This window comes from Pontibacter sp. JAM-7, assembly GCF_048548695.2.
In the GTDB taxonomy this organism is placed as follows: domain Bacteria; phylum Pseudomonadota; class Gammaproteobacteria; order Pseudomonadales; family Balneatricaceae; genus Neptuniibacter.
Window position 1 is genome coordinate 115343 of the sequence record NZ_JBLYIF020000008.1, and the last position, 42085, is coordinate 157427.

The following is a 42085-nucleotide window of genomic DNA, read 5'->3' on the forward strand; positions in this document are numbered from 1 at the left end:
CGCTGCAATTAACAATATTGCTATCCAGAACAAAATGACGCTGGAGCAATTCCGCACCGCTCTGATTGCAGAAGGCCGCGATTACCAAGAGGTGCGCGAGCAGATTAAAAACGAGATGCTGGTGCGTAACGTACAGCAAAACGTGGTCAACCGACGTATTCGAGTATCTGACCAGGAGGTCAAAAATTTCCTGGCCTCCGACGCTGGCCAAGAAGGGACCGCCGCCCAATTCCAGCTCAGCCACATCCTAGTGGGCATTCCCTCCAGAGCCGCTCCGGAAATGATTCAGGCAGCCGAGCAGAAAGCTAATAGCATCTATCAAAAACTGCAGGATGGCGTACCATTTAATGAACTGGCCATTGCCGAATCTGATGCCGCCAATGCCCTACAGGGCGGCGACCTTGGTTGGCGCTCAGCCAGCGAACTGCCTGAAGAACTAGGCAATGCAATCCGCACGCTGGAACCAGGCCAATTCAGTCAGCCCGTGCGTTCACCTAGTGGTTTTCACCTGCTGCAGGTCCGCGACAAGCGAGGCGGTACAGTACAACTGGTTGAGCAAACCCAGGTTCGGCATATCCTGCTGAAACCGAGCGAAATTCGCTCACCACAACAGACTGAGCGTGAAATCCAGGCCATCTACCGCCGCATTTTACAAGGCGAGCCATTTGACACCCTGGCCAAAGACCATAGCGATGACCCGGGCAGCGGCTCCGAAGGCGGTGATCTGGGTTGGACGCAAGATGGTCAGATGGTGCCTGAATTTGAACAGGTCATGAATAACACTCCGGTTAATCAGGTCTCCGAGCCTTTCGAGTCGCGGTTTGGCTGGCATATTCTGCAAGTTACAGAGCGCCGCACGGTAGACCAAGGTGAAGAGATGCAGGAAAACCAGGCACGCTCCATGATCGCCAAACGCAAATTCGACGAAGAGCTGGCTAACTGGCTACGAGAGCTGCGTTCTCAGGCCTATATCGACATCAAGGAGTAGGCCTGTCTTGCTCCCCCGCCGACTCGTCATCACGGCTGGCGAACCCGCTGGCATCGGCCCTGACCTGTGTATCCAGATTGCACAGCAGGGCCATCCACATGAACTGATTGTTATTGCCGACCCGCAACTTATTCGCGACCGTGCGCAGCAACTTGGTCTGCCACTGACCATATGTGACTACCAGGCGGAACAGCCCCCCCGCGCCAGTCAGGCCGGAGAACTGACTGTCTGCCCAGTTCCACTGAAGGTAACAACAAAAGCTGGTCAGTTAAATCCTGCCAATGCCGATTATGTGCTAACCACACTGACCCGGGCTACGCAAGGCTGCCTGAACACAGAATTCGATGCCATGATTACCGCCCCGGTGCATAAGGGTGTGATTAACGATGCCGGCATCGCCTTTACTGGCCATACAGAATTTCTGGAACAGCTGACGCAGAGTGAAAAAGTCGTCATGATGCTGGCCACCGCAGAACTACGCGTAGCATTAGTCACCACTCACTTACCGCTGCGTGACGTAGCGGATACGATTACCCCAGAACTGCTACGGCAGATTATCCGGGTCCTGCACTACGACCTGCAACAAAGCTTTGGCCTGGCAGATCCGCACATTCTGGTTGCTGGCCTGAATCCGCATGCCGGAGAAGGGGGACACCTGGGACGTGAAGAGATTGAAATCATTGAACCTACGCTGGATGAGTTGCGCCAGGAAGGCTTACAACTGACCGGCCCACTGCCAGCGGATACGCTGTTTACAGCAAAACACCTTGAACATGCCGATGCGGTGCTGGCCATGTATCATGACCAGGGACTACCGGTACTCAAATTTCAGGGATTTGGCAGAGCAGCAAATATTACTCTGGGCATGCCCATTATTCGCACCTCAGTGGACCACGGTACCGCTCTTGACCTGGCAGGCACAGGCAAAGCAGACTGCGGCAGCTTACTGACAGCGATCGACTATGCCGGTTTAATGGCACACCACCGCGCAGCACAGGCCTGAGAATGAGCAAAAAACCAATTATGCATAAAGCCCGCAAGCGTTTCGGGCAGAACTTCCTTCATGATCCCGGCGTGATCCGACGCATTATTCGCGCCATTTCGCCCCGACCCAGTGATTGCATGGTGGAAATAGGGCCCGGCTTGGGTGCCATTACAGAGCATCTGCTAGAAGAAGCTGGCGAACTGGATGCCGTTGAGCTTGACCGCGACCTGCCGCCTATCTTGAGAACCAAGTTTTTCACTTACGGTGATCAGTTCCGGATCCATGAAGCAGACGCCATGAAGTTTGACTTCACATCCCTGTGCCGCGATGACAAGCCACTGCGCGTAGTTGGCAATCTGCCCTATAACATCTCCACCCAACTTATCTTCCACTTGCTGAGTTTTGCCGGACAGATTCAGGACATGCACTTTATGTTGCAAAAGGAAGTGGTCGACCGGATGGCAGCTGGCCCAGGAGAAAACAATTACGGTCGTCTCAGCATCATGGCCCAGTATCGCTGCCAGGTTGAATCACTGTTTCAGGTGCCGCCGGGAGCCTTTAATCCGGCCCCCAAGGTCGACTCAGCCATTATTCGTTTGACGCCCTATACAGAGCTGCCCCACCCGGCAAAGGACATCAAACAACTGGAAGATTTGGTGCGCACTGCATTTGGTCAGCGCCGTAAGACCCTGCGCAACAACCTGAAAGGGCTGATCACCGCCGAGGCATTAGAGGCGCAAGAAATAGACCCCGGCCTGCGACCTGAAAAACTGTCTGTTGCAGACTATGTCGCCTTAAGTAATTATCTGACTTCGTCAACCTAAGCGAACCACTATGAACAGCCCTGACTTCGGCAACAATATCGAGATTTGCATTGAAACCGCCTACCTGCCGCAACAATCAGACCCGGCCGGGAAGCGCTTTGTGTTCTCCTACCAGATCACCATTACTAACCATAACCCTGTTGCTGTACAACTGTTACGCCGCCGCTGGGTTATCACCGACGGCAACCAGCAGGTACAGGAAGTAGAGGGTGAAGGAGTCGTGGGCGAAACCCCTATTATTGAACCGGATCAGAGTTATCGCTACACCAGCGGCGCCGTGCTGGCCACCAGCGTTGGCAGCATGCAGGGCTATTATCAAATGCGTGATGAAGCGGGCGAAAAATTCCGTGCCCCTATTCCCACATTCACCTTAGCGCGCCCCAACGCGCTGCATTAACCTGAAACCAGGTACCTGAGCATGGCAACCTATGCAGTCGGTGATGTTCAAGGGTGTTATGACGCTCTGCTACGCCTGCTGGAAAAACTGCATTTCAGTGATTCAGACCAGCTCTGGCTGGCGGGAGATCTGGTAAATCGTGGCCCCCACTCCCTGGAAACCCTGGAATTCATCAAACAGCTAGGCAGCCGTGCCAAATGTGTACTTGGCAATCATGACCTGCACCTATTGGCGGTTTTTCACAATAATTGCCATGGTAAAGGCAAAGACACACTGGACCCGGTGCTTAACAGCTCCCGCAGCGAAGAACTACTACACTGGCTACAACAGCAACCACTATTACTGGAAGACTTGGCCGGCGACTACGTCATGACCCATGCCGGGCTGCCGCCATGCTGGAGCATTGCTGATGCCCGTCACTACGCCAGAGAAGTTGAAGCTGTGTTGCAAAGCCCCCAGGCGGGTGAGTATTTTAATCAGATGTACGGCAACCAACCGGCGTTGTGGCAGTCTGACCTTACAGGGCTGACAAGGCTTAGGGTAATTACCAACTACCTGACCCGGATGCGCTTCTGCACCGCCGCCGGTGAACTGAATTTCAGCCATAAAGGGCCAGCAGAACGCGCCCCCCAAGGCTTTACCCCCTGGTACCTGCTGCCGCGAAAAAATGCCGCAGACAACCATGTGAATCTAATTTTCGGCCACTGGGCCAGCCTGATGGGGCAGGTGCCGGTACCTCAGGTTTTTGCGGTGGATACCGGATGTGTATGGGGCAATCAACTAACCGCCCTGCGGCTGGATGATCAACAATATATCAGCGTGCCCGGGCTGAAAACCCAATCAGCAACAGAGTAATTCAAGAGGAAACAGGATGAGTGAATACAAGTGCATCGATAGCCAGCAAGCCGCCGAGATGGTCAACCAGGGTGCTGCAGTTGCCGATATTCGCGATGCCGCAAGCTATGCCTCCGGCCATATTACTGGCGCATATAATCTGAGTAACGACAATCTGCAAGACTTCCTGCAGCAGGCAGACCCGGACCAGCCACTGCTGGTGTGCTGCTATCATGGCATCAGCAGCCAGCCTGCGGCGCAGTTCCTCGCCGACAAGGGATTTGACGAAGTGTACAGCATCAACGGTGGCTTTGAAGGCTGGCGCGTTGAGCAACCCACCCTTTGCGAACAATAAGATGCAGACCTATCTGGTCGGTGGCGCAGTACGCGACAAACTACTTGGCATACCGGTTTATGACCGGGACTGGGTGGTCATTGGTGCCACCCCTGAGCAAATGCTGGCCCAGGGTTTCCAGCCAGTTGGGCAAGACTTCCCCGTGTTCATTCACCCCCAGACCGGAGAGGAATATGCCCTGGCGCGAACCGAGCGCAAGTCAGGTAAGGGCTACACTGGATTTGTTTATCACGCCGCGCCCGATATCACTCTGGAACAGGACCTGTTGCGGCGCGATCTGACCATTAACGCCATGGCCATGGACAGCAATGGTCAGATTATCGACCCCTATCATGGACAACAGGACCTCGAACAACGCTGGCTGCGCCACGTATCACCCGCCTTTGGCGAAGACCCGCTGCGAGTATTACGTGTCGCCCGCTTTGCAGCCCGGCTGGCGCCGTTTGGCTTCAAGGTAGCTGACGAAACCCTGCAATTAATGCAGACCCTCGCCAACGGTGACGAACTAACCCACCTGACTGCGGAACGGGTCTGGAAAGAGTTGGAACGCGCCCTGGGTGAAACCAGCCCAGCCACTTTTTTCGAGATACTGGCAGAGGCCGAAGCGCTATCCCAGCTGTTTCCGGAATGTGTGCGGATAAAACACCCCACACGCCTGACCCGGTTCAGGCATATCTGCTGTCAGGTCGCCAGCCCCAGCCAGCGTTTTGCCTGCTTCCTCAGCCTGTGTATCGGCAGCGAAGCCGGTACCACTGAAATTACCGCCTTATGTGACCGCCTGCGCAGCCCCAACCAGTTTCGTGACCTGGCGTTGCTATGTTGTCAGTACCACCAACCACTGGCCGATTTTGACCGTCTGACTGCTCAACAGCGGCTACAGGTGATCCAGGGACTTGATCTACTGCGTAGACCACAGCGACTGAGTGACTTAATGCCCTGCATATCCGCCCTGCATGAACAGGCACACTGCGCAGCTCTACCGACTATTCTGGAAAAAATGCAGCGGCTGCAACCACGGCAGTTAATGAGCCAGGGGTTCAGTGGCGCGGCATTAGGCGCCGAACTGGAAAAACGCAGGCTTGAGATCTGCCGTCTGAAGCCAACAGAAAAGGAGCCTGACCATGCTACAAAACCCCGTTAAGGTCGCGCTGATCACCGGGGCTGCCAGACGGGTTGGCGCCCAGCTGGCCAGACGCTTACATCAGGCAGGGTATAATCTAGTTGTGCATTACCATCACAGCCGTCAAGAGGCTCACGCCTTAGCGGAAGAGCTGAACAAAACCCGTCCGGATAGCATCCAGCTGATTCAGGCAGACCTGAATGACATGCAGGCCGTGCAACAGCTCGCGGATCAGGCTCAAAAGCACTGGCATCGGCTGGACCTGCTGATCAATAACGCTTCCGCTTTCTATCCCACACCTCTGGAAACCAGCACCCAGCAGCACTGGGATGCGTTAATGAATTCGAACCTGCGGGCACCCTACTTTCTCTGTGCCGCCTTGGCCGACACGTTGCGTGAGCATCAAGGCAACATCATCAACCTGATTGATATTCATGCCCAGCGAGGCCTGCCGGGTTACCCGATTTATTCAATTGCCAAAGCGGGACTGCAGATGCTGACATATAGTCTGGCGAAAGAGCTGGCACCCGAGGTACGGGTGAACGGTGTATCTCCCGGGCCAATCCTATGGCCGGAACATGAAGCATCACAATCCGAGCAAGAGAAGCACGCCATCTTGGCGAAAACCCTTTTGCAACGCACCGGCAGTGCAGATGACCTCGCTGAAGCCGTGCTCTACCTGAGCCAGGCAGGCTATGTGACCGGACAGGTGATTGCTGTGGATGGTGGTAAATCGCTCTACAGTCACTGATAGCAGTTCAGAGGCAGGGCAACGGCTGGTCATGCCAGATATAGGTGACCGGCCAAAGCAACTGCTTTGCTTTATCATAATCAGCCCACAATGCCGCATACGCTTGCTTCAGCTCTGGGTGCAAAGCATCGGGAGCCAGTTCTGCCAAAGGCTGCAGAACAAAGGCATTTTTCAAAATCTCATCCCGGGGCAGCTCAATGCCCTGTACCACACCAACGCTGTCGGCATAGGTGAGAATATCAATATCCAGGGTCCGGCCACTAAAACGCGGCCCCTGCCGGCAGCGTCCATTGTCATCTTCGATCTGCTTCAATGTCTGAGACAACCTGGCGATATCCAAGTCAGTAGCAAACTCTGCCACCAGGTTATAAAAGTTATCCCCTGCAAAACCCACTGCTTCGCTTTCATAAACAGACGACAGGCGCAAACGACCAAAATGCTCAGTCAGCGCATCCAACGCCTGAGCAATGTGGAAGTCACGCTCGATGTTACTGCCAATGCTGACAAAGACCTGAGTCATCAGAACCGTTCTCCCCGCTCGATCAAGACACCAACCGTCTTGGCTTGCGGCACCGCCCCTGGCTTACCAAGCTTCAATTGCAGCCAGCGTACGCCAAACTCCTCCTGCAGCAGCTCCGCCACCTGTTCTGCCATCGCTTCTAGTAACAGGAACTCACTGCCGACAATAAATTCCACCAGCCGCTCAGATACCGCCTTATAGTTCAGGGCATGTTCTATATCATCGGTTTCAGCCGCTGACTGAATATCGACACCCAGCTGCAGATCCAAGGTCACAACCTGTTTGACCTGGCGTTCCCAATCATAGATCCCAATGATCGTTTCAACCCGCAGGCCTTCTATGTAAACTAAATCCATCACATCCACCTCTGGTAAAGCCATGAGCGAACCCTTAGCCAATTCAACAATGCTGGTACTGGGTCTAACCCTGCTGGCCTATCTGTGGGGCTCCATCCCCACAGCGGTATTGGTTTGTCACGCCCTTAATCTACCTGATCCACGCAGCCTGGGTTCGCGTAACCCCGGTGCCAGCAATGTGCTGCGCATTGGCAACCGACAGGCCGCCGCCCTGACATTGTTTGGCGACCTCGGCAAGGGCGTGCTAGCACTGCTGCCGGCCATTTTATTAGAACTTTCCCCTTTGGCACGTTCGGCATGCGCACTGGCCGCCATATGCGGCCATCTGTTCCCACTATTTTCTTCATTTCGCGGCGGTAAAGGGGTCGCCACTACACTGGGTGCGTGCCTGGGGCTGTATTGGCCACTGGCACTGTTACAAACTGTTATCTGGGTCGCCATCGTCAGTTACAGTCGCCGTGCATCATTAGGCTCGATCAGCATCGCGTTGCTCTCACCCCTGCTCGCCTGGCTGATAGCACCAGATTATCTGCTTACACTTTGGCTGATCAGCTTTATTCTACTGTGGTGCCACTGGCAGAACATACGTAACCTGCTGACCGGCACTGAGCCCAGATTTTAAAGCCCGTCAAGACTGGCTAACGGCCAACGCGGTTTACATTGAATGCTAAGATCACTGCGCTGCCCGGCCAGCAAACGCTGACAACCGGCCAACGCAATCATGGCGCCGTTGTCGGTACAAAATTCAGGACGCGCATAAAAGAGTTGCGCCCTTTGCTTCTCTACCATGAGCTGCAAGCGCTCACGCAAGCGCTGATTTGCACTTACACCACCTGCAATAATCAGACGTTTGTATCCTGTATGCTGCAACGCGCGTTTGCACTTGATAGCCAGGGTGTCCACCACCGCTTCTTCAAATGCCGCCGAGATATCACATACAGTCTGCGGTTCAATCTTGCCATCAGAATCACGGTGATCATTGGCAGTATTCAGGGTAAAGGTTTTGAGGCCAGAGAAGCTAAAATCCATACCCGGCCGATCAGTCATGGGACGAGGGAACGTAAAACGAGACCGATCGCCCTGCACCGCCTGTGCCGCCAGAGCGGGACCACCGGGGTAGCCCAGACCCAGCATTTTGGCAGCTTTATCAAAGGCTTCTCCGGCAGCATCATCCAGCGACTCGCCCAACAGTTCATATTCACCTATGCCCTGTACCTGCACCAACTGGGTATGCCCGCCAGACACCAGCAGCGCAACAAAGGGAAATTCAGGTGGCTCCGCCTCTAGCATCGGCGCTAACAGATGGCCTTCCATATGATGCACGCCTATCGCGGGCAGACCCCAGGCCATCGCCAGTGCACGTCCAGTAGACGCACCAACCATCAAGGCACCCACCAGACCGGGTCCCGAAGTATAGGCCACCGCATCGACCTCACCGGGTGCGATACCGGCACATTCAAATACCTGATTTAACAGCGGCAACAGCTTTAACACATGGTCGCGCGATGCCAGTTCAGGCACAACACCACCATATTCAGCGTGCATTTTCACCTGGCTGAACAGGGCATCCGCCAACAAACCATGCTCACTGTCATAAATTGCCACACCCGTTTCATCACAGGAGGTTTCAATACCCAATACCCGCATTTGCTAACGCTCTAAGCCTAATGAATAGGCGGCGGATTATACCCTACAGCGTGCCGTGGCTGTAGTGATCGACTTGAAGACTTTACAAGCCATCTTGAAAGGCATAAAATTTCGCGCCTTGCTCTGTTAGCTGTATTATTGCAGGGCAATTCTGAAATCAACATTTAAACCAAAGGTGATGTGAAAACATGCCCGCTGTTAAAGTAAAAGAGAACGAACCATTTGACGTTGCGCTGCGTCGCTTCAAACGCTCTTGCGAAAAAGCCGGTGTTCTGGCTGAAGTTCGTCGTCGTGAATTTTACGAAAAGCCAACTTCTGTGCGTAAGCGTAAAGCCGCTGCTGCTGTTAAGCGTCACATGAAGAAAGTATCTCGCGAAAACGCCCGTCGCGTTCGCCTGTACTGATTCAACGAGATTCCAGATCCCATTCAGTTAAGGGGAAGCCAACATGTCAGAGCTGAAGCAGCAAATCACCCTTGAGATGAAAGCTGCCATGCGCGCGAAAGATAAACCGCGCCTCAGCACTATCCGCATGATGATGGCCGAACTGAAGCGCATTGAAATTGACGAGCGCATCGAACTGGATGACGCACGAGTGCTGGCGGTGCTTGACAAGATGAGCAAGCAGCGCCGCGACTCTATCTCGCAATTTGAAGAAGCGGCTCGCATGGATCTGGCAGATGCTGAGCGACAGGAGCTGGAGGTGATTAAAACTTTCCTGCCGCAACCGCTAACTGATGAAGAAATTGCCGCTCTGGTTGCCTCTGCTGCAACCGAATCCGGCGCCAGCTCGATGCAGGACATGGGTAAAATCATGGCAATCCTGAAACCACAGGTTCAGGGGCGTGCCGACATGGGCCAGGTTTCCAAGCTCGTCAAAGCCGCACTATCCAGTTAAACTTCGGCAAATCACCGCCAGAGGGTGAGCATGGCCGGACGCATTCCACAGCATTTTATCGACGACCTGTTGGCACGCATCAATATCATTGATGTGCTAGACGGCCGTGTCGAAAAATTAAAGCGCAGCGGTAAGAACTACTCAGGCTTGTGCCCGTTTCATAAGGAAAAAACCCCCTCCTTTACCGCCAACCAGGAAAAACAGTTCTATTACTGCTTTGGCTGCGGCGCGGGTGGTAATGCTCTCGGTTTTCTGATGGATTATGAACACCTCAGTTTTCCCGAGGCGATGGAGACCCTGGCCAAACAAGCCGGGATGGAAATCCCCAAAGAAGACAATCCTCAACAGCGTCAGCAGGATCAGCGACTCAAAGCACTCTACGACCTGCTGGAATTAGCCAATCAGTTTTATCTGCAACAACTGAAAGCCAGCCCGCAACGCCAGCAAGCGGTTGAGTACTTAAAATCCCGCGGCCTCTCAGGCCAAATTGCCAAACAGTTTGAGATTGGCTTTGCCCCCTCCGGCTGGGATCACCTGAAAAACCATATCGCTGGCGAAGATGCTGACAAACTGACACAACTTGAGCAGGCCGGCCTTCTCATCAATAACGAAGAGCGGGATAGCCGCTATGACCGCTTTCGCAACCGGATTATGTTTCCGATCCGCGATCAGCGCGGGCGGGTAATGGGGTTTGGTGGCCGGGTACTGGGCGACGACAAACCAAAATACCTCAACTCCCCAGAAACACCGACGTTCCATAAAGGCCGTGAGCTCTACGGACTCTATGAAGCCCGTAAATTCAGCCAGTCACTCGACCGGCTGCTCATTGTCGAAGGCTACATGGATGTCGTAGGTCTGGCTCAGTTTGGCATTCACTTCGCTGTCGCCACCCTTGGCACCGCCACAACAGAGCACCACCTGGAACGACTATTCAAGATGGTGCCCGAAGTCATTTTCTGTTTTGACGGTGACAATGCTGGCCGCGACGCAGCAAAACGCGCGCTGAGAACGACACTGCCGGTGATTGAAGATGGCAAAGAAGCGCGTTTTTTGTTTCTGCCTGATGGCGAAGATCCGGACAGTTTAGTGCGCCAAGAGGGCAAAGAGGCCTTTATGGAACGCCTCAACCAGGCCCTACCTCTGTCAGAATTTTTCTTCCGCTCGCACAGCGAAGAGGCCGACTTGAACAGCATGGATGGACGCGCCCGTTTCAGCAGCCAGGTACTGCCAGCGATCAACCAGATGAAACCCAGCCTACTGCAACAGATGATGCTGGATCGCATCTGCGAACTGACACATCTATCGCTGGAACAGATCCAAACCACCATCAATTTCCACCAGGCACTACAACCACACCCCGCCGAAACACCGCCGCCACAGGAAGAGGAGCATTGGAGCCCCCCTGCCGACGAATATTTTGCTGTCATGCCTGAGCATAATGCCAACTATACCCAGTCTGACAGCCGACAGCTGGCACAACCTAAACCATCAAAAGCGCGTCTGAGCCAGCAACATAGTTTTGCCGAAAAACTGACAGCCCTGTTTTTGCACTTCCCAGCACTGGCCGCAGATTACGACCTACCATCAGTGCTGGAACATCACCTGTCAGATGACATCCAGCTACTGCAGCAGCTATTACGCTACCTACGCCAACACCCATCCGCCAGTATCGGCCAGCTCGCAGTCGACTGGCGCGAAACCCCGGCTTTATCCAATGCGATTGTGCGACTGTTTGATATCACCACATCGCTGGAAATACACCACGAAGCCGATGCGCGGGACTATCTCATCCAGGCCAGTCGCGGCCTGGAAGTGATCGCACTTGACCAGGAAATTTCCAGCCTGCAGAAACAACACCAGCTCAGCAGCGAGGATAAAAAACGCCTACTGGAAAGCATCCAGCGACTAAATACACTCAAGAGCGCCAGCAACAGCGAATAACCACCTGACCTGGCAAAAAAAACTTACCCGCTCACACGATGCAAACCCAAACCAAAATAAACCCGCAATCACAGCGATACAGACGCGCAAACTCGCTATTTCTAGTCTAAATTTAACGCTGAACTCAGGGTTTTTATCAGGCCATACCTAGCATAACAATTCCACGGCCGCTATAATTGCCTGCTTCATTTTTCACCACTTTCGTTTAACAGGGTCCTATGTCCGATACGTCTCAGCAGCAGTCTCGCCTCAAGGAACTGATCGCCCGTGGTAAGGAACAAGGTTACCTTACCTACTCTGAAGTTAACGACCACCTACCTCAGGATATTGCCGATCCGGATCAGATCGAAGACATCATTCGTATGATCAACGACATGGGCATCTCCGTGTCGGAAGAAGCGCCGGATGCTGAAACCCTGCTCATGACCGAAGGTGACTCCGCAGAAGAGGCCGATGAAGAGGCCGTTGCTGCACTGGCAGCCGTGGAGTCGGATGCTGGCCGCACGACCGACCCTGTCCGCATGTACATGCGCGAAATGGGTACAGTCGAACTGCTGACCCGCGAAGGCGAGATCAGCATTGCTAAGCGGATCGAAGAAGGCATTCGCGAAGTCATGTCAGCGGTAGCCTGTTATCCGGGCATGGCGCAGGCGGTGCTGAATGCATACGACCGCATTCTGGAAGACGAAGGCCGCCTAAGCGATCTATTCAGCGGTTATATCGACGCAGATGACAGCATTCCGGAAGCCGCCACCAACACTGCGGCGGCAGCGGCCAATAATGATGCCGATTCAGACTCTGACGACGATGACGAGGACGAAAAGGAAAAAGGGCCAGATCCGGAAGAAGCCGCACGACGCTTTACCTTGCTGCGTGACGCCATGACTGCGCTGAATAAGGTCCTGGAGAAAAAAGGCCGCGACACCAAAGAATACCAGGTAGCCCAGGTTGCCGTGGGCGAAGCGTTTTCACCCATCAAGCTATCGCCTCGCTATTACGATGCACTGGTGGGCACCATCCGCGCTACCATTGACCAAATTCGTATGCAGGAGCGCAGCATTATGCGCATCTGCACACAACGCGCAAAAATGCCGCGTAAAAACTTTATCAAACAATTCCCTGGCAACGAAACCAACCCGGAATGGTTTGAAAGCGTCATCGCCGGCAATCATGATTACTCGCCAGCCATTGAAGCAAATCTGATCGAGCTCAAACGCGCTCAGAAAAAACTGATTCAGATGGAACGAGAATCAGGCATCAGTCTGCCGGAGATTAAAGAAGTTAACCGCCGCATGTCGATTGGCGAAGCCCGTGCTCGCCGCGCCAAGAAAGAGATGGTTGAGGCCAACCTGCGTCTGGTTATCTCCATTGCGAAGAAATATACCAACCGCGGCCTGCAGTTCCTCGACCTGATTCAGGAAGGCAATATCGGCCTGATGAAAGCGGTAGACAAATTTGAGTATCGACGCGGTTATAAGTTTTCCACTTACGCCACTTGGTGGATTCGTCAGGCGATTACCCGTTCCATTGCTGACCAGGCGCGCACTATCCGTATTCCGGTTCACATGATTGAGACCATCAACAAGCTGAACCGCATCTCACGGCAGATGCTGCAGGAGATGGGGCGTGAGCCAACGCCGGAAGAGCTGGCAGAACGCATGGAGATGCCGGAAGACAAGATCCGCAAAGTACTGAAAATCGCTAAAGAACCAATCTCCATGGAAACCCCGATCGGTGACGATGAAGATTCCAGCTTGGGCGACTTTATCGAAGATATCACGATTTCTTCACCAATTGACTCCGCCACCGGCGAAGGTCTTCGGGAAGCAACCCGTGAGGTTCTTGCAGGCCTGACTGCGCGCGAATCCAAAGTCCTGCGTATGCGTTTTGGTATCGAAATGAATACCGACCATACACTGGAAGAGGTTGGCAAGCAGTTTGACGTGACCCGAGAACGTATCCGTCAGATTGAAGCCAAAGCACTCCGCAAACTGCGTCACCCAAGCCGTTCAGATCACCTGCGCGGTTTCCTCGACGAATAATCACTTTTTAAATCCAAAATATTGCGCCAGTCATCCCGTCTGGGTATGATTGGCGCGGTTTTTTTCGGGCCTATAGCTCAGTTGGTCAGAGCAGCGGACTCATAATCCGTTGGTCCCAGGTTCAAGTCCTGGTGGGCCCACCACTTAGTACAGTAAAATCTGCAAATACCCTTCACCCGCATCCCGTTTTTTTACTGGTTCATACCCCTAGGCATGTAGCCATAAGCAGATCTTGCTAGGTCCAAGTCGCCCCTGCATTTAGACAGCCAAGTAAAGCAAAACATTATCGATTACGATAAGATGCAGTCTGAAAATTCACAAATCGGATTTTAGATAACGCCATGGAAATATCACCAGATACCTCAAAACTTCAGAGTGATGAAATCGATCTGTTCGAGTTAATTGAAGGCCTTTGGAAAGAAAAGCTGCTGATTATTGGCGTTTCAATTTTCACACTGATTGCAGGTGCCATCTTTGCTTTTAGCCAAACACCGGTTTACAAAGCAACGCTACATTTGACCCAACCCGATCCGGCCACATTATCTCCCCTGACCGGCTTAACACTCTATTCTCAGATTAGCAGTCAGGAACCGCTGACGGATTTTGTGACCGAGCTACAATCTATCTCTACACGGGAAACATTTATCAACCAGACAGCACCAGAGCTCAAAGATAAACTGTACCCGGGGAAAACTCAGATCGAACGCCTGAAAAATCTGGATAAGCTAATCACTCTCAGCAAAAGTGATGAAAAGAAAGGCAATGGCCTTTACCCATGGACCGTGAAGATAAACACCAACAACCCCATGGTTGCAGCGGCCGAACTGAACAGGCTTGCCGACCTTGCCACCAAGGCCTTACAACAACGATATAAAGAGCGCTATGCCAGCGCACGGGAGACCACACTGGCGCAGCTAGAACAAAAGGTTACGCTTGAAAGCGAACAACTCAAAGCCGAGCGACTCAACCAGATCACCCGATTGGAAGAAGCCCACCAGTTAAAGCTAAGGGAGCTTGAAGACCAGCTCGCTGCACAAAAACAACTGTATCAAGCGCAACTGAACGATAGATTCAAGCTACTGGAAGAGGCGTACGCCACAGCAAAAGCACTGGGCATCCTCGAACCCACCAAAGGCTCTTCAGCTGTCAATGGTAATAAGGTTGAAGTCCAGTTACGCAACGATAACGATCCGCTATATTTTCGTGGTACAAAAATGCTGAGCGAAGAGCTCATTCAGCTGAAAACCCGGCCAGATGATTTCTTTCCTGATGAAACCATCCGCGAGCTGGAAGCCGAGCTACAGATGTTGGCCAAAAACCGAAAAATAGAGATGCTGAAAAATCGCACATCTGATATCGCATTTAGCGACAGTATTACCGCCATGCAAAAACAAGTGGCCAAACTGGAGTCAGAAATTTTCCCAACCACCATGCAGCTGGCATTTTCTCGCACCCCTGCGGTAGCAGACCCTCAGAAGCTAAAGCCAAAACGCGCCATGATCCTGGCACTCTCACTCATTTTGGGTGGCATGCTTGGCATCTTTGCTGCACTGATCCGCCAGGCGGTTAAAAAACGCCAACCGGGTTAGTGAATGGGCTTGTTGATTGGCTGGCTGCTGGCCAGCCAATCAACAACAGGAGATACGGGTTTAAATCCACTGACCGCCTGCTGCAAAGCCATTCGTGCTGCCGTATGGTCATTCTGAGACATAGCTATATTAAGCAATTCCAATATTCGGGCAATCTGTTCCCTGCTTAGCATCTCTTCGCAAGCCCGCATAATTTTCGGATGCGCGGTACCGGCAACATTGTCCCCTATCAGCAACTCTTCATAGAGTTTTTCACCGGGGCGTAATCCAGTGACTGCAATAGCAATATCACCCTCGGGGGAATCACCAGATTTAACCTCATAACCCATCAGCCGAATCATTCGTGTCGCTAGGTCAATGATTTTCACCGGCTCGCCCATATCCAACACAAACACATCACCACCTTGCGCCATGGCCCCCGCCTGAACAACCAAGGACGCCGCTTCAGGAATCGTCATAAAATAACGGGTGATATCCTGATGAGTCACAGTGACGGGCCCCCCCTGCGCAATTTGCTGCCGAAACAGCGGCACCACTGATCCAGATGAACCTAGCACATTACCAAAGCGCACCATTGAGAACGTTGTAGTGTCACTATCCAGCGCCAAAGACTGAAGTACCAGCTCGGCAAGCCGCTTAGTCGCGCCCATCACATTCGTTGGCCGAACCGCTTTATCAGTAGAAATCAGCACAAAGTGCTCCACCGACAAGGCTTGTGCTACTTCAGCCAGGACCAAGGTACCCTCAACATTATTGCGGATACCCTCAAAAATATTGTGTTCCACCAAGGGTACATGCTTATAAGCGGCTGCATGGTAAATAGTGTTAACTGCAAAATGCCTGACTACATTTTCGACCCGTGCTCGATCTACCACAGAGCCCAAAACAGGGTAAATCCGCGTCGACGAAGATAATGACATGAGCTCCAGCATTAACTCCTGTTCAATGCTATATAGCGCATACTCACTGACTTCGAACAGAACCAGTACATCCGGCTTTTGACGCAACACCTGACGACAGATCTCCGAACCAATCGACCCACCAGCGCCACTGACCAACACCACTTTACCTTCGATACAGCGTGACAATAAGGCCTGATTCGGCGGTACCGGATCACGCCCTAACAAATCTTCTAATTCGACTTCACGAAGACTATCAACGGACTCGCCTGAAACCAGCTCAGCCATAGAAGGCATTGTCTTAACATGAACTGGAAACTCAGCCAGGGACTCCAGAATCTGACGCCGTCGTTGCTTGGTGATATTAGGGAGTGCGAGCAATACATGTGATACATCAAGCTCATTCAATAACACGGAGATTGCCGATGGCGGATACACCGGCAGACCATAGACCGTACCTCCACAAAGAGCAGGATCGTCATCAACAAAGCCTACGGGTATGTACTCTGCCCCACCCGCAATGGCCGTTGCTAATTGCACCCCCGAACCACCTGCTCCGTAGATCAACACCGGCTCTTTTTCTATATAGTGCTTTAATAACCAATGGTAATAGCTACGTACCAACAAACGGCTACCGCCCACATAAATTAGAGCTGACATCGCAAAAATTACCGGCACTGAGCGAGGAAATGGCGAAATATCAAGAAAGTAAGCAAGACCATAGAGCGATAGAGAAAGAAGAATAACGCCTTTTAATACCGCCCAGATCGCCTGGGTACCCATATAACGGACAACGGCCCGATATAACCCCAGGCGCACAAAAACAAAAATACCTAACAGGGGAATCAGAAAAAATAAAGGTAGCGCCTCTTGCAGCATAGGTAATGGCCACCACTCGGCAAGCCTGAGTGCATAGGCCGACCACAGCGCCAGAGGCAGCACACACAGATCAGCAACAACCATAATGATTTTTTTGCGCGTGCGGCCAAGCGACATCAACCGGGAATGCAAAGAGTGGTTTACGTAAGGGGTGGAATCCATGCTAACTCCAGAAATAACCATACACCGGCAGCAACTAAATGTTCGGTGAGGCTTAATACAACAAACATCTAATCACGCAGAAGCACAACGAGATCAGGATAACTGACAGACCATCGTGCGAACAGAAGACTATTGCCTAATTTGATCGCCACATATACGTCAGTTTACGCTGAGGATAGATGCGTAACTGACATTCATTCAATACCCTTAAAACTTAGTTTTTTACCCTATCGCCGCTACCTTTACCCACCACTGTAAGGAAGATATAACGGAAATAATTCTTTAGACTCATCGAATCAATCATTTGCCGATCAGTTTCAGCCAATAACTCCGGCGTCGACATGTCAATTGCATTTATCTGTGCCAATCCAGTGATTCCCGGCCGCACTGCAAATACGCCATTGTTCTGTCGAGCTATAATGAGTTCTTCTTGGTTAAAAAGCCCTGGACGCGGCCCCACCAAACTCATCTCTCCTTTTAATACATTCCACAACTGTGGTAACTCATCCAGTTTGGTTTTGCGAAGGAAATGCCCAAAGGGGGTAATTGAAGCACTATTGGCTAAATGAGTCGCAACCGATGCCGTATTTTTTTTCATCGTCCGAAATTTAACTAAGGTAAACGGTTGTTTATCGCGACCCACTCGGATCTGACGAAAAATCGGTGATCCGGTATCGAACAGCCCAATTAGTATAAGCACCAGCAATACTGGAAAACCACACACTAACCCTAAAAATGCAAACACCAAATCTAAAAAGCGAATCAACACATATTCCTCAAAAAAACCTCAGACAAGCCTAAAAAAAACAACAGGTTATTGCAGACAACTTAGCCTATTCAGTATTACACAGTCTCGTCATTACTCACAAAGCAACGCTTTAGACCTTCTTCTACCGACACCGGTGGCTCCCATCCCAGCAGATCCCGCGCTTTAGAAATATCCACCTGCAAAGAACCAAGCAACCGCTGCGCCATCGGCTTTTTACCTAACAGCGTTGCAGCAAGCATCAGGATTGAAGCAGGCACAGGAATCAAACGAGAAGACCTACCAACCGCTTTAGCCACACCACGTAAAAGTTCACTGGTCGACAAATCCTGTCCATCTCCAGCCAGAAAAACTTGATTGGCCGCTGCAGGGTGTTCAATGCAGGTGATAATCAAGCCGACCAGATTATCCAGCCCAACCAATGAGCGCCGGTTATGTATAGCCCCAAGCGGCAGTGGCAACCCTTTTTTTACCAACTGAATCAGACTCGCAAAGTTACCTTTCACACCCGGGCCATAAACCAGAGGTGGGCGGATAATCACCACTTCCAAACCTGTTTCCATTGCCAATTTCTGTAAGCCCTGCTCAGCTTCCCATTTGGAAATACCATAAGCATCTTCAGGTGCGGGCGCATCATCAACCAAAAATGGTTTACCTAAAGGCGTTTGCTCACCATTCACCTTGATCGAGCTGATAAAAATAAAGCGTTTCACCCCTGCCGCAGCGGCTTGCCGCGCAAGATTTAGCGTACCTTCAACATTAACCCGACGGTATTCAGCTAGCGGATCAACCACTTCCTCTTTCATGATGTGAGCACGGGCGGCAGTATGCACTACCACATCACAATTCTGCAGTGCAAGCATCCAGTCAAACGATGGGGTCAACTCTGCATGGAATGGCGCAAGCCCCTCAATACTCGAATTGCTATTTCGCGCAGAAACTCTAACCTGAACTTTTCGGGATTCGATCAAGGTGTGTGCAAGCCTTCGACCAACAAAGCCTGATACACCTGTAAGCAAGACATGTAACATTAAGCCGTCATCTCAACTGTAGAAGCTTGAAAATAACCCGTGACGCAACAAATAAAGAATTTGTATATATGCCACACTCTCGCGCCGAAAGAACAATCTCTCGAGTAATTACCTTAAAACTCTCTAAGCCACTTGTGCTGATACCTCCAGTTCGCATCTTTACCCAACAAGAGTTTACAGTTCGATATCTGAGTTTTTTTACACACAATGCCCTAAGAAAGAAATCATAATCCGCCCCAATTTTAAAACCTAATTTGTAATAGCCAACCTGACGATATACAGCGGATTTCATAAATGAACCAGGATGTGGGGGCATCCAACCAAAACGCATATGCCAAGGGAGAAAACCAACTGATGAATAACGACGAATCACACGAGATAAATTATCGCTTCTGACAAACTCAACACCACCTAAAACCATATCAGCATCTTGATCAAGCTCAAATTGATTTACAACGTCTTGAATAACGTGCTGATTGGGATAGAAGTCATCAGAGTTAAGAATGCCAATGACATCACCTGTAGCGAGCTTAATCCCCTTGTTCATAGCATCATATATACCCTGATCTGGCTCCGAAACAACTTTGTGGATACGATCGGAATAAGCGTTAATAATATCAAGAGTTTTATCAGTGGAGGCCCCATCAATAATGATGTATTCAATATCAGGGTAACTCTGTGATAGAACCGATTCGATAGTATCTTTAATCGTGGTATCGCTATTAAAACAAACAGTAACAAGTGAAACCTTCAAATTCCAAGCGCCTCTTAATCACGGCCATATTGATCATCAAGCCTAACAATATCATCCTCTCCTAAATAACTACCTGACTGAACTTCTATCAGCTCAAGTGGCACTTTACCGGGATTTTCAAGGCGATGAACGGCACCAATTGGGATATAGGTAGATTGATTCTCTGTCAGCATTTCTGATTGATCCCCAACGGTAACACGTGCCGTACCGCTGACCACTATCCAATGCTCCGCCCGATGGTGATGCATTTGCAGTGACAGTCGACCACCCGGTTTAACCGTGATTCGCTTAACCTGATAACGTTTACCAGTATCAACCGCCTCATACCTACCCCAGGGACGATACACTTCACAATGGTTGATAGCTTCTTGGCGACTTTGCTTTTTGAGTATATTCACAACTGACTTAACATTCTGGACATGCTCTTTATGCGCAACCAAAACAGTGTCTTTATCTTCAACAACCACCAAGTCTTCAACACCTAAAACTGTAACTAGACGACTTTCCGCACGCACCAACGTATCTTTACAATCTATTGCGATAACATCACCCTTGAAATGGTTGCCAGAAGAATCCTTAGGGGAGACTTCCCATAAAGTCGACCATGACCCTATATCACTCCAACCGGCATCCAGCGGTATTACTGCACCATTTTGGCTATGCTCCATCACTGCGTAATCTATTGAAACATCGGGACACTGGGCAAAAGCGTTACTATCCAATCGCACAAAATCCAGATCATTAACAGACAGCTCTAAAGCACGTTCAGAATGTTTAAGTATATCTGGTGCAAATTCCGATAATGCCTTGACGTACGCACTGGCTTTGAAAACAAACATACCGCTATTCCAGTAATAATCCTGGGAGCGAACATACTCACGAGCAGTTTCACGATCAGGCTTTTCAACAAACCTAGCAATTTCCCATAGTGAATTAGCAACTTTGTCACCACGCTGAATATAGCCGTAACCGGTTTCAGGTTGGGTAGGAACTATACCGAAAGTAATAAGCCTACCGGACTCTGCAGCTAAGAGCGCAGAATTGATGGCTGCATGAAAAGCATCAACATCTTCAATGAGATGGTCAGCAGCAAGCACAAGTAAAACCGGATCGTCACCTTTTCTCATGGCCTGCAAAGCCGCCAAAGCAATAGCAGGGGCTGTATTGCGGCCACAGGGTTCCAATAAAATTGTAGCGCTATGTGCTTCATCTGACTGGCGCAATTGCTCTGCAGCCAGAAAACGATGTTGTTCATTACATATTACAATTGGCGCAGCACAATCTAGGCCTTCAAGCCGATTAAGAGTAGCTTGAAGCATCGTTTGATCTTCGGCCAACTTAAGAAACTGTTTGGGATTAAGCTCACGCGATAAAGGCCATAAACGGCTTCCAGTCCCGCCCGCCATAACTACAGGTATTAGCATCAATATTCTTCCCGGTACATTACTGGCGAATAGAATTCAAATTTGTCACAAACCACTCATAGGTTTCTAGTAAACCCTGTTGAAGTGATTTTTGTGCAGACCAGCCAAGCGCATTAAGTCTTGACACATCCAAGAGTTTTCGGGGAGTTCCGTCAGGCTTCGACGTATCAAAAACAATTTCCCCAGGATATTCAACCACTTCAGCCATTAAATGGGCTAGTTCAAGAATAGAATAATCTAACCCAGAACCTATATTAATATGTGATTGCATCGGCTCTGTATGCGAGGAATAGACTTCATTAGAAAGCGCCATGACATGGGCACAGGCTGAGGCCATTTCATCTACATGAAGAAACTCCCTCCGAGGTTTGCCACTTCCCCAAACCGCAACAGATGGCTCCCGAGCCAATTTTGCAAAATGGAAACGAGACATCATCGCTGGGATAACATGACTGTTATCAGGATGGAAATTGTCATGCGTACCATACAAATTCGTTGGCATAACTGACCTGTAATCACGTCCAAACTGTCGATTATAACTCTCACATAGCTTAATTCCGGCAATTTTCGCTATAGCGTAAGGTTCATTAGTCGGCTCCAATTCGCCTGTAAGCAGCACTGCTTCAGACATAGGCTGTGAAGCCAGACGCGGATATATACAACTACTACCTAGAAAAAGGAGTTTCTGAACACCCTGAACATGAGCGGCATGTATCACATTTGCCTGAATCATGAGGTTGTTATAGATAAAATCAGCAGGATAAGAATTATTTGCAATAATACCGCCCACTTTTGCTGCAGCAAGGTAAACCTGCGAAATATTATTGGCAGCAAAAAAATCCGCCACTTGGCTTTGATTAGTTAAATCAAGTTCTGAGTGATCTGCTGTAATAATGTTATGGCAACCAAGCCCATGGAGGTGCCGTACTATGGCTGAGCCAACCATACCATTATGGCCTGCAACATAAACAGCTGTACTTTCCTGCTTCATATCAACCCTCTAGAGCGACCGGCAAATCATAACCATGTTTTTTTAACAGTGCGTGACGGCAAGCAACTTTGAGGTCCTCAGAGACCATTTCAGCACACATCTCTTGGACTGAAATTTCGGGTACCCAACCGAGTAAATCTCTTGCTTTCGAAGGGTCTCCTAACAAAGTTTCGACCTCAGTTGGCCTAAAATAACGGGGATCAACACGGACAACTATATCACCGGGAGAGACCGCTGATGCTTTATCGCCGGAAACAGACTCAACGACAGCAACCTCGTCAACACCAGCACCTTCAAACCGCAACGTGATACCTAGTTCAATAGCAGACCACTCTATAAACTGCCTAACACTGTATTGCTTACCGGTAGCAATAACGAAATCTTCAGGTGTATCCTGCTGTAACATTAACCATTGCATGCGTACGTAATCTTTAGCATGCCCCCAATCACGCAGTGCGTCCAGGTTGCCCATATAGAGGCAGGATTCTAAGCCTTGAGAGATATTAGCCAACCCGCGGGTAATTTTACGCGTAACAAAAGTTTCACCACGACGAGGGGACTCATGATTAAACAAAATACCATTGCAGGCATATATGCCATAAGCCTCACGATAGTTAACCACAATCCAATAAGCATAAAGTTTGGCTACAGCATAAGGAGAACGCGGATAAAATGGAGTCGTTTCTGTTTGCGGCGTTTCCTGCACAAGGCCATACAACTCAGACGTGGACGCCTGATAAAAACGAGTTTTCTTTTCTAAACCTAAAAAGCGAATGGCTTCAAGCAGACGCAAAGTCCCCATAGCATCCACATCGGCAGTATACTCAGGTGACTCAAAACTAACAGCAACGTGAGACTGAGCACCTAGATTGTACACTTCGTCAGGCTGAACCTCTTGCAAAATCCTCGTTAAATTAGAGCTATCCGTCAAGTCGCCGTAATGTAAAATAAAGTTTTTATGCTCAACGTGCGGGTCCTGATAAACATGATCAATTCTTTGAGTATTGAAAGAAGATGCACGGCGCTTAATGCCATGAACTTCATACCCTTCTGATAAAAGAAACTCTGCCAAGTATGAACCATCTTGACCAGTAACACCGGTGATAAGAGCTTTACGCATTTAAATACCTCACTTACCTTAATTAATTTGCTGCCGATTAACTGCAAATGCAGCAACCAGAAAGCCGACAAGCGGAAACGCCACGGGAATCGCGCTATTTAAAATCAAAAACAAACAGATAACAGTCGCAAATGGAACACGGTATGAAATAATCGATCTAAAAAAAACCAGAACCCAAAAAAACAAACCAAAAATACCAAGTTCAAATAAGAAAGCCCCAAAAAATGACATTATTTTTACATGACTTCCATACCAGAAAAAACCATTAAAAAAATCAAAGAAATCAAAAGAATATTGATAAATCCCAGCAAATCCACCAGGCATAAAAAAATTCTGCCATATTGAAAAATACGGCAAAAAAACACTTGACACTCTAAAGTTTATGCTGGCATCTCTTTCAATCAGTCCTAAAAGACCACCATCCAAAAAATAAGTAATCAACCGAAATGGGCGAGTTCCTTCACCAAAAAAATACAAAACAAAAAAAGACAGGAGGACAAATCCTACAAAAAACAAAAAAAACTTAAAGTTCAATCTAAACAAAAAAGCAACAATCCCAAATAAAATCACATAAAGAATAGCCATCGAAGACTGTGCCACAAAAAAAATAAACAACAAATTCAAAAACAACAACACTCTAACATATCGAAAAAAATGCCATGAATTATAAATATAAAGCCAAGACATAAAAACAAGAAGAATACCGAAATAGGTAGGCTCTGGCGTTAAAGAAGGTACACCCCGGTCTAAAGTTGTTCTTTGATTCAAAAGATAAGAAAAATCAAAATCAAATAAAGCCTGCAACAGAGCAACAAACAAATAAATAGAATTTGCAATTAAGAAAACAAAGACAGGAGCAGAATATCGAGAACAAAAAACAAAATAGCATACAACTGACAGGCCAAAACCAACATAGGAAAACACACCCCTGAGAAGAAGAAAAAAATCGGGGGACACAAAAAACGAATAAACAAAAGACAAAAATACACCAGTTGCTAAAACCAAAAAAGCAAAAAAAGAATAAAAAGAAAACTTTATAAAAGGGGTCGACAATAGCAGAAAAAAAACACCTACAACAATATACCAAGGCTGTGAATCAAAAGAATTCAAACCAAAAGAAACCCATGGAAATAAAGCTAGAACAAAAAACAGAATCCCAATAGACTTATGAATATTGTCGTATGCTAACATTGACAGCATCGCTCAATAAAATCATCGGATTTTTTATTCCAACTGTATTCGTCAAGAATTAATTTTTCACCTATAGCACCCATTTCAGAAAGCTCTAAAGATGTTTTTTGCAGGAAAGAGGCCAAGCTTGACGGGAAGTCATCAAGCCCAACACAGGCACCACAGTTTAACTTATTCAAAACATCCCATGGGGTATTAGTAGTAGTTAAGACTGGAGTGGAGCAGGATAAAGACTCACCAACTACAACCCCAAAGTTCTCTGTATACGATGGCAAAACCATAAACTCCGACCTACGCAAGAGGTCAAAACGCGAAGAACCTCTGACAAAACCGAGATATTGTATTTGCGGACAAGAAATAGTATTAATTTTAGAAACATAATCCCCATAATCCGGACCCACTACAAGAAGCACCCAATCAGGAAAACGCTTACAAATATCAACCCAGACATCAAGAAGTATATCTAAACCTTTTTTTTGATGAAGCCTAGACAGGAAAATAAAATATCGTTTTTTATCATCGAAAAAATGTAGGTCAGAAGACACCGGATGAGAAGGTTTACTCGGAAAATCTATACCATGAGGCAACATAAGAATTCGAGTAACACAAAAGCCAAGCTCTTGAACACACTTGCTTTCCTCATCCGAAGTAACATGTATTACATTTGCTTTAGCAATTGCAGATTTTTGAAAAAGCCACCAAGCAATTTTCTTTTTTATTTTGCTCTGAGAGAGCGCCCACGGAAAAAGACTACCTCGCGGCGCAACAACGTAATCACAATCCTTAAGAATAACTATCAAATAAGAAGACAATGAAACCAAGTTCCAAAGATTATTCAAATAAATAACATCGTTTTTTGAAACATTACGATACAAATAAAGAAAAAGACCAAGCGAGAACATAAGTGACCTAGGGCCAGTCAAGGAAAAAGTCGACCACATAACATTAGAATTTAATGTGGAATTTTTCTCATCTGAATTAAGTTTGACAGAAACCAACTCTACTGGAATTTTTTTTGATATATGGTTTACTAAAGAAGCAAGCGATACTGCAGGACCTCCATATTTATCATCCATATTTTCACAAATCGCAAAAAGCTTTTTCATCTATCCGCCTCGATCGCACAAATTACGGATAAGAACCTATCTGAATCAAAGGGGAGAAAAATTCTCGGGCTATTCACTAAATTTTGCGGGGCACTTAGAGATAATTCATCAATTAATTCAGACATATTTGAAACTTTATGCATAAAACCACCGTTTATAGCAGGTTCCATGGCTTTATCAATATCAACATTTATAGCAGATTTGCTCATAAATTCATTAGACAACACAACAACACGAGCAGAGAACTCAACGGCTTCATACAAGGCAGTTGAGAAAAAACCCAAAACAACCTCAGACAGTGAAAATAATTCGTATAAATCAAAGTCAGTGTCATCTACGACATGAATAGAGGGATAATTCTTATAATAAGATTGGATAGTAGATTTATATTCCACTTCTCCAGGATGAAGTTTTATATATATTGGCTTAGAACATTCCAGTGCCAATTTAGGCAAAATTTGTTTTAAAACATCTCTTAGGTTTGGTTGTGAAATAACAAGCACTCTGTCTTTTACAGCAGAACAGACTTCACTTCTCCTCATTTCCAAGAAAGGAAAACCCATAGGGATAATACGTTGTTTTTGTACAGGAAGGTTAGCGGAACAAAGCACTTTATTACCAAAGGAGAAGAAATAATCACAAAAACACTGTTTCAAAAACCCTTCGGGATAGTCATAATTTAATTTACCTTGCGCAGGAGTACCATGCTGCAATTCAATCGTAGTGATACCATTACGTTTAGCAGCCAAGATTACCGATTCATTTCCTGCACCGTTTACAACAAATACGATTTTTGCCTGTGAAATTTTAAAATATAAACCCCACAAAAAACTTTGTGCTTTATTTTTTTTAATAACACTACAACAAAACCTTTTTATCTCATAAGATTTAACTTCATGACTAAAGTTATCACACAAAAAACCAATTAATTGTTTTTCTTTAGAGTTCAACATAAATATCTTAGATAAAAACAAACTCGCAAACAAAAAACAATCTAGATAATATACATTTCTCCCACAACCTAAATGTCCACCATGCTCATCAATCTTTTCGAGGCATGCACTATCTTCATCAATACCAGTTAAATCAATTAATGGCCGAGTGTAAATATCTATACAATTTCCTGATATTACTTTCTTTCTTGGATGAGATATAAATATAAATTTTTTACGACAAGCCAATATCGGATTTTTTGAGCAAAGCGAATACAAAAGAAAAATAGCGCGTTTAAAAAAACCGCGCCTTTTTTTAGATGAAGAACTCCGGAAGCGTCCTGCAATATATTCACTGAAAGGATACCTCACAAGAGGCCATATTTCAGGATATTGCGATAAAAGATCGCCTTTTAACTCAGCCTGCAGGATAGACTGAACTGCCGCCCCATATTCACCTTTCATTTATTAATCAAACAACCTTTCCGTGCAATGATTCCGCAATTAAAAAATCAACTTCATTATCTATATCTACAGAACTAATCCTGTCCATAACATAAGGGACAGCACCCTCATATAACGAATGCAGCTGTTCTTTAAAGTCAGAGACTGGCCTAACATAGATCGCCCCGTTAGGATGATAAGCAGCTACCTGGTCTTGACTCCTAGTATTACCGGTAAGCATAGGAGAATGTTCGAATAACGAATGCCAATGATTATCCGCATCCACTGAAAAAGCAAAACTAACCGGAAAGCCGTATTCAACAGCTGAAAAAACAGGTTTTGAAGAGTTCTCAAAAAGATCAATAGCCGCGTTAACCTGTTTAAAATTCCGCAAAGGAACTGTCGGCAACCCCATCAAAAAAACGTCACACTCAAAGTCTTTAAATATTTTTTTTGCATTTGATTTAATATAATCAAATATTTTTACTTTATCCCCGGCCTCCTCATTAGTTCTTAAATCTAAAACCAACTTATCTGAAGAGACAAATTTATTAGCCAATTCCCAATAATCTAAAGAATCGGTCGAAAGGATAACCTTTTTTACTCTATCGCAATTTGAAAAAGCTTCTAAAGTATGGACAAGAAGAGGCTTACCAGCGAGCTTACGAATATTTTTATCCGGGACCCTTTTAGATCCCGAACGAGCAGGAACAAACGCAACATATCCCATCGTTTAAAACTCAGCTATTTTATTTTTGATTTCAGCGTAAAGATTTTCAACATCTTCGTACTCTTCATCATTGAGATGCATCAAAGGCATTCTATCTCTCCTATGCATAAATCCTGCAGCCTGCAACAACGCTTTATTTGTACGATGCCAGCCATATTTAGCTACACAAACATCAAAAAAAGGTGCTTCAAATTCATCTATAATATACTGCAAAGTATCTTGGTCTTTATCAACCCACGCTTGCCAAAATCTTTCACCTATCTTTGCATCAAGCATCGATATTCCATTTAGATATGATTTAGCACCATGCTCCTGATATTGAATTAACGAGGATTTTTTCCCCGCGATTATTACACGTATTCTAGGCTCTAAATCTAGCGCCTGACATGTAATATCAAAATCTTTTGCATCTTCCTTCAATGCAACAATCTCAGGGACCATCGGTAGTTTTTTAAACAAGCTAACAGGCCAATGCATTTGTGTACCATCGAAACCAGACAAAAAAGGCATTTCATGAACTAGTATCGGAAAAGAACTTGCGGAACCCACTTGTGCAAAATGGTCAATGATCTGCTCGTCAGAGAAATATTTTTCTCTGACAATAAGAGAAATCAAATCAGCCCCACAGTCTTTGGCATGAAGCGAAAATTCAGTAGAAACTTTTGTAGAACAATGTATAGGGTCTGCAACAACAACCAAGTTATCTTGGTCTAAAGTTTTCAATAGCCTAATACAAAACTCATTTAACCCCAATATTTCTTCATTGGTTAATTGAGAATAGCGCGAATTATAAGCCATTACATAAAATTTACGCGCGCCGGTTCTATACAGATGAACTAAATATTTCTCTAACGCCTCATAATCAACTTCATCTTGTTCATTAAAAGGAGTAAAAACCGTATAAACACAACCTTCCAATCGATCTTTTAAGGAGCTATACATTTATCAAACCCTGTTTGCGTCTTTTTAAATCAACCAATACCATTTCTTCTGCAATTTTTTGAACCGACCTTGATCCCGCCCAATCAGTTGCTTCAGATAATTTCTTAGAACAACCAGCACGCGCACTAGTATCATGCGGCCTAAAATAAGATTCAGATACTTTTGCTAATAGCCTACCAGATATTCCATCGTAACATGTTTCCTCACATCCAGACCCATCAAAAACTGGCTGAAAACCAGCAGACTCTGCACAGTATTTCAAAAATTCTCTCACTGAGGTTAATTTCCCGGTCGCAAATACATAGTCATCCGGGCTTTCTAACAAAAGTGTTTTAATCATAGCAAGCGAATAATCAGAAGCAGCACCCCAATCACGGGAGGAGTCCAGGGACCCCAGTAATAATGGATCACCACTACTTTCTAATCTTATTCTCGCAATATTATATGCAATCTTCCTTGTTACAAAATTTCTTCCTCGTAAAGGGCCCTCGTGGTTAAACAAAATTCCAACAACCCCAAAGATCCCATAAGTATCACGATACATTTTTACTAAAGACTGCGCAGTCATTTTAGATATACCATATGGGTTCATTGGCTCACATCGGTCCTCTTCTTTTAATAAGTGACCGGATTCTGTTTTTCCAAAAACTTCAGAGCTAGAGGCAAAAAACAACTTTGCGGACGGCACTGTATGACGAAGCGCCTCAAGAACATTCAACGTACCTATAGTATTGGCATGCAAGGTTGATACGGGGTGAACAAATGAGTCGGCAACGAAACTTTCACCTGCCAAATGAAATATTAAATCAGGCTTAACCGATTTAAAGATATCTACTAAATTAAATGGCTCATCAACATTAATATTAATTAAGGTAACCTTCTGTAAAACACCTAAATGCTGAAGTCTCCATGTATTTGTTGCCGATCCCCTCCTAAAACCGCAATAGACTTCACACCCCATTTCTAACAAATGGTACGCAATATGTGCTCCATCCTGGCCTGTACCACCAATAATAAGGGCTCTTTTTTTATCTTTCATAAATCTACCAATCTATTCAAGGCTTCAGCAAACCCTGCGCCATTATCCAGATGCCCTTGCCAGACCTCAATAACCTTCATACATTCAAAGTCTAAAACCGATTTTATTGCAACCAGATTATCAGGATCGCCATCCCCAAAATTCAAGCCCTCTCCATCTATACCTTGAGCATCTGCAATATGTATATGCTTGATCAACGGCTGTAGCTTTTCTATTACCTCAACTGGATCAAACCCAAAAACCTCTTTACCCATACATAAATGGCATACATCCATACATATAGGGAGTTTGTATTCTAAAATTTTATCTATATCATACTGCGCATTGAAAACATGCAAATCCACAGAGCCCCCAAAATACCACGCAATAGGCGGAAGCCATTGAGGCAACACATCGACCTCAAGGTTGCGAATTTTAGCAAATAATTGAGTATAATTCTCATAGAATCGATCCTTATCACCACCTACCAAACTGAAACTACCAACAACAGGTACGTTGTTACCAGTTATCTCCTGAAGGTGTGAAGCAAAATCGACCGTCCTATCAATCAACTCATTACTCCTCTCACGAATCGAGCTATCATTCGAAAAAGGATCGATCAACTCTGTTGGACTAATATAATCAGGAAGATGAATACTATATATATTATTTTTATCGTATTTTTTTGATCTTAAATCCGAGAGCACTTCACCAAACGACAGATGAAACTCATATGCACCCGTAGGAAAACGACCTGAAATTGACTCTATATCATGTAGCCGTACCGGCAAAGCAACCTTATTACGCTTTGCATAATCTAGTGCTTTATCACTTACAACAACATCACCTTTGAAAACGGATTTATTTATCACATCACCAATTTTTAAAGTCTTCTTCGATTCAGCACCGATCACTTCATTTACTTCCTGTTGGCTAAGACCTACACGTGGCGATCTGAACTCCAGACGCTCCAAGGTAATAGGCTCCCCAGCAGAAATTTCTTCTTTTGCATAATACGACCTGCCCAAATTTTGGAGATTAAGGAACTCACCTTGATTTGGCACCCTGTCTGCATTACCACTGATAATAAATGGATAATATTTAGCGATTGAAACTAATTTCTCAAACTCTTCTGGCGTGGAACTCGTTGTATGATCTAATCCACTAGCATTCTTATCTAAAGTAATATGTCTCTCTATAACACTAGCACCTAAACTCATGGCTATCAGGCATAGTTCCCAATTTTCATCATGACTTGAATACCCAAAATCTTTATCCCATTTGTTAGCCATATGTTTCAAATAGCCTAGCTTAGCATTTGATAAAGATACGGGATAATTAGAAACACAGTGCATTGCGGTCCAATTGTCATACTTGTATCCCGCAAAAGCCTTATCTATCTGAATTTCGTCATGACAGCCTAATGACACATAAACATGTGAATCATAAGAAAGTAGCGTATTAACTAATTCCACATTACATAATTCTGCAGATGGGACCTTAAAAAAATCAAAATCAGCCATTTGACCATTAAAATCAACCAAATCAGTCACATCAAAAAAACTTATACCAACCTTCAGCCCAAGCTTGTGGGCAGCTTCTGTGAGCTTAATAATTACACTAGGGGACAGATAATTTCTTTTAATTTCTTCAAAAATCATTTCATCACCGATCTCTGAAGCCCCTTCCACATAAGCGTTACTGAGATTTCTATATTGGAATTTAACCCCCCACACTCCTGCATCTGATGATGCTTTTATTAAATCATAAGCACACTCATACTCGCCATTATGATTAATCCCAATCTCAGCAATTATTTTAATTTCCTGCATAGAGTTCCCTGAAAACAATAAAATTATTTATACAATCGAGTTAAAACTGAAGACGTCAATCTTTTTTCAGGCAATATTCTTCCTGCTTTATTTGACGACAACTTTGAAATATTAAAACAACTCTGAACCCACCAATAGCAATCTAGCGGCTTCGCTTTATATGTGTGATTTGGTTTTGGGTGAGTGTACCCCCTAATCACTTTGCGGCACTTACCAGGCTGTATCGTTCCAGCCTTATGAAAACCATCAGGATCAAATATCACCAAATCACCAGCATCGGCAGCAATTCTCAATGGGCACCTGACCTCTACAAAAGGGATATCATTAGGTATATCACCTAGAGGCAAACCTTTTAATATATAACAATTTGCTCTAAAGAGCTCTTCTCTATGTGAGCCAACATCATATTCGAAAGCCTCATTACTCTCATCCACATCAACCAAATTCATATAAAACTTTAATGACTGCTGTCTATCAAAGTGCCATGGTAATATATCATCAGAGCTCTCAAATTCTTTGGTAAAGAAAACATCCTCATTTAAGTTTATTCCATTTCCACCAAAATACTCTTTAGATACATTTTCCATCAACTGGCTTTTGAAAACCTGATAAACACCAAGCACCTTGTCCTTGCTGGTATCTAATTTTAATCGAGCAACCATACCATCTAAATTTCTAGGATGATTGCTTATATTAACCGTTCCTGATTCATAATTAAAAATAGACTGAAAATCACTGTCCAATTTAAGCAAATCGTCAGATCCAATATATTTTCTTATTAGACAGATTCCATTACGGTCCAACATATCTAAAATCTTAGAGCTTGTTGCATCGCTCAGAGCAATTGTAATATCTTGAATTCTCATTAAGCCCATCAATATATACTAAGAAAAAGCTAACGAATTAATCTCTTTACAAACACCTTAAAGACATACACTGAAAATCTTGTTTTTTTATAACAAACAAACCAAGCGCAGACAAATAAAAATCTTCCATTACTGTATTTTTTTGCAGCTACTATGCTTTATAGTATCTATCAAATTTTCATTTAAACATATACTGTTTGAAGCATGGACTTCATCTCTGCAATACTTGCCTTTAATACCTGAACTAGCATCGAAGGTCCAAGAATATACATCAATAAAACCAACATTATTATTCAAGCACCATGCTTCAATTTTATCATTCATTCTTTTCGAAATTATATTTTGCTCTTTTTGAGGGCTTACAACAATCGACATAACTGATATTTTGTGATTCTATCTTTCTAGAATCCCTCGCAGCACACTCACCTATCGCTCACAAGATGCATCTACTTTTTCCTGCCACCCCTCTCTTGCAATGGATAATTTCTTCCACCTTCTTTCCAGGGCTGCCATCCTCTTCCTAAATAAAACCTAGCATCTGGCTCCCCAAAATTTAACCAAACAATACTGCTACTTGGCAAAAAACTAAGGACAAACCTAACTCGCCTGGCCAAACACAATGCTTTCCCATCTGTCACAAAACAATTTTCTTTACTCGAACCCACAAAAAACAAACTCGTATTCTTAAGGTCTACGTAACTCCTGACATGCGAATCACCTAAAACATAAATTCGATTTGTTTTCATATACATTCAACACTGGCGATTGATCTTAATTACACAATTTCTTCTGCAACAAAACACTACTAATAAGCAGCACCACAGAATATACAAAAAAAGACATTGCCGCATATTCAATATCAATACGCCCTGCCCCAAATATCATATATAAATATACAATTACCGAAAAAACATTAACCCCACCCAACATCATCATTTTATCAGTATATATATAGTATTTCATATATATCAAATATACTGATTGACAAAAAAAACCCGCCAATAACCAAGCAGCACTTTCACTACTAACTGCATAACCTGAAGGCATAAACCTCATAAACTCATCAACTAAAATCCATGCCGATATAGACACAAAAAACAAAACAATCAATGCTTTCCAGCGCAATCTTACCACTGAATCAAACTCTGCTTTTTTATATTTCTCCATTATCACCGGCGTCAAATAATTATTTAATGCAGCACCAAATATCATCAACAATGATGCCAGGAAAAATATATAACTATATTTCCCAAGTTCAGCAGAAACCATCACCCCGGATAATATAATTTTATCCGCGCCCATCTTAACCCAATTTGATATCATCTGAGGCATTACACTAACACCAAACATCACGCTAGATCTAAAATACTCACTCCTAAAAGGAATCCCTTTTATATAGTTAAAGGATACTGGAACACAAAACAAAACTAACAACATCAGTCCAGCTACATAGCCAATGGACCTATTTTCCCAATAACCACCCATTAAATAAACCAACAAAAATGCCATACCAGCCATCCCTGCCTGTCGCGCAAAGGATATAACTCCGTATTCTTTCGCATTCTTATTCATCATCAAAACCTTAAGCAGAATTTCAGATAAAAACAAAAGATACGCAACACAAAAACCAAAAATAATCCAACCTTTGCTTAATGAAAAAAAATCTAATACCTCATCACTTAAAAGAAGCACAACCACAACACACACTAGCCATATAAGAACACCAATAACCAAACCAGTTAACAATAGCAATTTATATCTTTCTTTTTCTAAATTCTCATACTCCTTGACAACTTGCACACCGATTCCGAATGAAAAAAAACCAGAGAATATTGTTACTACAGCTATAAATACAGCACTTATCCCGAATTCATCTGGCTCCATGTAATAACCAAGCATCACAACAAAAAAGGCAGGCACCAACTTTGCCAACAACCCATATACCAAATAAGTATTCAAATTTTGGTGTCTAGAAATAAAACAAAATATATTATTTTTCACTTTTAAAAATATCTCTTTTACCGAAACTTAATTATATTACATGAATTGAATTAAAATATATAATCAAACAACAAACACAAGAAACCACTCGCCTACAAAAAACTGATAAACAAAAAAAGAACTCACTAGCTTTAAAGGAATTTATCTAACCAATAAATTAATACAATTTAACTTTTAAACCTCTATAATTTCCACCCAATTTCTATAAAAAACAACAAAACCGTTACCGAAGAAAATAGATTCTGACTTGATCTGATTTTCCAATAGCTACTGATAAAACTCTCATACAAACAAAAGTCGAAAGCAAGCTACACTACATTAGCTTTAAAAAGCATCCGACCCCTAAATCAGATTCATTTAAAGCCTTTTCTAATTGGTCGACGTACGCTATTTTTTCACAAAAGATCTTAAACCAACCAGCCCCTTATTCTCGGAGATTTACCACTTTTTTTCATTCATTATCCAGTCCGTTTAACCCTTATTGTTGGCGACCCGGCGAGCTGCCTCACAGAACCTCAGCCAAAGTTGATATATGGTACCTTGATGGCTTTGCTCCATCAAAAAATCCCGAAACGTGGGCTGATGAGCTGTTCCAGCAGGTTGCTCGACTCAGCCATGCAGGCAGTTTGCCACTTTTACCGTAGCAGGCATGGTACGTAGGGGCTTGCAGGCGGTGGGTTTTGAGGTTACAAAACGTGAAGCCTTTGACAAAAAACGAGAACGGTTGGTCGGCGGCCAGTATAAACAGGATAACTCTGTCGTAATGTCTACATCCCCCTGGTTTGCGCTGCCTTACCCCAAGCCGACTAAGCATGTGATTGTTTCAGGCGCAGGTCTGGCTGGGTGCACCACCGCCTGGGCGTTAGCCCAACGCGGCGTCAAGGTCACTGTGCTGGATGCAGCATCAGCACCGGCGCAGGGTGGCTCAGGTAATCCTCAAGGGGCACTCTATGCCAAACTCTCGGTAACACCGACCAAACAGAGTGAGCTGCATATCTGCGGCAGTCATTACAGCCTCAACCTGTTACGGCATCTCGACCCGGAGCAAACCTTCTGGTCTGAGTGCGATGTGATGCAAATTGCCACGAGTTCAGCTGAGTTAAAGCGCCAAACCAATTTACTGTTACACAATGCTTACCCAGCTGACGTTGTCGGCGGTGCCAATCAGAGCGCATTGACCGATCTTATCCAGCAACCAGTGACGGCTGATGGCCTGATTATGAAACTGGCCGGGTGGGTTTCACCGGCTGAATTCTGCTGCGCGCTGCTTGAGCATCCCAATATTGAGTGGCATGGCAACAGCAGACTGGTCTCTTTACAACAGGATAACGGTGAGTGGCAGCTTCAGGTTGAGTCGGGTCAGCAGTATCGCTCTGGCACAGTAATCCTTTGTCACGCAGACGCCACAAAGCAGCTTGAACAAACCCAACACCTACCGCTGAAACCCATCCGCGGCCAGGTGTCTACCCTCCCTGCTTCTGTCACCGATAAACACTTGCAGCAGGTAGTCTGCGGCGAAGGCTATATATCACCGCCTTATCAGGACCAGTATTGTTTTGGCGCAACGTTTGAACTACATGAGCAGTCCACCTGTGTAACAGCAAGCGCCCACCAGACCAATCTGGATAATCTGGCTAAAATACTGCCGGAGTTAGCTGAAGACTTCGTAAAAAGTAAACACTTACTTACAGGACGAGTCTCATTTCGCTGCAGCACCCCCGATTACCTGCCCGTGGTCGGGCCTGCACCTGACATATCAGCAACCCTGCAACGCTTCGCCCCTCTGCGCAAAGACCGTAACTGGCAGTTTCCCGAAACAGAACCCGCCCATCTACCAGGGCTGTATGTTAATTGTGGGCATGGTTCAAAAGGACTGATTACAACCCCACTTTGTGGAGAATATCTGGCTTCCCTGATCTGCAATGAACCACTGCCGCTGGCCAAACCCTTATTAGATGCTCTGAATCCCTGTCGTTTTTTAATCAAAGATCTGATCAGAAAGCGCATTTAACTGTCTATCAGATGTATTGGCTGTCTTTTGCTAAGGAAGTTGAGAATAAGCCCAATGACTTCTCAGCGAATTGGTAAGCCTGCAGATACAACGCGCAGTATGCAGGCAATGGCCATAGTCCCTGGCAAAAACTGAAGCGCAGTAGATGTAAGCTTAACCAGCGACCCGTAACAAAAAGCCAATATATATAAAGAACTTGCGCTAACTGACGATATTTCAGTTATATGATACATTTGCTGTCTGCGTATTAGACGCTGTTAATGCACAATGAAGGATGCTGCGTGGCACTTTATATTTACGATCATGGTTACCGTATCCAGACGCCGAAGGAAGCTCTATTTCCTCCCAGCGGGGTTAGTGCTACGCAACAAACCAAAGCCACACAAAGCAGCGCTAAGAAAGAACACCAGACACCCGAAGAGGATCGGATACTGCTGCAGGGTAACAAGCCCGCCACTCAGCAGAACCGCCACCCGGTATCTCAGGCCTACATCAATACTGCAGCCAAGTCCGCAGGGACACTAGAAGACCGACGTAAACTGACAGCGGCTCATATCATGGTATCACCGGTCATTACTGTGGCACCCTACACCCTGGTTCAATCTGCCTGGCAGCGCATGCAGGACCATGAAATTAACCACCTGCTGGTCGCTGATGGCGGCAAGCCACTGGGATTAGTTTCTAATCACGACATTCTGGAAGCTGGCGTATCATCCGTAGAGAGCATAGAAAACCTATACTCCGGCAAACTCATCGCAGCCACCCCGGAAACCCTGGTGCGAGAAGTCGCCAGCAGCTTTATTGAACACAATATCAATGCCATGCCTATTGTTGATAGAAGTGACAATGTGGTGGGCATTATCTGCCGATATGACCTGCTTCGCTTGTTGGTCAGCGGACCTCATCTGGAGCGCTGGGTGTAAGCAAAAGCTCTGCTGTCGACCGGTTACTTCGGCGGCAAAGAGTGCGGCGGTGATTCCCGCCTGTTGAATTCAAGCTCTGGTTCTTCTGTTTGGGCCCCAAACAATCCCGCAATAAAACGAAACACTCGCTTAATGCCGCGCCATAGCTTGGGCAACAACCAGATCAGCAACAGAACAAACAGGAATAGTCCAGCCAGGAACCAGATTGGGTGATTTAACGCAGCCCAGAGGCCACCCAGCACCAGCAAATCTTCACTAATGGAAGCGGTCCAGTTACTCACCGGTTCCGGAGATGTATTGATCAGCACCCGACTACCCGCTTTAGCAGCATGAGACCCGGCGGCCAACGAGCCACCCACCAGCGCTGCTGCCAACCCGACTGCTGGGCTCAGATCACCAACTGCCCCGGCTGCCAAGGCAGCACCGGCCGGTATCCGAATAAAGGTATGCAGACCATCCCATCCAGTATCAACGCCGGGGATCTTATCAGCGAAGAACTCGACAAAATACATAAAGCCTGCAGCCATCAGCACCAGAGGGTCACTCACAATCTGCAGCTCTTCCGGCAGTGTAATATGCCCCATATTGCTGAGCACACCCAACATCAGAACAGTGGCATAGAGGTTAATACCACTGGCCCAGCCCAACCCCATACTCAAGGCAATTAAACCGGTTATCTGTTCGAGCTGGTCCATTCTGGCGTCCTCAAGTCAAACTGTCTTTCGCCACTATATTGCACAGGCCTGTACTTTCGCTGAATAGTAATACAGCCTCGCCTGACTGCAGTTTAGCCCGAACCTGCTGTACCCGCCGTTGCAGCGATACCTCTTCGTCGCCGTAGTCGGTCCCGTCACGGGTCACATACTCTTCTATCAGATTATCTAATGTTTCCGGCGTCACCGCCTGCCAGGGAATAATCATAGTTACCAGACTTTTAGTCGGCTGTACCAAGGCTTTTTGTGCCAATCAGCCTCACAGCTGGAGAGCTCTTTATCCCAGCGAGCCGCCTGGCGCCCAACACCCTGTGCTTGCCGGTCTAACTCCGGGTACTTATCCGGCTGGAACCTGACCAACCCGCCATGACCAAGCCGCAGCGCCAGATAATGCTGACGATAATCCTGCCAGCCAATTTGATTGCGGTTTACCGTTTCTTTACTGAACCAGCCAACAAAATCTACCGCATCGGTTACCGAGCGAATGTCAGCTCCCCAGTTTTCGCTACGCACTCTGTACTCATCCCAGTCAGGAGTCCGCACTCTGACGTTGGCCTTATCGGTGACTGACAGCGGCTGTTCCAGCAATGCCAAACTTAGCGCCACGGGAGTACCATAGCGTGCGCGGGTTTGCAGCAGAGGTTGCAGCCACTCATCATTATCGTCCAGCTCATCGCAAATACTTGGCGGGGCAATGGGCTGACTGGAACAAGCCGTCAGTAACAATGAGGTCAGCAGCAAAACTCTCATGCAGGGGTGATTCCATATCGTTGTAAGTATGCAAGGAAGTCTGCCTCATTCATCACCTGAATGCCAAGCTTGGTGGCCTGAGCCAACTTAGAACCGGCGCCCGGCCCTGCCACAACGCAATCCGTCTTAGCCGAGACACTGCCCGCTACCTTCGCCCCGAGATCCTGCAGATGAGCTTTAGCTTGATTACGGCTCATGCTCTCCAAGGTGCCGGTTAACACCCAAGTCTGCTCTGACAGCGGCAGGGTATCAGCGCTATCCTGCTCTGCCGGCTGACACTGCCAATGCATACCAAAATCACGCAACTGAGATTCAAGTGCGGTGACGCGGGCAACCCATTCTGCATCAGCGATTGCCTGCAGCAGGCCATTTACAGCCTTGGTTGACAACTTAGGTACCTGATTCAGCTGAACCGCTTCGGCCTGCAGAATGTTATCTAACGATTCAAAGTGTTCTGCCAGACGCTGGGCACCAACTTTAGCGATACCATCAATATTCATCCGCTGCAGCAGGTCAGCCAGAGTCACAGAAGCCGCCAGGCTAGCGGCTAAACCATCCTCATCCGTGATCTGATCCATCTCGCCAAGCAGGTCATCCAACACAGCCTGATTGTGTTCATCGGCAAAGAAATTGTGAATTTCGGTCGCCACTTCATACCCGATATCCGGTAACCAGATAAGTGTGTCCGGGAGTGCCTGCCGCACACGATCAAGCGAACCCAGACCATTCGCCAATGTGCGGGCGGTTTCCTCTCCCACATCGGGAATACCCAACGCATAGATCAGGCGCGATAGTGCCACACTCTTGCGTGCCTGAATCGCCGCATGCAGATTATTCGCCGACAGCTCGGCAAAGCCGTCCAGTGCTTGTAACTGGTCCGGCGTAAGCCGATACAGATCTGCTGGCGACCGTACCAGATCGGTATCCACCAGTTGTTGAACTATTTTGTCGCCCAGACCATCAATCTCCATCGCCTTACGTGAAGCAAAATGGATCAATGCCTGTTGCCGCTGCGCCTTACAAGACAGGCGGCCAACACAGCGATACGCAGCCCCCTCCGCAGTCCGTGCACCGGCTTTACTGCGTTTAACCAGCTGCACCCGCTCTACCTGAGAACCACAGACTGGACACTGCGCAGGAATAGTCACCTTGCTGGCGTTATCAGGCCGACGGTCGATAATCACCTGTACAACCTGCGGAATTACATCCCCGGCCCGGCGAATAACCACAGTATCACCTACCCTCAGATCCAATCGAGCGATCTCATCCATGTTATGCAGCGTGGCATTGGATACCGTAACACCACCGACAAACACCGGTTCCAGTCTCGCTACTGGCGTCACCGCACCCGTACGTCCTACCTGAAATTCCACCGCGCGTACCTGGGTCAGCTCTTCCTGCGCCGGAAACTTATGCGCGATGGCCCAGCGCGGCGCTCGGGAGACAAAACCCAACGCCTGCTGTAACGCCAGGTCATTTACCTTAAACACAACACCGTCGATCTCGTACGCTAACTGATCCCGTTGCTGTAATACCCGCTGGTAGTAATCAAGGCAACCGACGACCCCACTGACAACTTCCAGCAATGGATTCAGTCTAAACCCCCACTCCGCCAGCTGTTTGAGCACCTGATCATGTTGATCCGGCAGTTCACCCTGCGCCACTACACCGACACTGTAACTGCACAGCTGCAGGGGTCTACTGGCGGTAATCTTCGGATCGAGCTGGCGCAAACTGCCGGCGGCCGCATTACGTGGGTTAACAAAGGTTTTCAGACCCCGCTCTGTCGCCTGAGCATTCAACCGTTCAAAACCATCACGCGGCATGTAAACCTCACCGCGCACCTCAAGCCGTCCCGGATAACCTGACCCCATCAGCTTCAAGGGCACACTGGGAATGGTCCGTATATTCTGGGTAATATCTTCACCAGTAGTACCATCACCGCGGGTTGCACCACGCACCAGCAAGCCATCTTCATACAATAAGCTGACCGCAATACCATCCAGTTTAGGTTCGCAGGCAAAACTGATCTGAGTATCTGCAGCCAGATCAAGTCGGCTCAGAATACGCCGATTGAAATCCACCATGTCTGTCTCAGCAAAAGCGTTATCCAAGGACAGCATTGGCATTTCATGTGTTACCTGAGTAAAGGCAGATAATGGCTGTGCTCCCACCCGCTGGGTAGGAGAGTCGGCAGTGATACGATCGGGATGCTCCGCCTCAAGCTGTTTGAGGCGTTGCATCAAGCGATCATATTCGGCATCGGGAACGCTGGGATCATCCAGCACATAATAACGGTAATTGTGCTGGTTCAGCTGCGCTCGCAACTGATCAATTTCATCTTTGCTCGTCACGAGGGGCTATCCAGTACAGCAGGGGAATTAGACAAGTTTCTCACTGCGACGGCGCATTTTTTCCATTTCGTAATCACGAATACGCTGCCGGTAGTGTTCGCGGGTTTGTGAACGCATAACCGAACGGTTTTCATCCAGTATTTCACCACCCAAGTGTTTGGCCACCGTTTCTGCAGTGGCCAGCATACATTCCAGTGCATCCATTTTACGCACTGGGTTATCCATCGACATAAAGAAACTGACAGCTTTAGTGTTCAGGCTTTCTGGCTTTTGGTCATCAAAGGTGCCCGGCAGCAAAGCATTGGCCATGCTGAACTGCAACGGACCCCGACCACTGTCATTCTCATGGCGATGATAGATATCCATATCACCAAAGGTCATGCCGCAGGCTTTAATCACTTTCTGTAACGCCGGGCCATTCAATTGTTCGGTGTCTTTGGCAATTACTGACAGGATCAACACATTAGCAGGATCAGGGCTGGCTGTTTCGGTTTTAACCGGCTCTGCCTTTGTCGCTGGCGGTGCCGCAGACAGCAGATCCATTTGCGGCGCTTCAGCTTTATCAGCAGGGATAGTATCCAACAGAGGATCGCTGGTGATGGTGTGCTCGGCATAGGGGCGTTTGGCTGCAGTTTCCAGCTCTGGTTCCGTCACATCCTGTTCCGGCGCTAGCGGCTCAGGTTCAGGAGCAGACTCAATGTCAGATTCACTGGCAGCGCGGGACTCAACCACCGGCTCTGTCACTGATGCTGGTTCTGGCACTGGTTCAGCTGCTGCCAGTTTTGGTTCTGATTCAGGCTCAGCAACATCCAGCTCAGCTGCCTGCAACTCAGGACAAAAAGCGGTAATAGGTTGATCAAAATCCAGCTCAGGCTCATCACCGAGCAGATTTTGCTGTTCAGCGGCTGCAACCAACTGCACGACTGGCTCTGGCTCTGGCTCTGGCTCTGGCTCTGGCTCTGGCTCTGGCTCTGGCTCTGGCTCTGGCTCTGGCTCTGGC

40 protein-coding genes, 1 tRNA gene and 1 pseudogene (1 of these 42 only partly in view) are annotated in these 42085 nt (G+C 46.9%); 18 read left to right on the top strand and 24 right to left on the bottom strand.

Annotated features, from left to right (window positions below; genetic code table 11):
- The 8 genes in view from ACFVYJ_RS11970 to ACFVYJ_RS12005 are tightly spaced (at most 21 nt apart) and all read left to right on the top strand, a layout consistent with a single transcriptional unit that may run on beyond the window.
- On the top strand, positions 1-988 hold the 3' portion of the coding sequence (locus tag ACFVYJ_RS11970; RefSeq protein WP_419414820.1) for a peptidylprolyl isomerase. The gene continues 302 nt to the left of window position 1, outside the view; only the last 988 of its 1290 coding nucleotides appear in the window; the start codon falls outside the window, past its left edge; its stop codon occupies positions 986-988.
- Between the two features lie 7 nt (positions 989-995).
- A complete protein-coding gene (gene pdxA / locus ACFVYJ_RS11975) occupies positions 996-1991 on the top strand; it encodes a 4-hydroxythreonine-4-phosphate dehydrogenase PdxA (protein ID WP_419414819.1) in 996 nt (331 codons plus the stop codon).
- Between the two features lie 2 nt (positions 1992-1993).
- Positions 1994-2797 carry a 16S rRNA (adenine(1518)-N(6)/adenine(1519)-N(6))-dimethyltransferase RsmA gene (gene rsmA, locus ACFVYJ_RS11980; protein ID WP_419414818.1) on the top strand — a complete coding sequence of 268 codons (804 nt, stop codon included), beginning with the start codon at positions 1994-1996 and terminating at the stop codon, positions 2795-2797.
- A 10-nt stretch (positions 2798-2807) separates the two neighbouring features.
- Positions 2808-3194 carry a Co2+/Mg2+ efflux protein ApaG gene (gene apaG / locus ACFVYJ_RS11985; protein ID WP_419414817.1) on the top strand — a complete coding sequence of 129 codons (387 nt, stop codon included), beginning with the start codon at positions 2808-2810 and terminating at the stop codon, positions 3192-3194.
- A 21-nt stretch (positions 3195-3215) separates the two neighbouring features.
- Entirely contained in the window at positions 3216-4049 is an 834-nt protein-coding gene (locus tag ACFVYJ_RS11990; RefSeq protein ID WP_419414816.1) for a symmetrical bis(5'-nucleosyl)-tetraphosphatase, read from the top strand.
- Positions 4050-4065: 16 nt separating this feature from the next.
- Positions 4066-4383 carry a thiosulfate sulfurtransferase GlpE gene (glpE, locus tag ACFVYJ_RS11995; protein WP_419414815.1) on the top strand — a complete coding sequence of 106 codons (318 nt, stop codon included), beginning with the start codon at positions 4066-4068 and terminating at the stop codon, positions 4381-4383.
- A gap of 1 nt (position 4384) precedes the next feature.
- Entirely contained in the window at positions 4385-5524 is a 1140-nt protein-coding gene (locus ACFVYJ_RS12000; RefSeq protein ID WP_419414814.1) for a hypothetical protein, read from the top strand.
- Positions 5505-6254 (top strand): pteridine reductase, encoded by a 750-nt coding sequence (locus ACFVYJ_RS12005; protein WP_419414813.1) that lies wholly within the window; start codon positions 5505-5507, stop codon positions 6252-6254. Before ACFVYJ_RS12000 ends, ACFVYJ_RS12005 begins: the two co-directional genes overlap by 20 nt.
- Before the next feature lie 7 nt (positions 6255-6261).
- Here ACFVYJ_RS12005 and folK read toward each other — a convergent pair whose 3' ends face one another.
- On the bottom strand, positions 6262-6774 hold the full coding sequence (gene folK, locus ACFVYJ_RS12010; protein ID WP_419414812.1) for a 2-amino-4-hydroxy-6-hydroxymethyldihydropteridine diphosphokinase: 513 nt from the start codon (positions 6772-6774) through the stop codon (positions 6262-6264).
- The gene (folB, locus tag ACFVYJ_RS12015) at positions 6774-7154 is read right to left on the bottom strand and encodes a dihydroneopterin aldolase (protein ID WP_419414811.1); all 381 of its coding nucleotides are present in this window, start codon (positions 7152-7154) and stop codon (positions 6774-6776) included. Before folB ends, folK begins: the two co-directional genes overlap by 1 nt.
- Between folB and plsY the strand changes: the two genes are divergently transcribed.
- Complete coding sequence (gene plsY, locus ACFVYJ_RS12020) at positions 7153-7752, top strand: glycerol-3-phosphate 1-O-acyltransferase PlsY (protein ID WP_419414810.1); 600 nt, start codon at positions 7153-7155, stop codon at positions 7750-7752. The two genes, folB and plsY, sit on opposite strands and share 2 nt — an antisense overlap.
- Here plsY and tsaD read toward each other — a convergent pair.
- Entirely contained in the window at positions 7749-8777 is a 1029-nt protein-coding gene (tsaD, locus tag ACFVYJ_RS12025; RefSeq protein WP_419414809.1) for a tRNA (adenosine(37)-N6)-threonylcarbamoyltransferase complex transferase subunit TsaD, read from the bottom strand. The genes plsY and tsaD overlap by 4 nt on opposite strands.
- A 188-nt stretch (positions 8778-8965) precedes the next feature.
- Here tsaD and rpsU point away from each other — a divergent pair, with 188 nt between their 5' ends.
- The 6 genes from rpsU to ACFVYJ_RS12055 all read left to right on the top strand — a co-directional run bounded on the left by rpsU (position 8966) and on the right by ACFVYJ_RS12055 (position 15246).
- Positions 8966-9181, top strand: a complete 216-nt coding sequence (rpsU, locus tag ACFVYJ_RS12030; RefSeq protein ID WP_419414808.1) for a 30S ribosomal protein S21 — start codon at positions 8966-8968, stop codon at positions 9179-9181.
- Between the two features lie 43 nt (positions 9182-9224).
- The gene (locus tag ACFVYJ_RS12035; RefSeq protein WP_419414807.1) at positions 9225-9674 is read left to right on the top strand and encodes a GatB/YqeY domain-containing protein; all 450 of its coding nucleotides are present in this window, start codon (positions 9225-9227) and stop codon (positions 9672-9674) included.
- A 30-nt stretch (positions 9675-9704) separates the two neighbouring features.
- A complete protein-coding gene (gene dnaG, locus ACFVYJ_RS12040) occupies positions 9705-11615 on the top strand; it encodes a DNA primase (protein WP_419414806.1) in 1911 nt (636 codons plus the stop codon).
- Between the two features lie 218 nt (positions 11616-11833).
- Positions 11834-13657: an RNA polymerase sigma factor RpoD gene (rpoD, locus tag ACFVYJ_RS12045; RefSeq protein ID WP_419414805.1), complete on the top strand. Its 1824-nt coding sequence runs from the start codon at positions 11834-11836 to the stop codon at positions 13655-13657.
- A gap of 66 nt (positions 13658-13723) precedes the next feature.
- Positions 13724-13800, top strand: a tRNA-Ile gene (locus ACFVYJ_RS12050).
- Between the two features lie 198 nt (positions 13801-13998).
- On the top strand, positions 13999-15246 hold the full coding sequence (locus ACFVYJ_RS12055; protein ID WP_419414804.1) for a Wzz/FepE/Etk N-terminal domain-containing protein: 1248 nt from the start codon (positions 13999-14001) through the stop codon (positions 15244-15246).
- Here the strand turns inward: ACFVYJ_RS12055 and ACFVYJ_RS12060 are convergent.
- From ACFVYJ_RS12060 to ACFVYJ_RS12135, 16 genes are all read right to left on the bottom strand, one after another.
- A complete protein-coding gene (locus ACFVYJ_RS12060) occupies positions 15243-17186 on the bottom strand; it encodes a polysaccharide biosynthesis protein (RefSeq protein ID WP_419414803.1) in 1944 nt (647 codons plus the stop codon). The two genes, ACFVYJ_RS12055 and ACFVYJ_RS12060, sit on opposite strands and share 4 nt — an antisense overlap.
- 214 nt (positions 17187-17400) lie before the next feature.
- On the bottom strand, positions 17401-17952 hold the full coding sequence (locus ACFVYJ_RS12065) for a sugar transferase (RefSeq protein ID WP_419414802.1): 552 nt from the start codon (positions 17950-17952) through the stop codon (positions 17401-17403).
- Positions 17953-18029: 77 nt separating this feature from the next.
- Positions 18030-18983, bottom strand: a complete 954-nt coding sequence (locus ACFVYJ_RS12070; protein WP_419414801.1) for a UDP-glucose 4-epimerase family protein — start codon at positions 18981-18983, stop codon at positions 18030-18032.
- Between the two features lie 7 nt (positions 18984-18990).
- On the bottom strand, positions 18991-19737 hold the full coding sequence (locus ACFVYJ_RS12075) for a glycosyltransferase family 2 protein (RefSeq protein WP_419414800.1): 747 nt from the start codon (positions 19735-19737) through the stop codon (positions 18991-18993).
- Positions 19738-19751: 14 nt separating this feature from the next.
- Positions 19752-21161 carry a mannose-1-phosphate guanylyltransferase/mannose-6-phosphate isomerase gene (locus ACFVYJ_RS12080; protein ID WP_419414799.1) on the bottom strand — a complete coding sequence of 470 codons (1410 nt, stop codon included), beginning with the start codon at positions 21159-21161 and terminating at the stop codon, positions 19752-19754.
- Positions 21162-21180: 19 nt separating this feature from the next.
- Entirely contained in the window at positions 21181-22152 is a 972-nt protein-coding gene (gene fcl, locus ACFVYJ_RS12085; RefSeq protein WP_419414798.1) for a GDP-L-fucose synthase, read from the bottom strand.
- Position 22153: 1 nt separating this feature from the next.
- Complete coding sequence (gene gmd / locus ACFVYJ_RS12090; RefSeq protein ID WP_419414797.1) at positions 22154-23272, bottom strand: GDP-mannose 4,6-dehydratase; 1119 nt, start codon at positions 23270-23272, stop codon at positions 22154-22156.
- A gap of 18 nt (positions 23273-23290) precedes the next feature.
- Complete coding sequence (locus tag ACFVYJ_RS12095; protein ID WP_419414796.1) at positions 23291-24463, bottom strand: hypothetical protein; 1173 nt, start codon at positions 24461-24463, stop codon at positions 23291-23293.
- The gene (locus tag ACFVYJ_RS12100) at positions 24457-25569 is read right to left on the bottom strand and encodes a glycosyltransferase (RefSeq protein WP_419414795.1); all 1113 of its coding nucleotides are present in this window, start codon (positions 25567-25569) and stop codon (positions 24457-24459) included. The genes ACFVYJ_RS12095 and ACFVYJ_RS12100 overlap by 7 nt, the downstream gene beginning before the upstream one ends.
- Positions 25566-26966: a hypothetical protein gene (locus ACFVYJ_RS12105; RefSeq protein ID WP_419414794.1), complete on the bottom strand. Its 1401-nt coding sequence runs from the start codon at positions 26964-26966 to the stop codon at positions 25566-25568. The genes ACFVYJ_RS12100 and ACFVYJ_RS12105 overlap by 4 nt, the downstream gene beginning before the upstream one ends.
- A gap of 7 nt (positions 26967-26973) precedes the next feature.
- The gene (locus ACFVYJ_RS12110; protein WP_419414793.1) at positions 26974-27675 is read right to left on the bottom strand and encodes an acylneuraminate cytidylyltransferase family protein; all 702 of its coding nucleotides are present in this window, start codon (positions 27673-27675) and stop codon (positions 26974-26976) included.
- Between the two features lie 3 nt (positions 27676-27678).
- Positions 27679-28617: a dihydrodipicolinate synthase family protein gene (locus tag ACFVYJ_RS12115; protein WP_419414792.1), complete on the bottom strand. Its 939-nt coding sequence runs from the start codon at positions 28615-28617 to the stop codon at positions 27679-27681.
- Positions 28610-29656, bottom strand: coding sequence for a GDP-mannose 4,6-dehydratase (locus ACFVYJ_RS12120; protein WP_419414791.1), 1047 nt, complete (start codon positions 29654-29656; stop codon positions 28610-28612). Before ACFVYJ_RS12120 ends, ACFVYJ_RS12115 begins: the two co-directional genes overlap by 8 nt.
- Positions 29653-31467 carry an N-acetylneuraminate synthase family protein gene (locus tag ACFVYJ_RS12125; protein WP_419414790.1) on the bottom strand — a complete coding sequence of 605 codons (1815 nt, stop codon included), beginning with the start codon at positions 31465-31467 and terminating at the stop codon, positions 29653-29655. The genes ACFVYJ_RS12120 and ACFVYJ_RS12125 overlap by 4 nt, the downstream gene beginning before the upstream one ends.
- Before the next feature lie 23 nt (positions 31468-31490).
- Positions 31491-32333 carry a phytanoyl-CoA dioxygenase family protein gene (locus ACFVYJ_RS12130; RefSeq protein WP_419414789.1) on the bottom strand — a complete coding sequence of 281 codons (843 nt, stop codon included), beginning with the start codon at positions 32331-32333 and terminating at the stop codon, positions 31491-31493.
- Between the two features lie 771 nt (positions 32334-33104).
- Positions 33105-34334, bottom strand: coding sequence for a lipopolysaccharide biosynthesis protein (locus ACFVYJ_RS12135; RefSeq protein ID WP_419414788.1), 1230 nt, complete (start codon positions 34332-34334; stop codon positions 33105-33107).
- A gap of 530 nt (positions 34335-34864) precedes the next feature.
- On the opposite strand from ACFVYJ_RS12135, the pseudogene ACFVYJ_RS12140 reads away from it, so the two are divergent.
- The 3 genes and pseudogenes from ACFVYJ_RS12140 to ACFVYJ_RS12150 all read left to right on the top strand — a co-directional run.
- A pseudogene (locus ACFVYJ_RS12140) lies at positions 34865-35007 on the top strand (MnmC family methyltransferase); the annotation flags it as partial.
- Between the two features lie 90 nt (positions 35008-35097).
- A complete protein-coding gene (mnmC1, locus tag ACFVYJ_RS12145; protein WP_419414787.1) occupies positions 35098-36345 on the top strand; it encodes an FAD-dependent 5-carboxymethylaminomethyl-2-thiouridine(34) oxidoreductase MnmC1 in 1248 nt (415 codons plus the stop codon).
- Positions 36346-36626: 281 nt separating this feature from the next.
- Positions 36627-37268 (top strand): CBS domain-containing protein, encoded by a 642-nt coding sequence (locus ACFVYJ_RS12150; protein WP_419414786.1) that lies wholly within the window; start codon positions 36627-36629, stop codon positions 37266-37268.
- A 23-nt stretch (positions 37269-37291) separates the two neighbouring features.
- Here ACFVYJ_RS12150 and ACFVYJ_RS12155 read toward each other — a convergent pair whose 3' ends face one another.
- The 5 genes from ACFVYJ_RS12155 to zipA all read right to left on the bottom strand — a co-directional run.
- Positions 37292-37963: a DUF4126 domain-containing protein gene (locus tag ACFVYJ_RS12155; RefSeq protein ID WP_419414785.1), complete on the bottom strand. Its 672-nt coding sequence runs from the start codon at positions 37961-37963 to the stop codon at positions 37292-37294.
- Between the two features lie 10 nt (positions 37964-37973).
- Complete coding sequence (locus ACFVYJ_RS12160; RefSeq protein ID WP_419414784.1) at positions 37974-38189, bottom strand: YheU family protein; 216 nt, start codon at positions 38187-38189, stop codon at positions 37974-37976.
- A 2-nt stretch (positions 38190-38191) separates the two neighbouring features.
- On the bottom strand, positions 38192-38731 hold the full coding sequence (locus tag ACFVYJ_RS12165; protein WP_419414783.1) for a transglycosylase SLT domain-containing protein: 540 nt from the start codon (positions 38729-38731) through the stop codon (positions 38192-38194).
- Complete coding sequence (gene ligA / locus ACFVYJ_RS12170; RefSeq protein ID WP_419414782.1) at positions 38728-41085, bottom strand: NAD-dependent DNA ligase LigA; 2358 nt, start codon at positions 41083-41085, stop codon at positions 38728-38730. Before ligA ends, ACFVYJ_RS12165 begins: the two co-directional genes overlap by 4 nt.
- A gap of 27 nt (positions 41086-41112) precedes the next feature.
- Positions 41113-42085: cell division protein ZipA (gene zipA, locus ACFVYJ_RS12175; protein WP_419414781.1), on the bottom strand; the 973-nt coding region annotated here is incomplete at its 5' end.

Bases quoted from the DNA above. Each gene is read 5' to 3' on its own strand.
- ACFVYJ_RS12120 (WP_419414791.1), bottom strand. From the start codon at position 29,656: ATGAAAGATAAAAAAAGAGCCCTTATTATTGGTGGTACAGGCCAGGAT.
- ACFVYJ_RS12105 (WP_419414794.1), bottom strand. From the start codon at position 26,966: ATGAAAGGTGAATATGGGGCGGCAGTTCAGTCTATCCTGCAGGCTGAG.
- glpE (WP_419414815.1), top strand. From the start codon at position 4,066: ATGAGTGAATACAAGTGCATCGATAGCCAGCAAGCCGCCGAGATGGTC.
- mnmC1 (WP_419414787.1), top strand. From the start codon at position 35,098: ATGTCTACATCCCCCTGGTTTGCGCTGCCTTACCCCAAGCCGACTAAG.
- ACFVYJ_RS12060 (WP_419414803.1), bottom strand. From the start codon at position 17,186: ATGGATTCCACCCCTTACGTAAACCACTCTTTGCATTCCCGGTTGATG.
- tsaD (WP_419414809.1), bottom strand. From the start codon at position 8,777: ATGCGGGTATTGGGTATTGAAACCTCCTGTGATGAAACGGGTGTGGCA.
- ACFVYJ_RS12130 (WP_419414789.1), bottom strand. From the start codon at position 32,333: ATGAGAATTCAAGATATTACAATTGCTCTGAGCGATGCAACAAGCTCT.
- ACFVYJ_RS12125 (WP_419414790.1), bottom strand. From the start codon at position 31,467: ATGCAGGAAATTAAAATAATTGCTGAGATTGGGATTAATCATAATGGC.
- ACFVYJ_RS12080 (WP_419414799.1), bottom strand. From the start codon at position 21,161: ATGCTAATACCTGTAGTTATGGCGGGCGGGACTGGAAGCCGTTTATGG.
- gmd (WP_419414797.1), bottom strand. From the start codon at position 23,272: ATGCGTAAAGCTCTTATCACCGGTGTTACTGGTCAAGATGGTTCATAC.
- dnaG (WP_419414806.1), top strand. From the start codon at position 9,705: ATGGCCGGACGCATTCCACAGCATTTTATCGACGACCTGTTGGCACGC.
- plsY (WP_419414810.1), top strand. From the start codon at position 7,153: ATGAGCGAACCCTTAGCCAATTCAACAATGCTGGTACTGGGTCTAACC.
- rpoD (WP_419414805.1), top strand. From the start codon at position 11,834: ATGTCCGATACGTCTCAGCAGCAGTCTCGCCTCAAGGAACTGATCGCC.
- ACFVYJ_RS12000 (WP_419414814.1), top strand. From the start codon at position 4,385: ATGCAGACCTATCTGGTCGGTGGCGCAGTACGCGACAAACTACTTGGC.
- ACFVYJ_RS11990 (WP_419414816.1), top strand. From the start codon at position 3,216: ATGGCAACCTATGCAGTCGGTGATGTTCAAGGGTGTTATGACGCTCTG.
- ACFVYJ_RS12005 (WP_419414813.1), top strand. From the start codon at position 5,505: ATGCTACAAAACCCCGTTAAGGTCGCGCTGATCACCGGGGCTGCCAGA.
- apaG (WP_419414817.1), top strand. From the start codon at position 2,808: ATGAACAGCCCTGACTTCGGCAACAATATCGAGATTTGCATTGAAACC.
- rsmA (WP_419414818.1), top strand. From the start codon at position 1,994: ATGAGCAAAAAACCAATTATGCATAAAGCCCGCAAGCGTTTCGGGCAG.
- ACFVYJ_RS12100 (WP_419414795.1), bottom strand. From the start codon at position 25,569: ATGAAAAAGCTTTTTGCGATTTGTGAAAATATGGATGATAAATATGGA.
- ACFVYJ_RS12055 (WP_419414804.1), top strand. From the start codon at position 13,999: ATGGAAATATCACCAGATACCTCAAAACTTCAGAGTGATGAAATCGAT.
- ACFVYJ_RS12070 (WP_419414801.1), bottom strand. From the start codon at position 18,983: ATGTTACATGTCTTGCTTACAGGTGTATCAGGCTTTGTTGGTCGAAGG.
- ACFVYJ_RS12110 (WP_419414793.1), bottom strand. From the start codon at position 27,675: ATGGGATATGTTGCGTTTGTTCCTGCTCGTTCGGGATCTAAAAGGGTC.
- ACFVYJ_RS12095 (WP_419414796.1), bottom strand. From the start codon at position 24,463: ATGTTAGCATACGACAATATTCATAAGTCTATTGGGATTCTGTTTTTT.
- rpsU (WP_419414808.1), top strand. From the start codon at position 8,966: ATGCCCGCTGTTAAAGTAAAAGAGAACGAACCATTTGACGTTGCGCTG.
- ACFVYJ_RS12165 (WP_419414783.1), bottom strand. From the start codon at position 38,731: ATGAGAGTTTTGCTGCTGACCTCATTGTTACTGACGGCTTGTTCCAGT.
- ACFVYJ_RS12160 (WP_419414784.1), bottom strand. From the start codon at position 38,189: ATGATTATTCCCTGGCAGGCGGTGACGCCGGAAACATTAGATAATCTG.
- ACFVYJ_RS12155 (WP_419414785.1), bottom strand. From the start codon at position 37,963: ATGGACCAGCTCGAACAGATAACCGGTTTAATTGCCTTGAGTATGGGG.
- ACFVYJ_RS12115 (WP_419414792.1), bottom strand. From the start codon at position 28,617: ATGTATAGCTCCTTAAAAGATCGATTGGAAGGTTGTGTTTATACGGTT.
- ACFVYJ_RS12035 (WP_419414807.1), top strand. From the start codon at position 9,225: ATGTCAGAGCTGAAGCAGCAAATCACCCTTGAGATGAAAGCTGCCATG.
- fcl (WP_419414798.1), bottom strand. From the start codon at position 22,152: ATGAAGCAGGAAAGTACAGCTGTTTATGTTGCAGGCCATAATGGTATG.
- folB (WP_419414811.1), bottom strand. From the start codon at position 7,154: ATGGCTTTACCAGAGGTGGATGTGATGGATTTAGTTTACATAGAAGGC.
- folK (WP_419414812.1), bottom strand. From the start codon at position 6,774: ATGACTCAGGTCTTTGTCAGCATTGGCAGTAACATCGAGCGTGACTTC.